Origin of the sequence: Streptomyces sp. McG3, assembly GCF_018619185.1 — a bacterium.
Taxonomy (GTDB): Bacteria; Actinomycetota; Actinomycetes; order Streptomycetales; family Streptomycetaceae; genus Streptomyces.
Genome location: NZ_JAAXYC010000021.1, coordinates 1 through 50,585, shown reverse-complemented (window position 1 = coordinate 50,585; position 50,585 = coordinate 1). Strand labels below are relative to the sequence as shown.

Below are 50,585 nucleotides of genomic sequence, written 5' to 3'. Positions count from 1 at the left end.
AACCTGCCGAAGCAGGCCGGGGTATCAACATATCTGGCGTTGACTTTTGGCACGCTGTTGAGTTCTCAAGGAACGGACGCTTCCTTCGGTCCCGTATCACCGGGGCCCTCCGGGCGCTTCCCTTCGTTTACTGCTTTGTCCTGCTGTCCTGCGTTTCCGACTCTATCAGACTCTTTCGTGTCCGATTCCCGGTCGAAGCGGGTCTCGCATCTCGCTTTCCAGGTCCTTCGCTTTCGCGTTTTCCCTTTCCGGCGAGTCCGACTTTACCAGACTCTCTTTCGTTCCGTTTCCGGCCCGAATTCGATATCTGATGGCCTGCGGAGTGGCCTTGCCTTTCGGCGGATCCGACTTTATCAGAGATTCTGAGTCGGAATTCCCGCCCCGTCAGGGGTTCTCCAGGCGCACGAATGCGCGCGGTGCTTCCCGTTCAGGCGGAGACCTAAACGTACTGGAGCGGGGCTCCCCGATGCAAATCGGGGGCCCCGCTCCAGGTCAGGCGGTCGTGAGGGGTCAGACCTCCACGACGACCGGAAGGATCATCGGGCGCCGGCGGTAGGTGTCGGACACCCACTTGCCGACCGTCCGGCGGACCATCTGCTGGAGCTGGTGGGGCTCCATCACGCCGTCCTGCGCCGACTTGTCCAGGGCTTCCTGGATCTTCGGGTTGACGGCCACGAAGGCGCTGTCGTCGATGCCGGAGCCCCGGGCCTGGATGTGGGGGCCGCCCACGATCTTGCCGGAGGAGCTGTCGACCACGATGAACACCGAGATGATGCCCTCGTCACCGAGGATGCGGCGGTCCTTGAGGGAGGTCTCGGTGACGTCTCCGACGGAGAGGCCGTCGACGTAGACGTAACCGGCCTGGACCTTGCCGACGATCTTCGCCTTGCCGTCGATCAGGTCGACGACCACGCCGTCCTCGGCGATCACGATGTGGTCCTTCGGCACGCCGGTGAGGGCGCCCAGTTCGGCGTTGGCGCGCAGGTGGCGCCATTCGCCGTGGACCGGCATCAGGTTCTTCGGCTTGCAGATGTTGTAGAAGTACAGCAGCTCGCCGGCCGAGGCGTGGCCCGAGACGTGGACCTTGGCGTTGCCCTTGTGGACGACGTTGGCGCCCCAGCGGGTCAGGCCGTTGATCACGCGGTAGACCGCGTTCTCGTTGCCCGGGATCAGGGACGACGCGAGGATCACCGTGTCGCCCGGGACGATCCGGATCTGGTGGTCGCGGTTGGCCATCCGGGACAGGGCGGCCATCGGCTCACCCTGCGAGCCCGTGCAGACCAGCACGACCTCGTCGTCCGGGAGGTCGTCGAGGGTCTTGACGTCGACGACCAGTCCGGCGGGAACCTTCAGGTAGCCCAGGTCGCGGGCGATGCCCATGTTGCGGACCATCGAGCGACCGACGAAGGCGACCCTGCGGCCGTATTCGTGTGCGGCGTCCAGGATCTGCTGGATGCGGTGCACATGGCTGGCGAAGCTCGCCACGATGATGCGCTTCTGGGCGTTCGCGAAGACCGTGCGCAGGACGTTGGAGATGTCCCGCTCCGGTGGCACGAAGCCGGGGACCTCGGCGTTCGTGGAGTCGGAGAGGAGGAGGTCGATGCCCTCCTCGCTCAGCCGGGCGAACGCGTGCAGGTCGGTGAGACGGCCGTCCAGCGGAAGCTGGTCCATCTTGAAGTCACCGGTGGCCACGGCCATGCCCGCGGGGGTGCGGATGGCGACGGCGAGAGCGTCCGGGATGGAGTGGTTGACCGCGATGAACTCGCAGTCGAAGACGCCGATGCGCTCGCGCTGGCCCTCGGTGACCTCAAGGGTGTACGGGCGGATCCGGTGCTCCTGGAGCTTCGCCTCGATGAGCGCGAGGGTCAGCTTCGAGCCGATGAGAGGGATGTCCGGCTTCAGGCGCAGCAGGTACGGGACACCACCGATGTGGTCCTCGTGGCCGTGCGTGAGGACGATGCCCTCGATGTCGTCCAGGCGGTCCCGGATCGTGGTGAAGTCCGGAAGGATCAGGTCGATGCCCGGCTGTTCCTCCTCGGGGAAGAGGACGCCGCAGTCGACGATGAGCAGGCGGCCGCCGTACTCGAAGACCGTCATGTTGCGGCCGATCTCGCCCAGGCCGCCGAGCGGGGTGACCCGCAGGGCGCCCTTCGGGAGCTTCGGCGGGGTACCGAGTTCAGGATGCGGATGACTCAAAAGACTCTCCTTACCACGCACGCCACGTACCGCTGAGGCACGTGGCGCGCATGTCATTCGTGCACTTGCTGTTGTCTTGGGGTGGTGCTCGATGCGAGTCGCCTCGCGTATTCAGTTGTGAAGTCTGTGTTCAAAGAAGTCGGTGCCTAGAGCTGTACCCCGCCGGCGGCGAGATCGATCTTGAGCTGGGCCGTCTCCTGGGCGCTGAGCTCCACCAGCGGCAGGCGCAGCGGTCCGGCCGGGAGTCCCTGGAGGGTCAGGGCGGCCTTCGTGGTGATGACGCCCTGGGTGCGGAACATCCCGGTGAAGACCGGGAGCAGCTTCTGGTGGATCTCGGTGGCCTTCTGGACGTCGCCGCTCACGTACGCGTCGATCAGGGCCCGCAGCTCGGGGGTGACCATGTGGCCGACCACGGAGACGAAGCCGACCGCGCCGACCGAGAGGAGCGGCAGGTTGAGCATGTCGTCGCCGGAGTACCAGGCGAGTCCCGATTCGGCGATGGCCCAGCTGGCGCGGCCCAGGTCGCCCTTGGCGTCCTTGTTCGCGACGATCCGCGGGTGGTCGGCCAGCCTGACGAGGGTCTCCGTGTCGATCGGCACCCCGCTGCGGCCGGGGATGTCGTAGAGCATCACGGGCAGGCCGGTGGAGTCGGCGATGGCCGTGAAGTGCCGGAGCAAGCCCTCCTGCGGCGGCTTGTTGTAGTAGGGCGTCACGGCGAGCAGCCCGTGGGCGCCGGTGCGCTCGGCCGTTCGGGCGAGTTCGACGCTGTGCCGCGTGTCGTTCGTGCCGATGCCGGCGACGACATGCGCTCGGTCGCCGACCGCTTCGAGCACCGCTCGTACGAGCTGGTCCTTCTCCGTGTCACTGGTGGTCGGGGACTCACCGGTGGTGCCGTTGATGATCAGGCCGTCATTGCCTGCGTCCACCAGGTGGGCGGCGAGCCGCTGGGCGCCGTCGAGGTCGAGAGCGCCGTCCGCCGTGAACGGCGTGACCATAGCGGTGAGGACCCGCCCGAAGGGGGTCTGCGGAGTGGAGATCGGAGCCATGGGTAACACGCTACTCGCTGCTCAGCGCGCGGGGTCCCCTCGGGGGGATGGGGAAGAGGAGCCCGGCACTGCCTGCTCGGGGGTTCAAGCAGTGCCGGGTCCGTTTGATCAGCCTAGATGAACTTCTCGAAACGCCGCAATACGGACACCGCCTACGGGGCTACCCGTCCATTTTTGTTGAAGGCCGCATGAGTGAGCGGCATGAGCTGCTCCCAGTGGGCTTCCATCTGCTCGCCGACCATCTCGATCTCGCGCTGCGGGAAGGACGGAACCTTCGCCAGCTCGTGCTGGGTGCGCAGGCCGAGGAAGTGCATCAGGGAGCGCGCGTTGCAGGTGGCGTACATCGTGGAGAAGAGGCCGACCGGCAGGACCGCACGGGCCACCTCGCGGGCCACGCCTGCGGCCAGCATCTCCTGGTACGCCGCGTAGGAGGCCCGGTAGGACTCCTCCATGGCGCGGGTCGTCAGGTCGTACTGCTCCTCGGTGCCCTCGACGAACTCGTACTTGCCGGGCCGGCCCTGCTGGACCAGCTTGCGGGAGGTTCCGGGGACGTAGAAGACCGGGTCCAGCTCCCTGTAGCGGCCCGATTCCTCGTTGTACGACCAGCCGACGCGGTGCCGCATGAACTCGCGGAAGACGAAGATCGGGGCGCTGATGAAGAACGTCATCGAGTTGTGCTCGAACGGGCTGCCGTGCCGGTCCCGCATGAGGTAGTTGATGAGCCCCTTGGAGCGCTCGGGGTCCTTGGTGACCTCTTCGAGCGACTGCTCGCCGGCGGTGGAGACCCGGGCGGCGAACAGCACGTCCGCGTCGCGCGCGTCGCTCTTCACCAGCTCGACGGTGACGTCGCTGCGGAAGTGGGGCTTGGCGGGTTCGGGAGTGTCGGTCACCGACAGGGGTCCTTCCAATGGTGTCGCTCTGGCGGCGACCACTTTACGGGCCACCGGTACGCGTGCCCGCGCCGACCTCGGGGCAGCCGTTCGTGGAGTTCCCCCAACAAGTACGGCGATTCGGGCACCGATCCGGTCTCTCGTACGTCTGACTCATTAGCAGCACCCGTCACTGAGATCAAGGAGAGTTTCCTCATGTTCCGCCGGCGTGAAGCCGTCCCGTTCTCGTTCGTCGCCGAGTCCGACCGATTCCGCAGTAATGTCACTCCCCCTCCCTCGACCCGCGCCACCGTTCCCGAACTTCTGGGGCGGTCCCTCGTCGGGCTCACCGTGGTCGCCGGTCTCGTGGGCTCGCTGCTGCTGGGGATCCCCGCTCTCGACTCCGAACAGTCCCCCGCGCACGGCAAGCAGTCCGAGGCGTCTCAGGGCCGCTGACTCGTACGGACCCCCTGGGGTGGTCGGGCCGGTGGCACTCTCGGTAGCCTCACCGGGCACAGCAATCGAGCGTGCTTGTGAGTGAGGATGAGTCGTGCCCCTGCCCTTTCTGACGGCCGACCGCGCATTCGACGCGAGCGCGGAGGACGTCGCGCTGCCGTTCGACGACCACGACAGCTGGCGGCGGCCCTACCGCCCCGGCCCGTGGCGGGTCGCGGCGGCGGCCACCCTGTTGTTGCTGGCCTCGTTCGTTCTGCTCGCGGCCATGATCATCGGTGTGGCCGGAGCGCCTTCGGGCGCCACCGTGTGTCTGGCCCTGGCCGGTGCGCTGATCGCCGCCGCCCTGCGACTGCTGCGGGTCGGAGCTTGGGTCAGCCGCCACGGAGTGCGGCGCGTCGCGTTCTTCCGGACCACCACGGTGGCCTGGAGCGGCACGTCCGCGGTTCGCACGGTCCAGCAGCCCGTGAAGTGGATGGGTCTTCCCCGTACGGTCCAGGGCCAGGCGCTCGTCGTGGTCCGGCAGAGCGGTGAGACGCTGCCGCCACTGACCACCGACCACAACGCGGACTTCCTCGGGCGCGAGGAGGCGTTCGAGCGGGCCACGGACGCGGTGGAGGCCTGGGCGGACGAGTACCGGCAGGGGTGAGCCCCTGCCTGCCGTCGCCTGTACGCGGATGAGCCCGGGACCCACGTGGGTCCCGGGCTCATCCGCGTACAGGCTTGATGGGTGTCCTCAAGCGCCGGACGGGCTGGACGGTACGGCCGGGTCCGGTGGTGCGGGGGCGTCGGACGCGCCGGAGGGCGCGGACTCTTCGGGCGGGGCCGAAGACGTCGCCGGGCTGGATCGGTGCAGGGCGATCGCCCTCTGCATGGCCTTGCGGGCTCTCGGGGTGTCCCTCGCGTCCTGGTAGGCGACGGCCAGCCTGAACCATGTGCGCCAGTCGTCCGGGGCGTCCTCGGTCTCCTCGCGGCGCTTGGTGAAGGCCGCGTCGGCGGCGTCCCGGTCGATGCGGCCGGACGGCGTGCGGGCCAGGTCGTCGACCGGCAGGCCGCCCTCCGCGTCCAGCTCGGCTGCCAGGGCGTTGGCGCGGCGGACGAACTGGGTGTTCTTCCAGAGGAACCAGACGCCGATCACCGGCAGGATCAGCACGGCGACGCCGAACGTGACCGTGACCAGCGTGCCGTGCCGGATGAGCATCAGGCCGCGGCTGCCGACCAGGACGAAGTAGAAGACCAGGACGGCGGCCGTGACGATGTAGGTGATCTTTGCGCGCATGAGGGGCTCAGTCAGTTCAGGTCGAGGAAGTGTTCCAGGCCGAACGTGAGGCCGGGAGTGGTCACCACGCGGCGGACACCGAGCAGGATGCCCGGCATGAAACTGCTGTGGTGGAGGGAGTCGTGGCGGATGGTGAGGGTCTCGCCCTCGCCGCCGAGGAGCACTTCCTGGTGGGCCAGCAGGCCGCGGAGCCGGATCGCGTGGACCGGGACGCCGTCGACGTCCGCGCCGCGCGCGCCGTCCAGGGCGGTGGCGGTGGCGTCCGGCTGGGGTGCGCTGCCCGCCTTGGCCCGGGCCGCCGCGATGAGCTGGGCGGTGCGGGTGGCGGTGCCGGAGGGGGCGTCGACCTTGTTGGGGTGATGCAGTTCGACGACCTCGACGGACTCGAAGTAGCGGGCGGCCTGCTCCGCGAACTTCATCGTCAGGACGGCGCCGATGGAGAAGTTCGGGGCGATCAGGACGCCCGTCCCCGGGGAGTCGTCCAGCAAGGTGTTCAGCTGCGCGAGCCGTTCGTCGGTCCAGCCCGTGGTACCGACGACGGCGTGGATGCCGTGCCGGACGCAGAAGTCGAGGTTGCCCATCACCGACGCGGGGGTGGTGAGCTCGACGACGGCCTGGGCGCCGGTGTCGGCCAGGGTCTCCAGCTGGTCGCCCCGGCCCAGCGCCGCCACCAGCTCCAGGTCGTCGGCGGCCTCGATCGCCCGTACGGCCTCCGAGCCGATGCGGCCCTTCGCACCGAGAACGGCTACGCGCAGCTTGCTCATCTTGATTCCTTAAGGGATTAGGAGACCGCTTCGTGGAGGCGGTCCGCCTGCTTGTCCTTGAGCGGGCCGATGACCGAGAGCGAGGGGCGTTGGGTGAGGAGCTCGCCCGCCACCTCCCGTACGTCGTCGGGAGTGACCTCCGCGATGCGCGCGAGCATGTCGTCGACGGACATCTGCTCGCCCCAGCACAGCTCGCTCTTGCCGATACGGTTCATCAGCGCGCCGGTGTCCTCCAGGCCGAGGACGGTGGACCCGGAGAGCTGCCCGATGGCGCGGGCGACCTCGTCGTCGTCCAGGCCGTGCGTGGCGACCCGGTCCAGCTCGTCGCGGCAGATCTTCAGGACGTCGTGGACCTGGCTCGGGCGGCAGCCCGCGTACACGCCGAAGAGGCCGCAGTCGGCGAAGCCCGAGGTGTACGAGTACACGCTGTAGGCCAGGCCGCGCTTCTCCCGGACCTCCTGGAAGAGGCGGGAGCTCATGCCACCGCCGAGGGCGGTGTTGAGGACGCCGAGGGCCCAGCGGCGGTCGTCGGTGCGGGCGAGGCCGGGCATGCCGAGCACCACGTGGGCCTGCTCCGTCCTGCGGTTCAGCAGCTCGACCTTGCCGGCGGTGCGCAGGGTGCGGGAGCCCTCGCGGGGCGCCATCGGGACGGCGTCGTGGCGGGAGAGGGCTCCGGCGCGCTCGAAGGCCTTGCGGACCTGGCGTACGACCGTGGCGTGGTCGACGTTGCCCGCGGCGGCGACGACGAGGTGCGTGGGGTCGTAGTGCTTCTTGTAGAAGCGGGCGATCTGACCGCGGTTGAGCGCGTTGATCGTGTCGACGGTGCCGAGGACGGGGCGCCCGAGGGGGGTGTCGCCGAGCATGGTGTGCGCGAACAGGTCGTGCACGCAGTCGCCCGGGTCGTCCTCGGTCATCGCGATCTCCTCGAGGATGACGCCGCGCTCGGCGTCGACGTCCTCGGGGGCGATCAGCGAGCCGGTCAGCATGTCGCAGACGACGTCGATGGCCAGCGGCAGGTCGGTGTCCAGGACCCGCGCGTAGTAGCAGGTGTACTCCTTCGCCGTGAAGGCGTTCATCTCGCCGCCGACCGCGTCGATCGCGGAGGAGATGTCGAGGGCGGTGCGCTTGGCGGTGCCCTTGAAGAGGAGGTGTTCGAGGTAGTGGGTCGCGCCGTTCAGGGTGGGCGTCTCGTCGCGGGAACCGACGTTGGCCCAGATGCCGAAGGTGGCGGACCGGACGGAGGGCAGGGTCTCGGTGACGATCCGCAGACCGCCGGGGAGGACGGTCCGGCGGACGGTACCGATGCCGTCCTTGCCCTTCAGAAGCGTTTGGGTACGGGCGACGGCCCGCGCCTCGGAGGAGGCGCGGGCCGTCGTCACGGAACTACGGGACGTCACTTGTCGGTGTCGTCCTTCTTCTCGTCCTCTTCACCCTCGACGACCGGGATCAGGGAGAGCTTGCCGCGGGAGTCGATCTCGGCGATCTCGACCTGGACCTTGGCGCCGACGGCGAGCACGTCCTCGACGTTCTCCACGCGCTTGCCACCGGCGAGCTTGCGGATCTGCGAGATGTGCAGCAGACCGTCCTTGCCCGGCATGAGCGAGACGAACGCACCGAAGGTGGTGGTCTTGACGACCGTACCCAGGTAGCGCTCGCCGACCTCCGGCATGGTCGGGTTGGCGATCGCGTTGATCGTGGCGCGGGCGGCCTCGGCCTGCGAACCCTGCTGGGCACCGATATAGATGGTGCCGTCGTCCTCGATCGTGATGTCGGCGCCGGTGTCCTCCTGGATCTGGTTGATCATCTTGCCCTTGGGGCCGATGACCTCACCGATCTTGTCCACCGGGATCTTGACGGTGATGATCCGCGGGGCGTTCGGGGACATCTCGTCCGGGACGTCGATGGCCTCGTTCATGACGTCCAGGATGTGCAGACGCGCGTCACGGGCCTGCTTCAGCGCGGCGGCCAGGACCGAGGCGGGGATGCCGTCGAGCTTGGTGTCGAGCTGGAGCGCGGTCACGAACTGCTTCGTGCCGGCGACCTTGAAGTCCATGTCACCGAAGGCGTCCTCCGCACCGAGGATGTCGGTGAGGGCGACGTAGTGGGTCTTGCCGTCGATCTCCTGCGAGATCAGGCCCATGGCGATACCGGCGACGGCGGCCTTGAGGGGCACACCGGCGTTCAGCAGCGACATGGTGGAGGCGCAGACCGAGCCCATGGACGTCGAGCCGTTGGAGCCCAGCGCCTCGGAGACCTGGCGGATCGCGTAGGGGAACTCCTCGCGCGAGGGGAGGACCGGCACGATGGCGCGCTCGGCGAGCGCTCCGTGGCCGATCTCGCGGCGCTTGGGCGAGCCCACGCGGCCGGTCTCGCCGACGGAGTACGGCGGGAAGTTGTAGTTGTGCATGTAGCGCTTGCGGGTCACCGGGGAGAGGGTGTCCAGCTGCTGCTCCATACGGAGCATGTTGAGGGTGGTGACGCCCAGGATCTGGGTCTCGCCACGCTCGAACAGCGCCGAGCCGTGCACGCGCGGGATGGCCTCGACCTCGGCGGCGAGCGTACGGATGTCCGTGACGCCACGGCCGTCGATGCGGACCTTGTCCTTGATGACGCGCTCGCGGACCAGCTTCTTGGTCAGCGAGCGGTACGCGGCGGAGATCTCCTTCTCGCGGCCCTCGAAGGCCGGGAGGAGCTTCTCGGCGGCGATCTCCTTGACGCGGTCCAGCTCGGCCTCGCGGTCCTGCTTGCCGGCGATGGTGAGCGCCTGCGTCAGCTCGGAGGTGACGGCCTTGGAGAGCGCCTCGAAGACGTCGTCCTGGTAGTCCAGGAAGACCGGGAACTCGCCGACGGGCTTGGCGGCCTTGGAGGCCAGGTCCGACTGGGCCTTGCAGAGCGCCTTGATGAAGGGCTTCGCGGCGTCCAGACCGGCGGCGACGATCTCCTCGGTGGGAGCCTCGGCGCCGTCCTTGACGAGCTGGATGGTCTTCTCGGTGGCCTCGGCCTCGACCATCATGATCGCGACGTCGCCGTCCTCCAGGACGCGACCGGCGACGACCATGTCGAAGACGGCGTCCTCGAGCTCGGTGTGCGTCGGGAACGCGACCCACTGGCCCTTGATCAGGGCGACGCGGGTGGCGCCGATCGGGCCGGAGAAGGGCAGGCCCGCCAGGATGGTGGAGCAGGAGGCGGCGTTGATCGCGACCACGTCGTACAGGTGGTCGGGGTTGAGCGCCATGATCGTCTCGACGATCTGGATCTCGTTGCGCAGGCCCTTCTTGAAGGAGGGGCGCAGCGGCCGGTCGATCAGGCGGCAGGTGAGGATCGCGTCCTCGGAGGGCCGGCCCTCACGGCGGAAGAAGGAGCCGGGGATCTTGCCGGCCGCGTACTGCCGCTCCTCGACGTCCACCGTGAGGGGGAAGAAGTCGAGGTTGTCCTTGGGCCGCTTGGAAGCGGTGGTGGCCGACAGCACCATGGTGTCGTCGTCCAGGTACGCGACGGCGGAGCCTGCGGCCTGCTTGGCCAGGCGGCCCGTCTCGAAGCGGATGGTGCGGGTGCCGAAGGTTCCGTTGTCGATAACGGCCTCGGCGTAGTGGGTCTCGTTCTCCACTAGTGATTTCTCCATACTCGTCGTCTTTCGTCCTCACGCCCGTGTGGCGGGGGACGGTGCGGGAGAGGCGCACCGTGGATGCGGGCCGGTCTTCGATCGAAGCTCCCGGGCATGTTCCCGGGGGCCACTACCGAGGACCGGCGGCGGCGTCGTCGCGCCTCTCCCTCGTTCTCGGGTTCCTGCGTTCTCACTCGCCCGTTCCCGCTGACGCGTTCCCGGGCGAGCGGGTGTCACTGCACCCAGGTTACTGAGCTTGACACCGGTCGTGCACGTACGGCAAAGGGAGCGGTCCCCTCAAACGCGGGAACCGCTCCCTTTCCACAGCGTCCTTACTTGGCGCCGCCGGCCGCGCCACGGCGGATGCCGAGGCGGTCGACGAGCGCACGGAAGCGCTGGATGTCCTTCTTGGCCAGGTACTGCAGGAGGCGGCGACGCTGGCCGACCAGGATCAGCAGACCACGACGGGAGTGGTGGTCGTGCTTGTGCGTCTTGAGGTGCTCCGTCAGGTCCGAGATCCGGCGGGAGAGCATGGCGACCTGGACCTCGGGGGATCCGGTGTCACCCTCCTTCTGGGCGAACTCGGACATGATCTGCTTCTTCGTAGCGGCGTCGAGCGGCACGCGTACTCCTCTTGATGTTCGAAGCGCCCACGAGTGCCCCTGGTCTTGATCTCAGGGGAGCTTCCGTGACTCGGAGGCGAAGGTCCGATGAGCGCAGCCCCCAGGATGATCCGAGGACGCGTACACAAACGGCCACTGGCCAGAGTAGCAGCCATTCGGGTCACGCCCCGCCGCCGATCGGACAGTGGCCACCGCTGGTCAGCCGGTGCCCACCACTGGTCAACCAGTGCCCGTCGCTGATCAGCCGGTGCCACCTCGGTGATCAGTCGGAGCCCTTCGGTGCCTTTTGATGATCAGCTGGTGAGGGCGCGGATCGAGTGGTACACGTCGAAGACCGCGAGGCAGAGCGGGAGCAGGGTCAGCAGGACGACCGTTTCGGCGATCTCCAGGAAGCGTCCCCAGAACGGGGTCACCCCCTTGCGCGGCACGATCAGGCCGATGGCGGTGATCAGGACGGCGACGCCGGCGACCGTGGCGGCGAGCCACACCGTACGGATGTCGAGTGCGGCGCTGTCGCCCCCCAGCGCGTCGCGCACCATGGCGACCGGCGGGTTGAGGGACAGCCCCAGGCCCAGCAGGACGAGGGAGCCGAGGCCCGCGGCGAGCGCGCAGCCGACCTGCGCCGTGTAGCGGAACAGGTGGGCGCGCATCTGCATGGCGACCCCGGTGGCCAGGGCGAGCAGCTGGCCCCAGACGTTGTTGGAGAACCCCAGCACCGCGGCGGCCGCCACGGCGACCAGGGCGCAACCGCCGACCAGGCCGAGGAGCAGCTCATGGCCGCGCCGCGCCTGGGCGGCGAGGCGTACGCCGTCCACCGGGCCCGTGGACGCGGGCTCGGAGGTCCCGTAGTCGCCGACCGTGGTGCGGGGCGGCTCGAATCCGATGGGCAGCCGGGCGAAGCGGGTGGAGAGTCCCGGCAGGAAGGCGAGGGCCCCCACGGCGAGCGGGGAGCACACGGCGGCGGCCTCGATCGGCCTCATGTCGCTCAGGATCGCGATGAAGGTGACCAGGAGGCCGACGGCGCTCGCGAAGACGAAGGCGACGAACGGCCCGTCCCCGCCGGGCGCGACGATCATCAGAATGACCGCCACGACCAGGACCGCCGCACAGGCGAGCAGGAACTGCAGCCGTCCGATGCCCTGACCGGCGCTCAGGGGCAGCAGACCGGAGCCGGCCACCGCGGCGTTCACCAGGGCCCCGGTGCCGAGCGCGATCGACGAGGCACGGTCGTCGTACACCCGCGCACGCACACAGGCGAAGGCGAGCAGGAGCAGGGCGACGACGGCCGCCAGGATTCCGGGCAGGCCGTTCATGTCGTGGCGCGGGTCGGCCGTCCACAGCACGAAGCCGAGCAGCGCCAGCAGGACGGAGCCGCCGAAGAGGCCGGCTCCGCGCATGAGGGCGTCGCCCCAGAGCGTGCGGTCCTTGGCCACGGCGGTGGCGACCGCGTCCGACACGTCGTCGAAGACGGCGGGGGGCAGTGATTCGGAGAAGGGCCTCATCGACAGCAGCTCGCCGTCGAGAATGCGGTGGCCGGCGAGCGTACGGGCGCTGTCCAGGACGGTGCCGTCGCGGCGCACCAGGTGGTAGCCGACGGGTGCGCCGGCAGCGGGGCTCTGTCCGGACAGCCGGAGGATCTCGGGATACAGATCGGCTACCGGGATGTCCTCGGGCAGGGCCACGTCGACACGGCCGTCGGGCGCGACGACCGTGACCCGGCAGAATCCGGTGCCGCTGCCGTACGGGGTCCCGTGACTCTGCCGACCGGATCCGGTGGCTGCCGCTTGGGCCGTCATGGTCACCTGTTGCTCCCCCTACTACTGGCTTGACTCGCTTGTTCCGCGCTTCTACTGCTGTTCGTCCTGCTGCTGTTCTGTTCTGCTGCTGTTCTGTCCTGCTGCTGTTCTGTTTCTGCTGCTGTTCTGTTTCTGCTGATGCTGTTCCACTGCAGTTGTTCTGCCGCAGTCGTTCTGCCACAGCTGGTTCGCACCGCCGTCGCCGCGGCTCCCGCCGGCCGGCTATTCCGCTTCCGCCGCCGCCCCGCTTCCGCCGGGCCGCGTCCGCTTCTGCCGGAAACACACCGCCGGGACCACGGATCGCACCGCTCGTCCCTAATGACCGTCTTCTCGCGACAGTTAGCGGATGCGTACACGCGTCGCGACACCCTACCGCCATGGGACCGCCGCTACGCCAGTAGGATCCTTCCCGCGGATGGAGCCCGTCGCCACGGGGGCGCCGATAGGAACACTTCCGTCCGGCAAGGGAATTGGTGAGCTGTGAGCCAGATCGTCGTCAAGCGCCCGCCGCGGGCCCTGCCCACCGAAGTGCCGGTCGAGCAGGTGCAGTTGCAACCTCCGCCGGAACTCCCCCGGGGCCAGCAGGAGGGGGCGCTGATGCAGCTCCTGCCGATGCTGGGCATGGGTGGTTCCGTCGTCTTCTTCTTCATGACGCCGAACCCGATCATGCGCATCATGGGCATGATCATGATCGCCTCGACGCTGGCCATGGCCATCGCGATGCTCGTGCGGTACCGACGCGGCACTCAGGGCGAGCTGGCGGACATGCGCCGCGACTACCTGAAGTACCTGACGCAGACCCGGCGCACAGTGCTGAAGACGGCCCGCAAGCAGCGGGACGCGCAGTTCTACCTCCACCCCTCTCCCGAGCAGTTGTGGGCGCTCGTCGCCGAGGGCAGCCGGGTGTGGGAGCGGCGTGCCGGTGACCCGGACTTCGCGCAGGTGCGCATCGGGCTGGGCAGTCAGGAGCTGGCCACGCCGCTCATCGCGCCCGAGACGGCGCCCGTGGACGAGCTGGAGCCGCTGGCCGCCGGGGCGATGCAGCAGTTCCTGGCGACGCACTCCACGCTGGACGGTCTGCCCATGGCCGTCTCGTTGCGGGCGTTCTACCACCTCACGATCAGCGGCCACGCGGATTCCGCGCGCTCCGCGGCGCGGGCCGTGGTCGGCGGGCTGGCCTCTCTCCACTCCCCCCAGGACCTGGTGATCGCGGTCGCGACCGGCGCGGAGGCCGCGCCGCAGTGGGAGTGGGCGAAGTGGCTCCCGCACGCCCAGACCTCCGGGCCCGTGGACGGAGCCGGGAGCCGCCGCCTCATCACCACCAACGCCCTGGCCCTGGAGGAGCTGCTGGCCGGACGCCTGGAGGGCAGGCCCCGCTTCCAGCCGGGCGGTCAGCCACTCATGGAGCAGCCGCACGTCGTAGTGGTCCTGGACGGCGAGTCGGTGCCCCCCATGTCGGTGCTCGCCTCGGCGGAGGGCCTCCAGGGTGTGACGGTCATCGAAGTGGTGCCGGGTGAGGTCACCGGGTCCCGCGGGGGCCTCTCCATCGTGGTGCAGCCGAAGTCGTTGCAGCTGGAGTCGGGCCAGGGGCTCGTCTACGACGGGGTGCCGGACCTGCTGAGCTACGAGGCCGCCGAGGCGCTCGCCCGCCAGCTGGCCCCGCTGCACATGGCCACCGGCGGGGACGACGACGAACCCCTTCTGGCCAACCTGGAGTTCACCGATCTGCTGAACCTGGGGGACGCCGCCTCGATCGAGGTCAGCCGGACCTGGCGGCCGCGATCGCAGGCGGAGCGGCTGCGGGTGCCGATCGGTGTGGGCGAGGACGGCGCGCCCGTGATGCTGGACCTCAAGGAGGCGGCCCAGGAGGGCATGGGTCCGCATGGTCTGTGCGTCGGCGCCACCGGTTCCGGCAAGTCCGAGCTGCTGCGCACGCTGGTGCTCGGTCTCGCCGTGACCCACACCTCGGAGACGCTCAACTTCGTTCTCGCCGACTTCAAGGGCGGCGCGACCTTCGCCGGTATGGCGCAGATGCCCCACGTCGCGGCCGTGATCACCAACCTCGCGGACGACCTGACGCTGGTCGACCGTATGGGTGACTCCATCAGCGGTGAACTCAACCGCCGGCAGGAGATGCTGCGCGACGCGGGCAACTACGCCAACATCCACGACTACGAGAAGGCGCGTGCGGCCGGTGCGCCGCTGCAGCCGATCCCCTCGCTCGTCCTGGTCATCGACGAGTTCAGCGAACTCCTCACCGCCAAACCCGACTTCATCGAGATGTTCGTCCAGATCGGCCGTATCGGCCGTTCGCTGGGTGTGCATCTCCTGCTGGCCTCACAGCGTCTGGAGGAGGGTCGGCTGCGCGGGCTGGAGACGTACCTGTCGTACCGGGTGGGTCTGCGGACGTTCTCGGCGGCCGAGTCCCGGGCCGCGATCGGTGTGCCCGACGCGTACCACCTGCCCAACGTGCCCGGTTCCGGGCTGCTCAAGTTCGGTACGGAGGAGATGGTCCGGTTCAAGGCCGCGTACGTCTCCGGGGTGTACCGCTCGGGCGCGCACCGGGCCGCCGCGCCGGGTGGGCCGCTTCCGGTGGACCGCAGGCCGGTTCCGTTCACGGCCGCTCCGGTTCCGGTGCGGTACGTCCAGCCGGCGGCGGAGCCCGGAGGCGTACCGGATCAGCGCCCGGCGCAGGACGACGCGCTGGCCGACACGGTGCTCGATGTGATCGTGCGCCGTCTGGAGGGCCGCGGGGCCTCCGCCCACCAGGTGTGGCTGCCGCCGCTGGACAATCCGCCGTCGTTGGACGAGCTGCTGCCGGGGCTCTCCCCGGTGCAGGGCCGGGGGCTGACGCAGCCCGGCTTCGAGGGAGCCGGCCGGCTGGTCGTGCCCCTGGGCGTCATCGACAAGCCGTTCGAGCAGCGGCGCGACACTCTCTACCGGGACTTCTCCGGCGCCGCCGGCCATATGCAGATCACCGGAGGGCCGCAGTCGGGGAAGTCGACGCTGCTGCGGACGCTCATCGCCGGCTTCGCGCTCACCCACACGCCGGAGGAGGTCCAGTTCTACGGCCTCGACTTCGGTGGTGGCGGTCTGTCCTCGATCGCGGGTCTGCCGCACGTCGGCGGCGTCGCGTCCCGCCTCGACCCGGAGCGGGTACGCCGTACGGTCGCCGAGGTGTACGGCATCATGGCGCGGCGCGAGGAGTACTTCCGCAGTGCCGGGATCGACTCCATCGCCACGTTCCGCAGGCTGCGGGCGCGCGGTGACATCTCGGTGACGGACCAGCCGTGGGGTGACGTGTTCCTGGTCATCGACGGGTGGGGCAGCTTCCGGACGGACTACGAGGCGCTGGAGACGGCGGCCACGGACATCGCGGCCCGCGGGCTGGGTTACGGGATCCACCTGATCGTCACGGCGTCGCGTTCCATGGAGGTGCGGGCCAGTCTGAAGGACCACCTCATGAACCGCCTGGAGCTGCGGCTCGGCGATGTGATGGACTCCGAACTGGACCGGAAGGTGGCGGCCAACGTGCCCGCCGGGGTGCCGGGCCGCGGCCTGACCCCGGAGAAGCTGCACTTCATGGCGGCGGTGCCGCGGATCGACGGCATCAACTCGGACAGCGACCTCTCGGAGGCCACCGCGGCGATGAACCAGGAGGTCGCCCGGCACTGGACGGCCGCGCCCGCCCCGGCGGTGCGTCTGCTGCCGCGCGCGCTGCCGGCGAGCGAGCTTCCGGCCGGCTACGCGGTACCGGAGCGGGGCGTCGCTTTCGGTATCGACGAGAACAACCTGGAGCCGGTGTTCCTGAACTTCGATCAGGACCCGTTCTTCCTGGCGTTCGGCGAGAGCGAGTCCGGGAAGTCCAACCTGTTGCGGCTGCTCATCAAGCAGCTGACCGAGCGGTACGACGGCGATTCCTGCAAGCTCTTCGTCATCGACAACCGGCGTTCGCTGCTCGATGTGACCCCGCGGTCGCACCTGGCGGAGTACATCCCGATGTCCAACAACATGGAACATCACATGGCGGCGCTGCACGATCTGATGAAGCGCCGCACACCGTCCGCCGACGTCACGGCGCAGGAGCTGCGCGACCAGAGCTGGTGGCAGGGCCCCACGGTGTACGTCGTCATCGACGACTTCGACCTGGTCTCCACGTCGAGCGGCAACCCGCTGTCCGCGATCACGGATCTGCTGCCGTTCGCCCGCGACGTGGGCGTCCGCTTCATCATCGCCCGCAACACGGCGGGGGCCAGCCGGGCCCTGTACGAACCTTTCCTCCAGCGCATGATCGAGCTGGGCGCACAGGGCGTGATTCTGTCGGGCGATCCGAACGAGGGCGACATCCTCGGCAATGTCCGACCGCGCCCGATGCCCACGGGCCGAGGCATCTTCGTCACCCGGCGCCGGGGGAACCCGCTGGTGCAGACGGGGCTGATGGAGGGGTAGCGGCGGGCCTGGAGACGGGCGGGGCGGGGCGACGACGAGGGTCGTCCCCTGCCCCGGCGGCGTCGACGCCGATTCGCCGGGGCGTAACGCGCGGCGAGTTACGGTTCGGTCCATGAGTGATCGATGGGGCGCCGTCGGAGAAAACGCCGGAGACTGCGCCGAAGACAACGCCGGCCGGGCCAGGGGAACCGCCGGGTATGCGCGGGCGGCGGACGTGCTGGCGGTCCAGTACGAGGAAGTCACCTTCGGCGAAGTCCACCGTGCCGTGGTGAGCCTGGTACCCGCCGAGCCTGCCCGGATCCTCGACATCGGCGCGGGCACAGGACGCGATGCTGCCGCGTTGGCGGCGCTGGGGCACAGCGTCGTGGCTGTCGAGCCGACGGCGGAGCTGCGGGGACATGGACAGCGAATCCATGCGGGCAGCGCGATCGAGTGGGTCGACGACGCTCTCCCCACCCTTGTGCTTCACCAGTGCCCGGGCCGGTTCGACGCGGTCTTCGCCACCGCGGTGTGGATGCACCTGGACGCCGAGGAACGCGGACGGGCGATGGCCAGGATCGCCGCCCTGCTGATGCCTGACGGCCGGTTCTTCGTCAACCTCCGGCACGGGCCCGTGCCCGATGGCCGTCACATGTTCGACGTGTCCGCTGCGGAGACAGTCGAGCTGGGGGCCGCACACGGCTTGCAGCCACTCCTGAGCAGCGAGCGTTCCGATCTCCACGGCCGCGACGAGGTCCGGTGGAGTTCTCTCGTGCTCCAGGCGAAGGACTCGCGCACCACACTCGGCTGAGTGGTAACCCCGGGCGAGGGTCCTGGTTCTTGAAGGCGTCGGGTCACGTCGGGACACGGCTCAGGGTGGACACCTCCCGCGCGTGTCCACCCTGATGTGCAGTGCAGTGCTGCGTTTGTGGTGCCTTTGGCGCAGTGGTCGAACTTCGTCAGAAGTTCGCTGCCGCCCGCTTGTCACCGCTGCGGTAGATGGGCGACGCCTCGCTGACCTTCCTGGCGATCTCGTCGAGGTTGCCGCGGATGGCGTCGGCGTCCGTCCTCCACCTTTCCTGCGCGGCGGTGTAGGCCTGCTTGGCCTCTCCCTCCCACACTTCCGAGACCTTCGAGATCATGGCCTGGATCTCCTTGAGGTCCATGTCGAGCTGCTTGGCCTGCTTCTTGATCTCACCGGCCGCGAGATCAAGGCTCGCGTAAGTGACGACCGTCGTACCGTCGTTGTTTCCCATGCGGTCCTCCGCTGCTTTCGAGTTACGGAATAGGGGTCAGAAGCTGTTCAGGCTGGACGACTGTTCCTTCGCGCTGGTGTTGTGGCCGTCAACCACGTCCACACCCGCGAGGGCCTGGCGGATCTCGTCCTCGTTGTCGCCCGAGATGGTACGGGCGGCCTTGATGGACTCCTGGAAGCGGACCAGCTGCTTGGCCAGGCTGACCATGCGGTTGTTGATCTCGGTCTGCTTCTGGTTGAAGTGGTTGGCGCCGATGCCCTTCCACTTGCCTTCGAGGTTGTCGATCGTCGCGTGGAGCTGCCGGAGCTGCCCCTTCACCGAGTCGAACTTGATGCTGAGGTCACCCTCCAGCTTCAGAAGCGCGGCATCTGAGACCTTCTGATCTGCCATGGTTCTCTTTCCCTTTCGGTTGGTTCTGCAAGGCCGGCATGGGTCGCCGGCCGGTACATGCGGAACGTGCGGTCAAGCGGCCTTACGCCTGCGGACCACGGCGTAGGCCACTCCTCCGAGCACGACCACAACTGCGGCCACTCCGAGGATCAGGCCCAACTGGCTCTCGTCCCCCGAGGACTTGGTCTCTTCCGCCGCCACGGGCTTGTCGCCCTCCGTGCCGTTCTTGGCGGGCTGCGGCGAGGCGGAGCCGGCGGGCTTCTCGGACGAGTCGGCGGGGCCGGTCGTCCTCTCCTTGGTGAGCGGGCTGATGTCCGGGTCGCCGGGGTCGCCCTTGCCCTTGAGGACGTTCATCGAAGGGCGGATCAGACCGTGACCGAGGTACTTGCTGGTCTCGCCCTTCTTCCAATCACGGCCGGCCGTGTCGAAGAGGACGTTGAGCACCTGGTTGGCGGTCCAGTCGGGGTGGAGGGACCAGACGAGGGCGGCGGAGGCGGAGGCGATGGCGGCCGCCGCACTGGTTCCGCCGTCGCCGTCGCAGTAACTCTTGAAGGAACTGTCGCACCACCCGGGAACGTCGCTCCCGGGTGACGCGACATCTACCGAACCCGAGTGCTGCGAATAGTAGGAGACTTTCCCCTTGCGATCCGCCGAGGCAACACCTACTACCTCGGGGTACGAGGCCGGATAAACTCGCTTGTTCGACTCATGCCCCTCGTTTCCGACGGAGGCAAGGAACAACTTCCCTTTGCTTTCGGCATACTTGACCGCTTCACGATTCGAATCCAGATAGCGGGAACTACCGAAAGACATGCTGATGATATGCGCATCAGTTTCGGCCGCAGCTCGGATAGCTTTCGCAGTGTCACTGAAGATGGTGGAGTTCTTCTTCATGAATTCGCCGTCACTCATGCGCACAGGGATGATCTTGGATCCCGGGGCAAGCCCCTTCAGGCCGCCTTCCTTACCTGTCCCGGCGATCAGCTCAGCCATCGTCGTGCCGTGACCGTGGTAGTCGTCGGTTTCGTCGCCCGGTGCTCCGGTTACGTCGACACCCTTGAGAACTTGTCCCTGGAGCGACGGCGTGGACGGGTTCACACCCGTGTCGATGACAGCGACTTTGATGCCTTCCCCGGTCGTGACCTTCCACATGTCCTCAGCCTGCATCGCGCTGAGATACCACTGCTTCGCCTGTGTGTCGGCGGCGGCAGGCTGCGCCGCAGCCACGAAGACCACGCTCCACGAAGCGGCCACGGCCAGCGCGCCGAGCACACGCACGCGCCTCTGAGCTCGGCCCATTCCTGCTGTCATCCCGACTTCCGTACCTTCCCTGGGGCTGCTACTCGACCACCGGCGGCACGGCCCCGCGCCGCCCGGCATTCCACGTCTCTTCGTCTTCCGTCAGGTAGTCGGGACGGGTCGAACCGTTGTCATCGTCCTCCCGGCCGGGTTTCTGCCGACCGGCAGGACCACGTACGAGCCCTGCCCCGCCAGATGTGAACCCCTTGGCGTTCGAGCCGGCGCCGGCAGCCTTGCGGGGAGCACCCACGACTCCGTTCGCGCCCGAAGTCTGAGCGGGGCGACCACCGGGCCGGGAGGTGGCAGCTGCTGCCCCGCGCCCTCCGATCACTCCCCGCTGGCCGGAGGCTCCGGCAGAAGCTCTGCCCTGTTGCGCGTTCTGGGGAGTTCCTCCGACGATGCCGGTTCTACCTCCCGCACGAGGTCCGCCCACTGTGGACGTCCCCCCCTGGCCGGTGATCGACCGTCCGCTCGAAGGAGTGGAACGGCCGGTGATCGGCGACTGCGGGCCGACCGGCGCGCGGCCTGTGGACGTTCCTCCACCCCCCATGGGGCTGGGGCGTCCGACCGGAGGCCCGCCACCAGGTCCCTTGGCCACGGGGCCTCCCCCTGTGGGCTGCGCCTTGCCCGCGCCCAGGCCGGTCTGGTTCACCATCCGTTGCGTTGGAGGCCCTGCCGTACGCGACGGGTTTCCCTGCATGGTGTTCATGAAGGGGGGCGGCACTGCAGTCGGCGGCATCCCTGTCGGACCCGTCGTGGGCGTGGGCGACGGCAGCGGAGGCGTACTGGTCACCGTCAGCGGAGCCTTGGGAGGCGCGACGCTGTTGATTTCCGTAGCCGTTCCCCTGTCCGGCAAGGGCACGGAGCTGGGAACCTCAGTCTGTACCCGGTTGGCTGCGGCTACTGAAGCAGAGTCCCCCGCTACGGAGCGGCCTGAAGACACTGGGGCGGTACTGCTGCCGAGGGCCTCGGAGCCGTCGCTGGGAGTCCGGGACGAGGGCCCTTCGATGGGGCCCTGGTACGGCCTCGGCATGTCGATATCAAGGTTCTTCCCGAACCGTGGCGGCTCCTGCCCCGCCAGTACCTCCTCGGAGACCGAGTAGTACGACGCCAACCGGTTGATCTGGTTGATGGCTTCCTGGCGGTTCTTCTCCACCTCAAGCGCGGCCGCGTACTGCGGGTTGGTCTCCGTCCGGGCCGGGAACAGGATGTCCTTCACGTCCGTCTGGATCATCCGGCGGTCGCGCGGCGGCATGGCGCTCTTCACCGACGCCAGGCCGGTGCCCGCGACCGTGATCTGGGTGCCGGCCGAGTCCGCGAAGTCGCCCAGTTTCTCGGCGTGGGCGACCAGGCCCGTTCCGAAGGCTCGGAAGGCCGTGCCGGACTCGCCCTGCCAGTCGACCCCCTTGAGGTGGTCCTTCAGTTCCTTCGCCGCGCGCCGGATGGCGTCCCTGGCCTTCCAGAGGGCCTCGCCCGCGCTCTCCAGGTGCTCCGGGTTGGTGTTCTCCACCATGTCGATGAGGGCGTTGAGCTGGTGTCCCTCGAAGGAGGTACGGCCCCCGGTGCGGGGGTTGCCGAAGCCGAAGGACTCCATGACCCGGCCGGCCGTCTCGGTCATGTCCGTGACGACGATCTGGGTCTGGACCCGTCCCTCGTCCTGCTTCGACTGCTCGGCAGGCGTCAGGTCCTGCTGCTTCTCGTCGCTCATTCCGCTGCCCACCCGGAGTCCGACTGCTTGTCGTTGTTGTCCTGCTCGGACTTCGCGTGCTTCTCGCGCTCCGCGTCCATCCGCGTCTGAATCGCGTAGAACCGCCGCCTGATGTCGTCCTCGACGTTGTCGAAGCCGACGGCCGCCGCGTGCACGCCCAGGCTCAGGTACTCGATCTGGTCGCCGAGGGACTTGGAGAGCGAGACGAGGGAAGAATGGACCCGGTTGTACTGGGTGTAGAGGCCGTCCGCCTCGGCGAAGCGTGCGTTCGGGCCGCTCAGTGAGGCCCGCGAGACCTTCTGGTCGGCGACTTTCGTCTTGCTGGCCGCCGAGCCCTCGAAGTCCGCCAGCAGGGCGTCGACACGACTCTTGAACTTCTCCAGCGCACCCACTCCGCGCCTGATGTCACCCGTACCGCCACCGCCACCTGGATCGGTCACAATGCCGTCCTCCCCGTTCCGCATCCCCGTTTGCTCGGTTCGTCCCGCGTTGCTATCGCACTGACGCGGTCCGATCCGATCTCATCCCGACAACTCTAGTCACTGCGTACGACAGCGCCAATCGACTTGAGAGTCACGTGACTTGTCTCATGACCTACTCTTCACTGTTCTTCACCGTTCCCGTCGTTATGCCTCGCCCGCCAGGCGCCCCGCGCGTCTCCGGTTGTCCCGTACCGCCACGGCCGTACCCGCGATGGCCGCCACCAGGACGCCGCCGCCGACCATGACGTACGTCGCCAGGCGCGCGTTCCGCTCGTCGGCCGTTTCGCCCAGGTGGAGTTCGGCGGGGGTGGGGGCTTTGCCCTTGCTCACCCCTTCGCTCGCCACCGGGCGGTCGATCGGCTTGTCGTCCTCGGTGAGGGCGCGTACCGGGTCGACCACACCCCAGCCGACCAGGATGTCGTGGCCCGCCACCGAGCGTTCCGCCGTCTGCTGCATCTGCGCGACGATCTGCTCCCGCGTCCAGTCGGTGTGCTTCGCCTTGATGAGGGCGGCGACTCCGGCGACGTACGGGGCGGAGAAGCTGGTTCCGTTGTCGGCGCAGTGTCCGCCGCCGGGCACCGTGGAAACCATGTCCACGCCGGGGGCGGCGATGCCGACGAAGTCGCCGGACTGCGAGAAGGCCGCCCGTTCGTTGTTCCGGTCCGAGGAGGCGACGGCGAGGACACCCTTGAAGGACGCCGGGTAGGTCTCCTTGACGTTGCCGCCGAGCCCGTCGTTGCCGGCGGAGGCGACGACCACGACGTCCCGGGCGAGGGCGTTGTCCACGGCCTGCCGCAGTGCCGCGGACGGCTTCACGGCGTCCGCGGTGTCCTGGGAGATGTTGATGATGTCCGCGTCCGCCTCGTTGGCGGCGTATTGGATCGCTCGGGCGAGGCTGTCGGCCGTTCCGTGGCCCTCGGCGTCGTTCTGCTGGATCGGGATGATCGTCGCGTCGGGGGCCAGGCCGCTGAAGCCCGTGCCCTTCATCTCGCGCGCGGCGATGATGCCGGCGACTTTGGTGCCGTGCCCCACGGTGTCCGTGGTGCCGTTCTCCTTGCCGCGTTCGATCTTCGTTCCGTCGTCGTTCTTGAGGCCCTTCGGCAGGAAGTTGCGGCCCGCCCCGGTGTCGACGGCGGGCTTGAGCTGTTTGTTCCTGACGTCGACTCCGGTGTCGATGACGGCTACGCGTACACCCTTGCCGGTGGACTGCTTCCACACCTCGTCCAAGAGGACGCGTTGCAACGCCCAGGGCCGGCCCGGGTAGTTCTTCGAGGGGAACGTGCACTGGGTCGAGTCGTCCGCGGCCGCCGGGAGTACCGGCAGGGTGACGACGAGGACAGCCGCAGCCGCCGTGGCGGTGAGCAGGCGGCGGGCCGGGCCGTGGTGGTGGTCGTGGTCGTGGGTCGCCATGTCCGTGCCCCGCTCACGAACCCTGCGGCTGGCTGGCCGCGCCGGTGGAGAGCCGGGGGCCGGTCGGCAGGAGGGCGGACCAGACCGCCGGTACGGGGTTGGGGTCGACGTCCTTGTAGCCCAGCCGGTTCTGCGCCTGCTGTGCCTCCTCCTGCTGGGTCTCCCGCTCCTTCTTCGAGCCGGATTCGCCGATGCCGGAGTCGCCCTGGCCACTGTCGCTGTTGGACTGCATCGCGTAGCGCAGGCCGGTGTCGGTGACCAGGAACAGGAAGCCGGCGCTGGTCGTGGAGCCCTTGAACTGGCGGAAGAACTCACCCGATCCCGGCGTGACGTAGGCGCTGCTGGAGCCGGTGGGGAGCGTCGCGGGGAAGCCCGTACCCACCCAGGTGCTCAGCGTGGTGACGCCACTGTCCGCGTCGACGCCGCGCAGTACGTTGCACACGGTGTTTCGGCTGCCCTTCTTGACGTCCGGGGAGTTGACGGGTTCGGGCTTGCTGACCGGCCAGTCCCTCTTCTGGTTGAAGGGGGCACCCGGTTCGAGTTCGGCGGCGCTGACCGGCTTGGCGTTGCCCGCCTGCTTGAGGTTCACCAGCTGCCGGCTGCTGAGCAGGAGCTTGGCGGTGAAGTCCGAGACGGGGGCGACCCTGCCCGGCAGGACGACGTAACTCTGGGTCCTGGTTCCCGCCGTGGCGGTCAGGACCATGCCGACCCGGTTCGTCCGCTCGTCGAGCGTGCCGGGGGCGCCCGCGGGGGACCCGGGGGTGCCGTCCACGGTCGGGAAGGTGATCGGCGCTCCGGTGTGGAGCGTGGCCAGCCAGGCGGCCGAGACCCGTTGGGGCTTGGCGTCCTGGCCGACCAGGGTGCGCAGGAGCAGTTCGTCCTTCTGGACGGGGTAGGCCTTGCCGGCGGCGTCCACGATGTAGCGGGTCCGGTCCGGTCCTGGTCCCTCGATGTACATCAGCTCACCGCCCCCGAGGGCGTTCTTGCCCTCGGTCTTCTTCTCCTCGCGCTCGGCGAAGATGAAGGTCGCCTTCTGGATGGCCCTGCCGCCCTCGCCGGGCCGCTCGCAGACCGCCCAGCGCTTGGCCGCGCCCGCTGCCTTGGCGTCGGGCAGCCGATCGGGGGCGTACGGGATACCGAGCGTCGCACCGTGCGGAATCTTGCCGCTGTCCAGGACCGACTCGTTGACGTTGACGACGGTGCCCTTGTCCGGGGCGAGCAGGAGCTTGGCCGAGGCCATGTTCAGGACGGGGTGCAACTGCTTCTTGCCGTCGGTCTCCAGCACCACGTAGCGGGTGGTGGATTTGCTGGCGATGATGACGTGTTCCTTGGCGGCGTCCCACTTCTGGGGGGCCACCGGCTTGAACATGCCCCAGGCGCCGAAACCGGCGAGAACCACTACGGCGACGATGGCCCCGGGCAGTACCGCGCGCAGCGGTTTGGGGGCGCCTTCCTCGGAACCTGTGGGGTTGGGTTGCAGGAACTGTGCGATCAACCTCCGCTTCGCAAAGGTATAGGCGTTGAGCTCATCCCGCCGTGATGCCATGTGTCCGCTGACCCTTCTCCCCAGTGATCGAACAGGGTCCCACGCGCACCGTCGGCCCCCGCTGCCGTACCGCGCCCCTACTATGCCTGCTGGGGTTCCGCTACCTGTGCTCAGGTAGGGTGACGACCCGATCAACACCCGTGTAAAAAGCGGTGAATACGGACACGAGGGGGCAACGCGGCGATGGGTGCAGCTACGCGCGAGCGTACCGGGCGGGCCGGCCGTCGAACCTCCGGGACTTCCCGGAGGCAACGTAGCAACGAGTCGCCCGCGACGCCCCCCGCCCAGCCCTCCGGCACCTCCGGTCCGAACGCCCCCGCCGCGACGACGCTGCGTTCGATCTCGCGGACCGACCGGGTGCGCCCCGTGCTTCGGCAGATGGTGATCGTCGAGGTGGGCCTCGTGATCGCCGCCGTGGGCGCGGCGCTCGGTGGCGCCTGGCTGATCCCGTCGCTCGTGGTGCTCTGTCTGCTGGTCGCCCTCGCGGTGGTACGCCGACGGGGCCGCGCGCTCCAGGACTGGGTGTCGGGGGCCCTCGGGCTCCGGGCCCGGCGCCGCTCCGCGGCCACGCCGCCCTCGGACGCCGAGCCGATGCTGGCGCCGGTCGCCGAGAACGTACCCGGCTTCGGCCCGCAGGTGTATGTGGACCGGGCCCACCGGACGGTCGGCATGCTCGGCGACGGCACGTTCCTGACGGCCGTGGTGCGGGTGGAGGCGAGCGGCGAGTCGCTGAGGCCCGCGTTCGGCGCCCGGTCGCTCCCGCTGTCGCTGCTGGGCGACGCCCTCCAGGTCGACGACATCGTGCTGGAGTCGGCGCAGTTGGTGCAGCAGGTGCGGTGCGCGCCGGCCCCTCATCTGCCGCAGCAGTCGGTGGCCCGGCTCAGTTACGCTCCGTTGCAGGACCAGACCGGTGCGCCCGCCCTGCGGATGACGTGGGTGGCGGTGAAGCTGGATCCCGAGCTGTGCCGTGAGGCCATCGACGCGCGCGGCGGCGGGCTGGAGGGTGCGCAGCGCTGCCTGGTGCGGGTCGCGGACCATGTGGCGAGCCGGATCACGGGCGCCGGTTTCCAGGCCGCGGTGCTGGACCAGGAAGAGTTGAACTCCGCCGTGGCCACCTCCGCGTGCGCCAATCCCATCCTGTCGGGGCGGGCGGGCCGGCCGGATGCCGCTCCGCAGCGGCGCACGATGGAGACGTCCCGGGTCTGGCGGTGCGACGACCGCTGGCACACCACGTACGCGGTGGACCGCTGGCCCGAGTTGGGCCGGGGCGCGACGCCGCTGCCGCAGTTGGTCGCGCTGCTGACCTCGGTGCCGGCGTACGCGACGACGTTCAGCCTGACGGTGCGCCGCGGGGTGCGCCAGGGTTCGACGAGCGTGGCCGGGCATGTGCGGGTCACCGGCGGTTCGGACACCGAACTGATCGGTGTGAGAAGGACGTTGGAGCAGGCAGCCCGGCACGCCAAGGTGGGGCTGGCACGACTGGACCGCGAGCAGTTGCCGGGCGTCCTGGCCACGCTCCCGCTGGGAGGCGCACAGTGAGCAACCGGACCGAGCCCCGGCGCGGGCTGCGCGGCCCCCGGCACGCGGGTCACACCGTGGCCGCGGACCACCTGGGGGCGTTGTCCCTGCCGGTCGGCGACGACGGCGTGATCATCGGCAACGACGCGAACAACAAGCCGCAGCTGATCGGCTTCCACCGACCGGTGCCGTACGACGTCACGCTGATCGGCGGGCTGTGGACGGCACAGGTCCTGGCGCTGCGGGCGGCGGGCACCGGTGCCCGGGTGGCGGTCGAGACCGGTCGTGTCCAGGCCTGGACCACGCTCGCCCAGGCGGCGGGCGCCGGGCTGGAGTGCGTGTCGCTGTACGACGTGGGCCGTGTTCCGCCGACGGGAGCGACCGTGGGCAGCCCCGTGGTCGTCGTGCGGGACTGCGGCATGCGCCCGCCGCGCGGCCGGGTGGTGTCCTCGCCGTGGCAGTCCGTGCTGACGCTGCTTCCTTATCTGAGCCCTGTCGCACCGCGCTTGATGCGGTCGTCCGCGCTGGTGGGCATCCAGCGGGTTTCGCCCGGCGAGGCCGAGCAGATCGGCCGGATCCTGGGACTGGCGCGCGCCGAGTACGAGGCGCTGCCCACCCTGGCGGACGGTGTCACCCTCTGGGTGGCGGGGCGCGAGCACCATTGGGTGATGACGAACGCCACGGACGCGGAGACCGGACTGCTGGGCACAGCTCGCCGGATGGACTGATTCCTGCACCGTTCGGCCCACGAACACCCCTCCCTCCGGGGAACATGGACCACGCACCGAATCCGTTCGATCGAAGGGACGCCGTCATGGGCACCCAGCAGGAGAAGGACGAGCTCTACGCTCTCGACATCTCGGATGTGACGTGGCTCAGCGCGCCCGGCACCGAGGAGGCCGAGGAGCGGGTCGAGATCGCGCATCTGCCGGGCGGCGCCGTCGCCATGCGCTCCTCGCTGGACCCGGACACCGTCCTGCGGTACACGGAGGCGGAGTGGACGGCGTTCGTCCTGGGCGCTCGCGACGGTGAGTTCGACCTCACTTAGGTCTCCTCACCTAGGCCCCCCTCACACAGATCCCTCGCACAGGTCCGGCGGCACGCGGGTTCGGCGTCGCACAGGCTCGGTCCCCCGGGTTCAGTCCCCCGGGTCCGGTCCCGCGGAGGCGCGGAGCGCCGCGAAGGGGGGGCCGCCCGAGTGAGCTTTCCCGCTTCACGCTGTACGCGTATGGCACGGATTGACCGTCTCGTCGCCCCCTTTCCTTCGCACGTCGTTCACCGGGGTGTGACACATGGCCCGTGGGGCGGGGTTTGCCGTGCCCTACGCCCTGCCTGAGTTCACCGGATGGCGATTAGGGTGGGTGGGGCGCGGCAGAAGAAACCTGCGAGCAGGTGATGCGCGTCGCAAGGGGGAGAGCCGGGCGTACCGGCACATCGGGAACGGTCGCCCCCACCCACCACGGCACAAGGGTGCTCGACCACACCAGGAGGCAAAGTGAACGGCGATCGGAACGAGATCCGCGGCGGATGGGACATGCCCGTCGACGAGTCGTCCGACGCGGATCCCGCCGAGATGACGGGTGAGTTCACCATCGACTACACCCCTCCCGCCTGGTACACGCAGAACGCGGCGGGGGACTCGTCGGGAGGAGCGGGCTCACACCTGGCGCCGCCTCCGCCGCCGGTCGGGGCGCCCCTGCCCTCGCCCGACCTGTCGGCGACGCCGGGCGGCTTCGACCCCAACTGGGCGCCCGCCCCTCCGGCGCACGCCGAGCCGGCCGTCCCGGCGGCTCCGGAGGCCCCGGTCTCCCCCGCCGTACCGGAGACGCCGTACGCTCCCGCTCCGCACACGCAGGCTCCGCACGTCCAGGCTCCGGACGCCCCCGCTCCGCACACACGGGCGCAGGACGCTCCGGCCACCGCTCCCGCGGCCGACAGCGGGGATGCCGGTCCGTTCGGCGGCGGTGACGTGGAGAGCGGTTCGACGATGCGGTTCTCGCCCGCCGCGCTCAAGCGGGAGATCGCGGAGCGCGAGGCGGAAGCCGCGGCCGGTTCTACCGAAGGGGCGGGTTCCGGGGCTGCCGCGGACGGCCTGTCCGGTGCGGGATCGACGACGGACGACGGGAAGCCCGACGCTCTCGCCTCCGGTTCGGGCTCCGAGGACGCTTCCCCGTCCGTTACGTCCTCCACGTCATCCACGTCCTTCGATACGTCTTCCGAGCCGGGCGCCTCATCCCTTCCCCCGCTCGCCGACACGGACTCCGAGGCCGTCTCCCGTACGGAAGCGGGCTCGGCGGATTCCGAGGACGGCGGCACGGCCGGAGCGAGCACCGACGAGACCCCGGGCCTCGATGGCGTACCCGCTCCCGCCCCCGAAGGCGTTACGGGCACGGGCGCGCAGGATGTCGTACCCCTGGACGCGGGTCCCCAGGGCGTCGCGCCCCAGGACGTACCGCCTCCCGTCGCCGAAGCCCCGCAGGCCGCCGCCGCACCGGTGCCGTGGTCGCCGCCCGCACAGGGGGGCGCGCTGCCGCCGCTGCCGCCCACCTTCCAGCCGGCCGCTCCGGGGCCCTCCGCGCCGCAGCCCGCGGCGCAGTGGCCCGGTTCCGCCCCGGCGAACGAGGCGCCCGGCGGCTATGGCTTCCCGCAGACGGGACAGCCGCCGCAAGCACCTCAGTCTCTCCAGCCCCCTCACGCACCCCAGGCTCCCCATCAGCCGCACCAGCAGCAGCCGTTCCCCGGTCAGCAGGGTCAGCACGGCCCCGGAGCACCGCTGCCGCCTCATGCGCACCCGCAGGCCCCCCAGGGCGCGGGCGGGTACGGCTTCCCGCCGCAGGGCGGCTACGGCTTCCCGCAGCCCGGCCACCCGGGTCAGCCGGGCCACCCGGGTCAAGCGCCCAACGCGCCGCAGCCGCACGCGCCCTTCCCGGCCCAGGCTCAACCGCCGCAGCAGCAGCAACAACCGCCTGTCGACCCGCGTATGGGCGGAGCCTGGCCCACCCCGGTCGCGCACGACCAGCGCGAGCGGTCGGTGCCCGGCGCCCCGCTCGGGTACACGGCGGCGGTCGAGCTCTCCTCCGACCGGCTGGTGCGGGGCAAGCAGAAGGCCAAGAGCAGCCGTAACCCCTCCGCCGCCTCCCGGTTCAAGCTGGGCGGCAAGAAGGAGGAGGCCGAGCGGCTGCGCAAGCTGGAGCTGATCCGCACCCCGGTGCTGTCCTGCTACCGGATCGCCGTCATCAGCCTCAAGGGCGGTGTCGGCAAGACCACCACGACGACCGCGCTGGGTTCGACGCTGGCCACCGAGCGGCAGGACAAGATCCTCGCCATCGACGCCAACCCGGACGCCGGCACACTGGGCCGACGGGTGCGCCGCGAGACCGGGGCGACCATCCGCGACCTGGTGCAGGCGATCCCGTACCTCAACTCGTACATGGACATCCGGCGTTTCACCTCGCAGGCGTCCTCCGGTCTGGAGATCATCGCCAACGACGTGGACCCGGCGGTCTCCACGACGTTCAACGACGAGGACTACCGGCGCGCGATCGAGGTGCTCGGCAAGCAGTACCCGATCATCCTCACCGACTCGGGCACCGGGCTGCTCTACAGCGCGATGCGCGGGGTGCTCGACCTCGCCGACCAGCTGATCATCATCTCGACGCCCTCGGTCGACGGCGCGTCCAGCGCGTCGACGACGCTGGACTGGCTCTCGGCGCACGGCTACGCCGACCTGGTGCAGCGTTCGCTGACCGTCATCTCCGGGGTTCGCGAGACCGGAAAGATGATCAAGGTGGACGACATCGTCCAGCACTTCGAGACGCGCTGCCGCGGAGTCGTCGTCGTGCCGTTCGACGAGCACCTGGCGGCGGGCGCCGAGGTCGACCTCGACATGATGCGGCCCAAGACCCGTGAGGCGTACTTCCACCTCTCGGCGCTGGTGGCCGAGGACTTCGCCCGGGCCCAGCAGCAGCAGGGGCTGTGGACGGGGGACGGCCAGAACCCGCCGCCGCAGTTCGCCCCGCCGATGCCCGGGCAGCAGGGCTACCCGGCGCCGGGACAGCCGATGCCGGGACAGCCGATGCCGGGTCAGCCGGGCGCCCCCGGTCAGCACGTTCCCGGACAGCAGATCCCCGGTCAGCAGTTCCCGGGCCAGCAGCCGTACGCACCGCAGCAGCCTGGCCCCGGCCGGCCCTACCCGCAGCAGCCGCAGCACCCCGGGCACCCCCAGCCGGGGCAGCAGGGGCAGCAGGGGCAGCAGGGGCAGCAGCAGCCCTACGCCCAGCAGCAGCCCTACGGTGGACAGCCGCCGTACGGGGGATATCAGGCGGCAGGTCAGCCGGGTGGGCCCTACGCCCAGCAGGGGGCACCGGGCGGACCGCAGAACGGGTGGCTCCAGGCGCCTCCCCCGCAGGCCGGGCCGGGTGCGCCCGGGGCCGGTGTGCCGCAGCAGGCGCAGCCGGAGCAGCAGGGCGGGCAGGCCAACCCGGCAGGCCAGCCCGAGTTGCAGGGTCCGGTGCCTCCCGCCGGCTGGCAGCAGACGCCTCCGCAGCCGCCGCCGGAGCCCCAGCAGTAGGGCCGAAGTGGTTGAGACCAATGAGGGCCGATGAAGGGCCCGTACCGCTCGCGCGGTGCGGGCCCTTCCGCTATTCCCGCAGCCCACACGCTGTTTGACTGACCGTTGACGAGCCTCGACCACCGCTGATAAACCTTCGCTTCACCAACTGGCGAACCAGAGATCTACCCGCCTTCTTCAGCGAGTGATGACGCGAGGTCCCCGTCCATGGTCACTAGAGTTCCCCACCACTCCACCCGGCCACGCCGACGCCTGCGCCTCCTGCTGGCCTCCGGCCTGGCCGCCCTGGCACTCACCGCCGGATCCGTCGTACCCGGAAACCTGCTCGCGCCCGCCCCCTCCGAGGCGCGTGCGGACGACGGGAAGACGACGCTCACGGTCGCCGTCGCGCAGAGCGTCGACTCGCTCAGCCCGTTCCTGGCGCAGCGGCTGCTCAGCACGAGCGTCCTGCGGCTGATGTATGACTTCCTCACCAACTACGACCCCAAGGACAACAAGGCGGTCCCGGGCCTCGCCACCGCGTGGGAGCCCTCCGCGGACAAGCTGACGTGGACGTACACGATCCGCTCGGACTCGAAGTGGTCCGACGGGCAGCAGGCCACCGCCGAGGACGCGGCCTGGACGTTCAACAAGATGATGACGGACGAGGCCGCCGCGACCTCCAACGGCAGCTTCGTCGGCAACTTCGAGAAGGTGACCGCGCCCAGCAAGGACAAGCTGGTCATCACGTTGAAGGAGCCGCAGGCCACGATGGCCGCGCTCGATGTGCCGATCGTCCCGAAGCACCTCTGGGAGAAGGTCGGCGACTTCTCGAAGTTCAACAACGACAAGGAGTTCCCCATCGTGGGGAACGGTCCGTTCATCGTGACGGACTACAAGGTCGACAGCTATGTGAAGCTGAAGGCCAACAAGGACTTCTGGCGCGGGTCCCCCAAGTTCGACGAACTGGTCTTCCGCTACTACAAGGACCAGGACGCGGCCGTGGCCGCCCTGCGCAAGGGCGAGGTGTCCTTCGTCGCGGGCAGCCCCAGTCTGACCCCGGCCCAGTCCGCCTCGCTGGAGAGCGCCCCCGATATCAAGGTGAACGACGCCCCGGGCCGCCGCTTCTTCGCGCTCGCCGTCAACCCCGGCGCCCGCACGAAGGACGGACAGAAGTTCGGCGACGGGCACCCTGCGCTGCTGGACCAGAAGGTGCGGCACGCGCTGTTCATGGCGGTCGACCGCAAGACCATCATCGACAAGGTCTTCCAGGGCCACGCCGTCGTGGGCGAGGGCTACATCCCGCCGCGCTTCGGTGACTACTTCTGGAAGCCGTCGGCGGACCAGAAGCTGGCCTACGACCCGGCGAAGGCCGCGGCCCTGCTGGACGAGGCCGGGTACCAGAAGAACGGGGCGGGCAAGCGCGTCGGCAAGGACGGCAAGCCGCTCGACTTCCGCATCCTCTGCCACGCCACCGACCCCAACGACAAGGCGATCGGCAAGTACCTCCAGGAGTGGTGGGGCGAGCAGGGCATCGGGCTGAAGGTCGACTGCCTCGACAACGTTTCCGACCCCTGGTACGCCGGTGAGTACGACCTCGCCTTCGACGGCTGGTCCGTCAACCCCGACCCCGACTTCGTCCTGTCGATCCACACCTGCGATGCCCTGCCGGCCAAGGCGAAGGAGACGGCCTCGACCGACAACTTCATCTGCGACAAGCAGTACGACGAGCTCTACAAGAAGCAACTGGCCGAGTACGACCCCGCCAAGCGGGCGGATCTGGTCAAGCAACTGGAGTCACGGCTGTACGACACCGGGTACATGAACGTCATGGCGTACCCGAATGCCGTCGAGGCCTACCGCACCGACCACATCGAGTCCATCACCACCATGCCGTCGGCCGCGGGCAACATCTACGGCCAGGACGGCTACTGGAGCTGGTGGTCGGCGGTCCCGGCCGCCGGGGCCTCCTCGTCCGGTTCCTCCGACTCCGGTGGCAGCTCCACCGGGGTGCTCATCGGGGTCGGGATCGCCGTCGTCGTCCTCGCCGGTGGCGGACTCCTGTTCGCCATGCGTCGCCGCTCCACCGCGGAAGACCGTGAATAGTCCATGAGCTCAGAAAGCACTCCCGCCCTGCGAGAGGGCGCGGCGGGCGTGGAGAGCACCGAATCCGGCGGCCCGGCTCCGGCCGGGCCGTCGGCCCGCTCCCCCCGCTCCCGCTCCACCGCCGCCTACGCCCGCTACGCGGCGGGCAAGCTCGCCGGGGCGGCCGTCTCCCTCTTCGCCGTCCTCGTCACCAGCTTCTTCCTCTTCCGGCTGATCCCCGGCGACCCGGTCAAGCAGATGACCGGCGGCCGTCAGGTGTCGACCGAGCAGATCGCGGCGATGCGCCGTGAGTTCGGCCTCGACCTGCCGCTGTGGGAGCAGTTCACCCAGTACTGCGGCAAGGCGCTGACCGGCGACTTCGGTACGTCGTACCAGTTCCGCGCCCCGGTCGTCGACAAGATCGCCGAGGCGCTGCCGGCCACCCTGTTGCTGACCGGCACCGCCTTCGTGATCTACACGCTGCTCGGCATCTGGCTGGGCGCCCGCTCCGCGTGGCGCAACGGCAGTGCCGGGGACCGTGCCAACACCGCGTTCGCGCTGACGCTGTACTCGGTGCCCTCGTTCTGGCTCGGCCTGCTCCTCATCATCACCCTGTCGGTGGGCATCGGCCCGATCCCCGGGCTCTTCCCGACCGGCGGTATGGAGTCCGGCGACACCGAGGGCTTCGACCGGGTGCTGGACATCGCCCACCACATGGTGCTGCCCGTCGTCACGCTCGTCGCCGTGGAGTACGCGCGCACCCTGCTGGTGATGCGCTCCTCGCTGCTGGACGAGATGGGCAGCGACTATCTGACGACCGCCCGCGCCAAGGGGCTGCGCGACGACCTCGTCCGCCGGAAGCACGCCGTGCCGAACGCGATGCTGCCGACCGTGACGCTGCTCTTCGTGAACCTCGGCACGACGGTCGCCGGGGCGATCCTGGTGGAGACGGTGTTCTCCTGGCCGGGGCTCGGCGGCCTCTTCTACCAGGCGCTGAGCGTGCCCGACCTGCCGTTGGTGCAGGCGCTGTTCTTCGTGTTCGCCGCCGCGGTGATCCTGATGAACACGCTGGCCGATGTGATCTATCCGCTGCTCGATCCCCGGGTGGGCCGATGACGACGTCGATGCAGAAGTCCGGGCCGCTGGAGCCGGACGCCCCGAAGCCCTCCGGGCAGCCGGAGAAGGTGGTCCCGGTACAGAGCCCGCGCGCCCTCACCCGGGCCCGGCGGCGGCAGGCGGTGGCCCGCTTCTGGCGGCAGTACCGCACGCACCGCGCCGGTCTCGTCGGACTCGCCGTGCTGGCGGTGATCGCCCTGCTCGCGCTGACCGCCCCGCTGCTGGTCGGAGCCGACTCGCAGAGCGTGACCAACGCCCCGGGCGGCCCGATGGAGGCGCCGAGCGGTGAGTTCCCGCTCGGGACCGACCAGTTCGGCCGCAGCCTGCTGGCCCTGATGCTCTGGGGCACCCGGGTCTCGCTGACGGTCGGGCTGCTCGCCGCCTTCCTGTCCGTGGCGATCGGCACCCTCATCGGGATCACCGCGGGCCACTTCAAGGGCTGGTACGCCACCGTCATCATGCGGGTCACCGACTGGTTCCTGGTGATGCCGACCCTGGTGCTGGCCATCGCCCTGGCCACGGTCCTGTCCCGGTCGGTGTGGACGACGATCCTGGCGATCGGTGTCACGACCTGGCCGACGACCGCACGTCTGGTCCGCGCCCAGACGCTGTCCGTCGAGTCCCGCCCGTACATCGAACGCTCCCGGGCGCTCGGCGGCGGACACCGCCACATCATGTCGCGTCACGTCCTGCCCAATGTGATGCCGCTGGTACTGGCCCAGACCACGCTCGTGATCTCCACCGCCATCCTCACCGAGGCGACCCTCGCCTTCCTCGGGCTCAGCGATCCCACGATCGTCTCCTGGGGCGGTCTGCTCCAGGACGCCCGCGAGGCCGGCGCGGTCAGCTCCGGCAACTGGTGGTACCTCGCTCCGCCCGGACTCGCCATCGCCGTGGTCGCCCTGGCCTTCACGCTGTGCGGCCGCGCCATCGAGTCCGTGCTCAACCCCAAGCTGGGGGTGTCCCGTTGACCGCCACGACCACGACCACCACGCCGAATCCGGACCCGTCCGGCTCTCCCGGCCCGTCGAAGCCGGTCGGCGATCCGCCGCTCCTGGAGGTGCGGAACCTGACCGTCACGTACGGGGGCGGGGCCGACGCCGTCCCCGCCGTACGGGGGGTCGATCTGCGGGTCGAGGCCGGGCAGAAGCTCGGCATCGCCGGTGAGTCCGGCTGCGGCAAGTCGACGCTGGCCCTCGCGCTGCTGCGGCTGCTGCCCGCGACGGCCACGCTGAGCGGCGAGATCCTCCTCGACGGCGAGGACGTCCTGACCATGAAGTGGGGGCGGCTGCGGGCGGTCCGCTGGGCGGGCGCGTCGATCGTCTTCCAGGGCGCGATGCACTCGCTGAACGCCGTGCACCGGGTCGGGGACCAGATCGCCGAGCCGGTCCTGCTCCACAGCAGGGCGACCCCCGCCGCCGCCCGCAAGCGGGCCGGTGAGCTGCTGGAGCAGGTGGGGCTGCCCGCCGCCCGGGCCCAGTCCTATCCGCACGAGCTGTCGGGCGGTCAGCGGCAGCGCGTGATGATCGCCATGGCGCTGGCCTGCGATCCGCTGCTGATCGTCGCGGACGAGCCGACCACCGCCCTCGACGTGATGATCCAGGCGCAGATCCTGCGGCTGATCGAGGCGCTCGTGGCGGACCAGGGCGTCGGGCTGATCATGATCAGCCATGACCTCGCGGTCCTCGCCGACACCTGTGACCGGCTCTCGGTGATGTACGCGGGCCGGGTCGTCGAGGAGGGCCCCGCCCGGCAGGTGTACACGGACGCCCGCCACCCGTACGGCAAGGCACTCTCCGCCGCGTTCCCGAGGATCGGGGACCTCTCCTCCCGGCACGCCCCGCGCGGCCTGCCGGGAGACCCGCCGGACCCCTCGGCGCTGCCGGGCGGCTGCACCTTCCATCCGCGCTGCCCGGTGGCGCTCGACTCCTGCGCCACCGAGGACCAGGAGCTGCGGGGGTCCGGGGCCGAGCACCGGGCGGCCTGCGTCCTGGTGGACGCCCCGGCCGCCGACGACGCGAGGAGCACGACATGAGCGCCACCCCTCCGACCGGTGCCACGCCTCCCGTCACCGCGGCTCCCCTGCTCAGCGCCGAGACGCTGAAGGTGGCCTTCCCCGGCCGGCGCGGGGCCGCCACCGCCCGTGCCGTGGACGGCGTCGACCTCGACATCCGGCCCGGCGAGATCGTCGCGCTGGTCGGCGAGTCCGGCTGCGGCAAGACGACGCTCGCCCGTTCCCTGCTCGGCCTGGTCCCGCCCACCTCGGGCCGGGTCACCTTCGGCGGCGCACCGCTCGACTACACGGGCCGGGCGCTCAAGGCGTACCGAAAGCGCGTGCAGTTGGTCCTCCAGGACCCCAGCGGCTCGCTCAACCCCCGGCACACGGTGTACGACGCGGTGGCCGAGGGTCTGCGCATCCACGGGTACGCGGGCGACGAGCGGGCGGCCGTCTCGGAAGCCCTTTCCCGGGCGGGGCTGCGACCGCCGGAGCGGTTCTTCCTGCGCTTCCCGCACGAGCTGTCGGGCGGTCAGCGCCAGCGCGTGGTGATCGCCGGGGCCCTGGTGCTGGAGCCGGAGCTGATCGTGGCCGACGAGCCGGTGGCGTCGCTGGACGCGTCGGTACGGGGCGAGATCCTGGCGCTGCTGCTGCGCCTGCGGGACGAGCTGGGGCTCTCGGCGCTGGTGGTCACCCACGACCTGGGGCTCGCCTGGAACATCGCGGACCGGGTGGCGGTGATGTATCTGGGCCGGATCGTCGAGACGGGCCCGGTCGAGCAGTTGCTGACGGCCCCCCGGCATCCGTACACCCGGGCCCTGTTGTCCGTGCTCCCGGAGGCGGAGGGCGAACCGGTCGTGCTGGCCGGGGAGCCGCCGGACCCCTCGAAGGTGCCCGGCGGCTGCCGTTTCCACGTCCGCTGCCAGGTCCTGGCCTCGGGCGAGGCGGAGCGGGCGGGCGTGGCGGAGGCATGCCGCACGGTGGATCTGCCGGTGCTGAGCGGCGGCGGGGGCACGCAGGTGGCGTGCCACTGGGCGGCGGCGTGCGGCGGGGAGGACGCGGGAAGGCCCGCCGGGGCGCCCGCCTGAGAGGCAGGTGCTGTTCATCGGGTCCGGTAGTGGGCGTGGATCAGTCCGCCGGCAAAGGCGTGCTCCTCGACCAGTTCGAGGTCGAGGCGCACGCCGTCGGGGAAGAACCGCTTGCCGCCGCCGACCACGCTCGTGGTGATGAAGAGGTGGTACTCGTCCACCAGGCCGGCCGCGATGGCCTGGGCGGCGAGGTTCGGGCCGTCGACGGTGAGGTCGTGTTCGGCCTCGGCCTTGAGCCAGCGCACCGCGTCCGGGTCGAAGGTCCGCTCGACCCTGGTCCTCGCGCTGGACACCTCGTCGAGCGTCGTGGAGTACACGACCTTCTCCGCGGCCTGCCAGTCACGGGCGTACTGCAGGATGTGCGGCGGCTGGTCGGGCTCGGTGTGCGCGGTCTCCCAGTAGACCATCGTCTCGTACATCCGCCGGCCGTAGAGGTACGTGCCGACGGGGCGGAAGAGGTCGCCGACGAAGGTGTGCACCTCCGGATCCTCGGCCCCGGTGCCGAGGCCGCCCTCCGCCGCCTCGGCGTAGCCGTCGAGCGAGGTGATCATGGAGTAGATGAGCTTGGCCACGGTGTCTCCTTCGGTGCGAACGCTTGCCTGCGGGCGGTCCCCCAGGTGATGACGCCCGTCCGGCCCGGAACTCATCGGCCGGATCGCCGGAACTGACCACGAAGAGTTCTTCGCCAACACTCTTTTGCGAACACTCCTTCGCGAAGAACTCTTTGCGAAGAACTCTTTGCGGTCTAGGGTGTGCCTCATGACAGATGACGCGTCAGCCAGGCCGGACGCCCCGGTCGCCGAAGAGGGATCGGTCGTCCTGGACGCCAAGGGGCTGCGCGCCCTGGCGCATCCGGTACGCGTGCGGCTGGTCGGACTACTCGGGAAGCACGGCCCGTCGACGGCCACCCGCCTCGCGGAGCGGCTGGGGGTGAACTCCGGGACGGCCAGCTACCACCTGCGTCAGCTCGGCGCTGCCGGCTTCGTCGAGGAGGACACGGAGCGCGGCAACGCACGCGAGCGCTGGTGGCGTTCGGTGCACCGGACGATCTGGTTCAACGATCCGGAGCTGACCGAGCAGGAGCCCGAGGCCGCACTCGCCTACCAGCAGTCCGTCGCCGCCCTCCACACCCTGCGCACCCAGCAGACCCTGAACGGGCTTCAGACGATGCCCCGCGCCTGGCGGAACGCCTTCGACATGAGCGACTGGGCCCTCCGGCTCACGCCCGAGGAGACCACCGCCCTGTACGAAGAGCTGGCCGGGGTCATCACGCGCTACCGGCGGGACACCCCTGAGACCGCGGCAAGCGCCCCCGAGGGCGCTGAGCGGGTCGGTGTCATCACCCATATCCTGCCCGAGCTGGACGCCCCCGCGCCGGGAACGGAGGCGCGGTGACGGCGGACGCTCCCGGCGGCGGCGGAACCTCCGCGCAGCGGTCCTTAAAGCCGCTGGCCGGGGTACTGACCGCCATCGCCGTGTCCGTGACCGGTACGCGGATCTCTCTGGTGGCCCTGCCCTGGTTCGTGCTCGTCACCACGGGCAGCGCCACCCTCACCGGTCTGGTCGCCTTCTGCGAGATGGCGCCCTACGTGGTGGTCAAGGCGTTCACCGGCCCGCTGGTGGACCGGACCGGGCCGCGGGCCGTCTCCTGGACCACGGATCTGGCGAGCGCGGCCGCCGCCTCCGCGATCCCGCTTCTCCACGCCCTGGACCTGCTCTCCTTCCCCGTCCTGCTGGGCCTGGTCGCGGTGATCGGCGCGGCACGCGGCCCGGGCGACCTGGCCAAGGAAGTCATGGTCCCGGAGGCCGCCGAGCGCGCCGGAACACCCCTGGAGCGGGCCATGGGCCTGTCCGGCGTGATCGAGCGGCTCGCCTCCACCATCGGCCCGGCGGCGGGCGGCGCCCTGGTGGCGCTGTTCGGCCCCATGACGGGCCTGGTCGTCAACGCGGTCTGCTTCGCCCTCGGTTCGGTCGTCGTGGCCGTCGCGCTGCCCCGCGGGATGGGGCAGCCGGTCGTGGACCCCTCGGCACCGGGCGGCGGAAAGGAGGCGGGCTACTGGCGCCGGTTCGGAGAGGGCTTCACCTTCCTTCGCCACGAACCGCTGCTGCTCGCCGTGATCGTCATGCTCGGGATCACCAACCTGCTGGACGCGGCGATGACCACCCTGCTGCTTCCCGTCTGGGCCGGGGAGTCCGGAAACGGCCCGGCGGCGATCGGCCTCATCGGCAGTGTGATGGGGGCTGCCGCGGTGGGCGGGAGTCTCATCGCCGCGATGGCCGCGCACCGACTGCGCCGCAGGGTGGTGGTCCTCGGCGGATTCCTGCTGGCCGGGGCGCCGAGATTCCTGGTCCTCGCCGTCGACGCCCCCTTGGGCGCGGTCCTGGCCGTCTTCGCCGTCAGCGGGTTCGGCGCCGGCTTCATCAACCCTGTGCTGGGGGCCGTGCTCGTCGAACGGGTGCCGCGCCGGATGCTGGGCCGGGTCAACGCGCTCGGTGACTCGCTGTCCTGGTCGGGAATCCCGCTCGGCGGGCTGCTCGCGGGGGCGGCGGTGTCCGCGGTCGGACTGACTCCGGTGCTGCTCGCCTGCGGGGCGGCGTACTTCCTCACCACGAATCTGACGGGGCTGCGGCCCGAATGGCGGGCGATGGACCGCCCGGGTGAGGGCGGTGGCGTCCTGCCGCCGCAGGCGGAGGGGAACGCCGCGCGAGGCGACGCGACGGTGCCCTGACTACTCCGGGACGCCCGGTCCGCCGTGGTGGATCGCGCCCGTCAGTTCGCCGAGCGGCCGGCCCGTGCCGCCCCAGCGGTGCTGGATGATCTCGGCGGCGATCGAGACCGCCGTCTCCTCCGGCGTACGGGCTCCGAGGTCGAGGCCCACGGGTGAGGCGAGGCGTCCGAGGCGGGTCTCGTCCACCCCGGCCGCGCGCAGTCGGGCCAGCCGGTCGTGGTGGGTGCGGCGGCTGCCCATCACCCCGATGTACGCGGCGGGCGTGCGCAGGGCCGCGACGAGCAGGGGCACGTCGAACCTGGGGTCGTGGGTGAGCACACAGATCACCGTGCGGGCGTCGACCTCGGTGGACTCCAGGTAGGTGTGCGGCCAGGCGCGGACGACCTCGTCCGCCGTGGGGAAGCGCTCCCGGGTGGTGAAGGCGGGGCGGGCGTCGCAGACGGTGACCCGGTAGCCCAGGAACGAGCCGATGCGGGCGGTGGCCGCCGCGTGGTCGATCGCGCCGAAGACGAGCATGCGGGGCGGCGGGGCGTACGTCCGGACGAAGACGGCGACCTCCTGCATCCGGCGCTGGCCGTGCGCCCCGTACCACTGGATCGCGGTGTGTCCCTGGGCCAGCAGCCCCCGGGCGTCGTCGGTGACGGCGGCGTCCAGCCCTTCGGAACCCAGAGTGCCGGGGCCGGCGGGTGTGCCGGCGGGCCGGACGACCAGGCGGGCCCCGGTCTCCGCCGCTCCGGACAGGACCGTGGCCTCGGCGACCGGCCGGTCGGCGGCGATCAGGTCCAGCACGGCCGCGAGGTCCTCGCGTTCGGCGGCGGCCGCGTAGCCGCGCACCAGGACCTCGATCGTGCCACCGCAGGTCAGGCCGGTCCCGAACGCCTCGTCGTCGCTGATCCCGTACGACACCACGCGCGGCCCGGCCCCGGCGAGCACCTCGCGGGCGACTTCGTACACATCGCCCTCGACACAGCCTCCGGACACGCTGCCGACCACGGTCCCCGCCGCGTCGACGGCCATGACGGCGCCCGGGTCACGGGGCGCGCTGCCGTGCACGGCGACGACGGTCGCCAGGGCGAAGGGGACGCCTTCGGCGCACCGGGCACGGAGGGCGGGCAGGATGTCACGCACCCTGTCAGCATCCGCCGTCGACGGGCGGACCGCACGGTGGGGGTGGGGCCCGTCGTCAGTGGGTGAGGCCGTACGCGGCGGTCAGCTCGCTGGAGCGCTTCACGTCGGCGGCCATGGCGACCAGGAGCTCGTCGATCGAGTCGAACTTCAGCATGCCGCGGACGTACGCGAGGAAGTCGACGGCCACGTGCAGCCCGTACAGGTCCAGGTCGACGCGGTCGATGGCGTACGCCTCGACGGTCCGCTCGGTGCCGTCGAACTGCGGGTTCGTGCCGACCGAGATCGCGGCGGGCATCGACTCACCGGCCACCTCCAGCCAGCCGGCGTAGACGCCGTCGGCGGGGATCGCGGTGTGCGGCAGGGTCTCGACGTTGGCTGTCGGGAAGCCCAGCTCCCGGCCGCGCTGCGCGCCGCGCACCACGATGCCCTCGACCCGGTGCGGGCGGCCGAGGATCTCGGCGGCACCGGCGACATCGCCCTCCGCGATCAGCCGCCGGGTGAGCGTGGAGGAGAACGGCTGTCCGCCGCCCGCCTCGCCGGTGACATACAGGTCGATGACCTCGACGGTGTAGTCGTAGGTGGCGCCCAGCTCGGTCAGGAGCGCGACGTTCCCGGCGGCCTTGTGGCCGAAGCGGAAGTTGGGGCCCTCGATGACGGCCTTGGCGTGCAGCCGGTCGACGAGGACCTTCGCGATGAAGTCGGCGGGCGACAGCTTGGAGAACTCGGCGGTGAACGGCAGGATCAGCAGGGCGTCCACGCCCAGCTCCGCCATCAGCTCGGCGCGGCGGTGGTGCGGGGCGAGCAGCGGCGGGTGGCTGCCGGGGCGGACGACCTCGCTGGGGTGCGGGTCGAAGGTGACGACGACCGACGGGACGCCCAGCTCACGGGCGCGCTCGACGGCCCGGCCGATGATCAGCTGGTGTCCGCGGTGCACGCCGTCGTAGGAGCCGATGGTGACGACGCTGCGCCCCCAGTCCTGGGGGATGTCCTCCAAGCCACGCCAGCGCTGCACTGTGACCGCTCCTCGCCCGAACCTGTGTACGTGTGTATGTCGATTACGCAGGTCTAAGACTGCCATGCTCACGTCCCGCCGCCTGCATCGGCATCGGCATCGACGGGCGTGATGTCTCCAACGCCTCGACCGTGCGCCGGGCGCTCGGCCCCACGACCGCCGCCCACTCCTGCGGGGCGTCGGCCAGCCAGCGGGTGACGAGTGCGGCGAATCCGGGCACGTCGCGGGCGAGCTCGACCAGCCCCCGGTCGAAACGGGCGGCGCCCTCGGGGGTGCGGACCAGCAGCATCCCGGTGCGGTGGACGAGTGCGCGTGTACGGATCTCCGGGCGGCGCTCCGAGCCCTCGGCGGCGGCCCGGAGAAGGGCCTCCAGCACATCCGGGTCCCGGCCGGTGACCTGCTCGAACTCCAGCAGGACCTCCAGCAGCTCCGCCCGCAGCGGCCGGGACGCGGCGCTGCCGGCCCCGGCGAGGACCCGGGCGAGCGCGGCGCGGACCGGCGGCGGTGCGGGGCGGTCCCGCAGCAGCCCGGTCACCAGGGGCAGGAGGAGTGCCCGGGCGGCCGGACCGTGCTCCAGGCGGAGGTCCACGTACTCGGCGGCGTGCGTGCCGTCCTCGGGATGGGCGTCGATGTACTCCCGTACGAGTCCGGCGACGTGCAGCGCGAGCGCGGGCGTGTCGAGCCCGGCCAGCGCCCGCAGCACCGCTCCCCCACCGTCCCCGGGGCGGGCGAGGCGGGCGCGGAGAGCGGCGAGGACCGGCTCCTGGTGGGCCGGGAACACCTCGGCGAGCAGTTCGACGGGCAGCCGGGGGTCTCCGGCGGCGAACGCGCGCAGCGCCCCGGGGAGGTGGGTTCTCCTGGCCACCGGGTCGCGGACGAGCAGGGTGAGGGCGGCGGCGTGCAGGGCGGCGTCCTCGGAGCGGTCCAGCAGCACGAGGGCGGCGGAGCGCAGCAGGGCCCGGTCGCCCTCGGCGGTGACCCGCTGCTGGAGGAGTCCGGCGTAGCGGGCGGCGGCGGAGCGGCGGGCCGGGCGGTCCTCGTCGCGGGCCCAGCGCTCCACGGCCCGGCAGAGCGCGGTGGGCTCGTCCTCGGCGAGGGCCAGCAGCAGTTCCCCGGCGCGCTGGTGCGGGGTGGCGATCAGCGCGTCGGTCAGCTCGTCGAGGGCCAGATCGCGGCGGGCGTACAGCAGAGCCTGCGCGGCGGCGGCGACCGTGGGGCGCAGCGGGACGTCCGGCGCGTCGGGGCCCACGAGCAGTGGGCGTTCGTCGGTGAACCAACGGCACAGCAGCGGCTGCACGGCGGGCGGGTCGAGGGCGAGGCGGCGGGCGACCGCGTCCAGATAGCGTTCGTCGCCGTCGGTGCGGGGCAGTCCGTCGGCGGGTACGAGGCGGCGGAGCAGGTCGATCCGGTCGTCCTCGGGCAGCCTCAGCCGCCGCCAGAACCAGGGCCCGAACTCCCCGTACGCCCCGAGGTCCCCGGGTCCTTCGGGGGCGGCGGAGCGGCGGGTGATGCGTCCGGCGAGGACCCGCAGGACGCCGAGATAGGGGCGGGCGTCGGGTACCCGCAGCAGGCTGCCGTTCAGCAGGTGGGCCGCCCACCATGCGGCGTCCTCGTCGCGCGGGCCCGCGTCGGTCCACAGCCGGTCCAGCGCCTCGATCAGGTCGGCCATCCGGTGCGCGAGCGCGGCGGTGCCCTGGCGGCGGCCGAGGAGCACCATCGCCTGGATCACCGGTCCGATGCGGTGCCGGGGAACGGGCAGGCTGCGGGGTTCGCCGGCGGTGCGGGGGTGCGGCACCCGGTCCGGGCCGGTACTCCCCCGGTGCCAGCGGTGCACCAGGGACCGCAGGGCCGCGTCCAGGTCGAGGTGGGCGCCCTGCACCCAGTCGCCGAGCTCCTCGTGGGCGAAGCGGTAGCCCGCACCGGCGGGGACGAGGAGGCCCTCGGTGAGGACGGCGGAGGCCCAGCCGGTGCGCCAGGGGAAGATCTCCTCGAAGGCAGCCCGGTCCAGCTCGCCCTGCCCGGGGCCGAGACAGCGGCGGGCCGCCTCGTGGACCTGGCCCGCGACCCGGGCGGCGAGCCGGCGCACGGCGGCGCCGCGGGGCTGTTCGTCGGCGGCGGCCGCGATCCGGACGGCGACGCGCACGCACAGCAGGTCGAGGTGGGCGCCGAAGACGTCCTCGGTGTCGGGCCGGCCCGGCACCCCGGGCGGCAGCGCGGCGCGGACCTCGGCGAGGAGTCGCAGGGTGAGCGGGTGCCGGTCGTGGCCGGGGGCGAGGGCGGCGGGCGGAATGCCATAGGCCTCCTTGGCCCGCTCGGCCTGCTCGGGGGTGAGGTCGCCCAGGCGCAGGGCGGACGGCAGCCTGCGGGCGGGTCGGTGCGGGCGGTGCAGGGCGCCCGGCGGGTAGAGGGCGCCCGCGGTCTCCCAGTGCTCGGGGCGGCAGGCCACGACGAGCCGGACGCCCTGCTCCCGCAGCCAGGCGGTGGTGTCCGCCGTCCAGTCGGCGAGCCGGTGGGCCAGCAGCGGCGGCATCTCCTCGGGGCCGTCGAGGACCACCAGGAGCGGCTGCCCGGCGTCGGCGGCGAGCCGGGCGACGCGCTCCGGGGTGGCCGTGCTCATGTCGCCGCGGGCGCCCGCCGCGGCGACGATCCGGGCGGCGCGGGTGAGGGCCCGGCCCGCGGCGTCCGCGATCGAGGTGTCCTCGGCCAGCAGGTCCGCGCCGCGCAGCCAGAGCGTGGGGGCGGGCGCGCCGCCGTCGGCGCGGCGGGCGGCGAGGGCGGCCAGCTCGGTGGTGCGGCCGGTGCCGGGCGCTCCGACGAGGCCGAGGACCGGGCCCGTACCCGCTGCGAAGGCGGCGAGCTCGGCGTGGACGTCGGCGCGCTCGACCGGGGCGGTGCGGGCTCGCGGGCCGTCCGCCGAGCCGACGGAGGTGGCGGTGAGCTGGAGGGCCCCGGCGAGGTTGAGGTCGGGGCCGTAGGCGGGGGCGGCGGTGGCGTTGCGGCGCAGCAGGGCGTCCAGCGTGTCGTCCGCGCCCCGGATGATCGGGAGGGCGAGGCCGGCCGCCTCGTGCGGGGCGGTGAGGGCGGTGCAGAGGATGCCGACGACCGCGCCGGTGGCCGGGTCGGTGACGGGCCCGCCGATGGCCGCGCCCCCGGAGCGCAGGGCGTCGCGGCCGTCGGTGCCGAGGGCCAGCTCCAGGGCGGCGGGGACCGGGTGGCCGACGCCGTCCGGTGCGGTGTACGTGGCGGGGGTGGTGCCGAGCACCCGGGCCTCGCGCCGCCCGTGGGCGGCGATGTCCACGTAGCCGCCGGGCTCGGCGCGGTCGCGTCCGGCGATGGGCAGGGGTTCCGCGTCGAGGGCGTCGGGGCCGCCGGTGCGCAGGAGGGCGAGGCCGAGGGCGGGGAGCGCGGTGATGTCGTCGGGGCCGACGGTGCGGGTGCGGCCGCCGGTGCCGTGGAGGAGGAGCGGGCCCGGGGAGGTCACGGCCTGGTGGGCGGTGACGACCGTGCCGCGGTCGTCCGCGACGAATCCCGTCCCTCGCGGCCGGCCGGCCTGATCACAGATTCTTACCAGCTTCGACCGGTCCCCACTGCCCATGGTGCGACGTTAGGCCGCCGGTGATCTCCTGGAGCGCGCGGACGATGAAAGCGCCCCCCACGCCCCCGGTATTCACTCCGAGCGCCCGTCCAATGGGGTGAATAAGCGTGTCCCGCGAGGAGCAGGAATGGTGCCGGGGAGGGGAACGTGGAGCGGGCGCCCGGGTGGGGGGTGGGTGCCCGCTCCACGCATGGCCTTCCGCGTCGCACGGGGTGCGGGACGCGGCAGGGAAGGGCCCGCGTGGCGGATTCGGCCTCGCGGCTCAGGCGAAGACGGCGAGGCTCTTGGCCTTGCCCTTCTCCTCCTCGACGAGCACGAGGAACGCGCCGTCGGGCCCGAAGACCGCGACCGGCCCCGGCGGATGGGCGGGCATGTCCAGCCGTACGCCGTTGAGGAGCAGCTTGGCGCGCTTCTCGTCCACGTCCCAGCGGGGGAACGCGGAGGCGGCCGCCTCGGCGACCGGCATCACGGTCAGCTCCTCCTGGTGCTGGTCGAGCGTCCGGGCCGCGTCCAGTCCGTACGGGCCGACCCGGGTGCGGCGCAGCGCTGTCAGGTGGCCGCCGACGCCGAGTCCGGCGCCGAGGTCGCGGGCGATGGCGCGGATGTAGGTCCCCGAGGAGCAGACGACGGAGACGACCAGGTCGAGGACGGGGGTGCCGTCCTCGGCGACGGCCTCGCGGACGTCGTAGAGGCGGAAGGAGGAGACGGTCACCGGACGGGCCGGGATCTCGAACTCCTCGCCGCCGCGCACCCGCGCGTAGGACCGCTTGCCGTCGATCTTGATGGCGCTGACCTTGGACGGGACCTGCATGATCCGGCCGGTGAGTGCGGCAACCCCGGCGTCGATGGACGCGCGGCTCACGCCGGAGGCGTCGGTGGACGAGGTGATCTCGCCCTCGGCGTCGTCGGTGACGGTGTCCTGGCCGAGCCGGATCGTGCCGAGGTACTCCTTCTCGGTCAGGGCGAGGTGGCCCAGCAGCTTGGTGGCCCGCTGGACCCCGAGAACGAGGACGCCGGTCGCCATCGGGTCCAGCGTGCCGGCGTGGCCGACCCGCCGGGTGCGGGCGATGCCGCGCATCTTGGCGACGACGTCGTGCGAAGTGAAGCCGGACGGCTTGTCGACGATGACAAGGCCGTCCGGCGTGGTGGTCTGCTCGGTCATGCGGAGGCCGGGCCCTCGTTCTTCTCGGAGGATCCGTCGGTCTCGTCGTCCTCGTCCTCGGGCTTGCGGTACGGGTCGGCGTCGCCGGCGTACTGCGCGCCCGTGGACACCTGGCGCACCTCCGCGTCCTTGGCCCGCGCCTTGTCGAGGAGGTCCTCGATGGTGCGGGCGTTGTCCGGGAGGGCGTCCGGGACGAAGGCCAGGCTCGGCGTGAACCTGACCCCGGTCTGCCGGCCGACCTCGGTGCGGAGGACGCCCTTGGCGCTCTCCAGCGCCGCGGCGGAGGCCGCGCGCTCCTCGTCGTCGCCGTAGACCGTGTAGAAGACCGTGGCCTCCCGCAGGTCGCCGGTGACCCGGGCGTCCGTGATCGTCACGAATCCCAGCCGCGGATCCTTGATTCGCCGGTCCAGGGTCTCCGCGACCACGACCTGGATGCGATCGGCCAGCTTGCGGGCCCGCGCGTTGTCGGTCACCGGTCCGTCACTCTTCCTTCTGATTTCGCTCGACTGTCAGTCTTCGTCACTGTGCAGCCGCCGTCTCACCGACAGCAGCTCCACCTCGGGGCGTCCCGCGACCAGCCGTTCGCAGCGGTCCAGTACGTCCGTGAGGTGTCCGGTGTCACCGGAGACCACGGCAAGGCCGATCTCGGCCCTGCGGTGGAGATTCTGTCCGCCGGTCTCGGCCGCGCTCACCGCGTACTTGCGCTGGAGCTCGGCGACGATCGGGCGGACGACGGAACGCTTCTCCTTCAACGACCGTACGTCGCCGAGGAGCAGATCGAAGGACAGGGTCCCCACATACATGTGTGTCCGGATGTCCCGCCGGTTCGGGTTCGTGCCCCGCCAGAGCTTGCCGGGGACATCAGAACCGTACCGGAACGGCCGGAGCCGATCGACGGAAATACGACCCGTCGACCGGCCCCGACCGTGGTGGAGGGGGTCCGGGAGCGAACTCCCGGACCCCTTCCGAATCCCTGCGGATCCTCGCGGACCCGAGAGGTGATCAGCCTCGCGGCTTCTCGCGCATCTCGTACGTCGCGATGACGTCGTCGATCTTGATGTCGTTGAAGTTTCCGAGGTTGATACCGCCCTCGAAGCCTTCGCGGATCTCGGTGACGTCGTCCTTGAAGCGGCGCAGACCGGAGATGTTGAGGCTCTCCGCGATGACCTTGCCATCGCGCAGCAGGCGCGCCTTGGTGTTGCGCTTGACCTCGCCGGAGCGGACCAGCACACCGGCGATGTTGCCCAGCTTGGACGAGCGGAAGATCTCGCGGATCTCCGCCGTGCCGAGCTCGACCTCTTCGTACTCCGGCTTGAGCAGACCCTTGAGGGCCGCTTCGATCTCCTCGATCGCCTGGTAGATGACCGAGTAGTACCGGACGTCCACGCCTTCGCGCTCGGCCATCTGCTCGGCACGCCCTGCGGCGCGCACGTTGAAGCCGATCACGATGGCGTCGGAGCCGGTCGCCAGGTTGATGTCCGACTCGGTGACCGCACCCACACCGCGGTGCAGGATCCGGATGTCGACCTCTTCGCCGACGTCGAGCTGGAGCAGCGAGGACTCGAGAGCCTCCACCGAACCGGACGCGTCGCCCTTGATGATGAGGTTGAGCTCCTGGACCAGACCGGCCTTGAGCGCCTCGTCCAGGTTCTCCAGGGAGAACCGGACGCCCTTGCGGGCGAAGTTGGCGTTGCGCTCACGGGCGGCACGCTTCTCGGCGATCTGACGGGCCGTACGGTCCTCGTCGACCACCAGGAGGTTGTCGCCGGCGCCCGGGACGTTGGTGAGACCGAGCACCAGGACGGGGGTCGAGGGACCCGCTTCCTGGACGTTCTGACCGTTGTCGTCGAGCATGGCGCGCACTCGGCCGTAGGCGTCGCCCACGACCACCGTGTCACCGATGCGCAGCGTTCCGCGCTGGACCAGGACGGTCGAGACGGCACCGCGACCGCGGTCGAGGTGGGACTCGATCGCAATACCCTGCGCGTCCTGCTCCGGGTTGGCCCGCAGGTCCAGCGAGGCGTCGGCGGTGAGGACGACGGCCTCCAGGAGCGCCTCGATGTTGAGGCCCTGCTTGGCGGAGATGTCGACGAACATGGTGTCGCCGCCGTACTCCTCGGCCACCAGACCGAACTCGGTGAGCTGACCGCGCACCTTGGTCGGGTCGGCACCCTCGACGTCGATCTTGTTGACCGCGACCACGATCGGCACCTCGGCCGCCTTGGCGTGGTTCAGCGCCTCGATCGTCTGGGGCATCACACCGTCGTTGGCCGCCACCACGAGGATCGCGATGTCGGTCGACTTCGCACCACGGGCACGCATGGCGGTGAACGCCTCGTGACCCGGGGTGTCGATGAAGGTGATCTTGCGGTCCTCGCCGTTGACCTCGGAGGAGACCTGGTACGCACCGATGTGCTGCGTGATGCCGCCGGCCTCGCCCGCGACGACGTTCGTCTTGCGGATCGCGTCCAGCAGTCGGGTCTTACCGTGGTCGACGTGACCCATGACGGTCACGACCGGCGGACGCGAGACCAGAGCCTCTTCGCCGCCCTCGTCCTCGCCGAACTCGATGTCGAAGGACTCGAGCAGCTCGCGGTCCTCCTCCTCGGGGCTGACGATCTCCAGGACGTAGTTCATCTCCTCGGCGAGAAGCCGGAGCGTCTCGTCGGAAACGGACTGCGTGGCGGTGACCATCTCGCCGAGGTTCATCATCACGGCGACGAGCGACGCCGGGTTGGCGTTGATCTTCTCCGCGAAGTCGGTGAGCGAGGCGCCGCGCGACAGCCGGACGGCCTGTCCGTTGCCGCGAGGCAGCATGACGCCGCCGACCGACGGGGCCTGCATGGCCTCGTACTCCTGGCGCCTCTGCCGCTTCGACTTACGGCCACGACGCGCCGGACCGCCGGGACGGCCGAACGCACCCTGTGTGCCACCGCGGCCACCGGGGCCACCGGGACGGCCACCGAAGCCGGGACGACCGCCGAAGCCGCCGCCACCACCGGGACGACCGGCACCGCCGCCGCCACCGGGACCGGCCGGACGGCCGGCGAAGCCGCCACCGCCGCCGCCACCGGGACGACCGGCGAAGCCGCCGCCGCCACCGGGACGACCGCCGCCACCGGCACCGCCGGGACGACCGCCACCGCCGCCGGGACCACGGCCACCGCCGGGGCCACCGCCGGGACGCGGGCCCGCCGCGGGACGCTGCGGCATCATGCCCGGGTTGGGGCGGTTACCGGCGGGACCGCCGCCGGGACGCGGAGCCTGCGGGCGGGGCATGCCGCCCGGAGTGGGACGGGCACCGCCCTGACCCTGACCGCCCTGGGGGCGCGGGGCGCCGCCGGGGCCACTGCCCTGGGGACGCGGGGCGCCGGGGCGCTCCGAGCCGCCACCGGGGCGCGGGGCACCGCCGGGACGGGGCGCCGAGGGGCGCGCCATGCCGGTGGAACCGCCGGAGG

39 protein-coding genes are annotated in these 50,585 nt (G+C 70.8%); 15 read left to right on the top strand and 24 right to left on the bottom strand.

From position 1 onward, the window contains the following. Nucleotides 1-510: 510 nt before the first annotated feature. The 3 genes from HET64_RS05985 to thyX form a co-directional block, all read right to left on the bottom strand. A complete protein-coding gene (locus HET64_RS05985) occupies nt 511-2,196 on the bottom strand; it encodes a ribonuclease J (protein ID WP_215103003.1) in 1,686 nt (561 codons plus the stop codon). Between the two features lie 146 nt (nt 2,197-2,342). After that, complete coding sequence (gene dapA / locus HET64_RS05980) at nt 2,343-3,242, bottom strand: 4-hydroxy-tetrahydrodipicolinate synthase (RefSeq protein WP_215103002.1); 900 nt, start codon at nt 3,240-3,242, stop codon at nt 2,343-2,345. A 152-nt stretch (nt 3,243-3,394) separates the two neighbouring features. Continuing rightward, nucleotides 3,395-4,132 (bottom strand): FAD-dependent thymidylate synthase, encoded by a 738-nt coding sequence (gene thyX, locus HET64_RS05975; protein WP_215103001.1) that lies wholly within the window; start codon nt 4,130-4,132, stop codon nt 3,395-3,397. Nucleotides 4,133-4,327: 195 nt separating this feature from the next. Between thyX and HET64_RS05970 the strand changes: the two genes are divergently transcribed. Together HET64_RS05970 and HET64_RS05965 are read left to right on the top strand one after the other, a co-directional pair. Next, nucleotides 4,328-4,567, top strand: coding sequence for a hypothetical protein (locus HET64_RS05970; RefSeq protein WP_215103000.1), 240 nt, complete (start codon nt 4,328-4,330; stop codon nt 4,565-4,567). A 94-nt stretch (nt 4,568-4,661) separates the two neighbouring features. Continuing rightward, nucleotides 4,662-5,213 (top strand): hypothetical protein, encoded by a 552-nt coding sequence (locus tag HET64_RS05965; RefSeq protein WP_215102999.1) that lies wholly within the window; start codon nt 4,662-4,664, stop codon nt 5,211-5,213. An 87-nt stretch (nt 5,214-5,300) separates the two neighbouring features. Here the strand turns inward: HET64_RS05965 and HET64_RS05960 are convergent, their stop codons facing one another. The 6 genes from HET64_RS05960 to eccD all read right to left on the bottom strand — a co-directional run bounded on the left by HET64_RS05960 (nt 5,301) and on the right by eccD (nt 12,630). After that, complete coding sequence (locus HET64_RS05960; RefSeq protein ID WP_215102998.1) at nt 5,301-5,843, bottom strand: tetratricopeptide repeat protein; 543 nt, start codon at nt 5,841-5,843, stop codon at nt 5,301-5,303. 11 nt (nt 5,844-5,854) lie between these two features. Continuing rightward, nucleotides 5,855-6,607, bottom strand: a complete 753-nt coding sequence (dapB, locus tag HET64_RS05955; RefSeq protein ID WP_215102997.1) for a 4-hydroxy-tetrahydrodipicolinate reductase — start codon at nt 6,605-6,607, stop codon at nt 5,855-5,857. Between the two features lie 17 nt (nt 6,608-6,624). Next, a complete protein-coding gene (locus tag HET64_RS05950; RefSeq protein WP_215102996.1) occupies nt 6,625-8,004 on the bottom strand; it encodes a pitrilysin family protein in 1,380 nt (459 codons plus the stop codon). Beyond that, nucleotides 8,001-10,214 carry a polyribonucleotide nucleotidyltransferase gene (locus HET64_RS05945; protein WP_007453253.1) on the bottom strand — a complete coding sequence of 738 codons (2,214 nt, stop codon included), beginning with the start codon at nt 10,212-10,214 and terminating at the stop codon, nt 8,001-8,003. Before HET64_RS05945 ends, HET64_RS05950 begins: the two co-directional genes overlap by 4 nt. Nucleotides 10,215-10,543: 329 nt before the next feature. Next, the gene (rpsO, locus tag HET64_RS05940; RefSeq protein ID WP_003965855.1) at nt 10,544-10,834 is read right to left on the bottom strand and encodes a 30S ribosomal protein S15; all 291 of its coding nucleotides are present in this window, start codon (nt 10,832-10,834) and stop codon (nt 10,544-10,546) included. Nucleotides 10,835-11,127: 293 nt separating this feature from the next. Then, complete coding sequence (eccD, locus tag HET64_RS05935) at nt 11,128-12,630, bottom strand: type VII secretion integral membrane protein EccD (protein WP_215102995.1); 1,503 nt, start codon at nt 12,628-12,630, stop codon at nt 11,128-11,130. A gap of 480 nt (nt 12,631-13,110) precedes the next feature. Between eccD and eccCa the strand changes: the two genes are divergently transcribed. Together eccCa and HET64_RS05925 are read left to right on the top strand one after the other, a co-directional pair. Beyond that, nucleotides 13,111-17,079, top strand: coding sequence for a type VII secretion protein EccCa (gene eccCa / locus HET64_RS05930; protein ID WP_215102994.1), 3,969 nt, complete (start codon nt 13,111-13,113; stop codon nt 17,077-17,079). Nucleotides 17,080-17,191: 112 nt separating this feature from the next. Next, nucleotides 17,192-17,869 carry a bifunctional 2-polyprenyl-6-hydroxyphenol methylase/3-demethylubiquinol 3-O-methyltransferase UbiG gene (locus HET64_RS05925; RefSeq protein ID WP_215102993.1) on the top strand — a complete coding sequence of 226 codons (678 nt, stop codon included), beginning with the start codon at nt 17,192-17,194 and terminating at the stop codon, nt 17,867-17,869. A 148-nt stretch (nt 17,870-18,017) separates the two neighbouring features. Here the strand turns inward: HET64_RS05925 and HET64_RS05920 are convergent, their stop codons facing one another. The 7 genes from HET64_RS05920 to eccB form a co-directional block, all read right to left on the bottom strand. Further along, nucleotides 18,018-18,314, bottom strand: coding sequence for a WXG100 family type VII secretion target (locus HET64_RS05920; RefSeq protein ID WP_215102992.1), 297 nt, complete (start codon nt 18,312-18,314; stop codon nt 18,018-18,020). Nucleotides 18,315-18,350: 36 nt separating this feature from the next. Next, nucleotides 18,351-18,704, bottom strand: a complete 354-nt coding sequence (locus tag HET64_RS05915; protein ID WP_215102991.1) for a WXG100 family type VII secretion target — start codon at nt 18,702-18,704, stop codon at nt 18,351-18,353. Nucleotides 18,705-18,776: 72 nt separating this feature from the next. Beyond that, nucleotides 18,777-20,015: a S8 family serine peptidase gene (locus HET64_RS05910; protein WP_215102990.1), complete on the bottom strand. Its 1,239-nt coding sequence runs from the start codon at nt 20,013-20,015 to the stop codon at nt 18,777-18,779. Between the two features lie 28 nt (nt 20,016-20,043). After that, the gene (locus tag HET64_RS05905; protein WP_215102989.1) at nt 20,044-21,711 is read right to left on the bottom strand and encodes a WXG100 family type VII secretion target; all 1,668 of its coding nucleotides are present in this window, start codon (nt 21,709-21,711) and stop codon (nt 20,044-20,046) included. After that, nucleotides 21,708-22,175: a hypothetical protein gene (locus HET64_RS05900; RefSeq protein ID WP_215102988.1), complete on the bottom strand. Its 468-nt coding sequence runs from the start codon at nt 22,173-22,175 to the stop codon at nt 21,708-21,710. Before HET64_RS05900 ends, HET64_RS05905 begins: the two co-directional genes overlap by 4 nt. Nucleotides 22,176-22,337: 162 nt before the next feature. Next, nucleotides 22,338-23,603 carry a type VII secretion-associated serine protease mycosin gene (gene mycP / locus HET64_RS05895; protein ID WP_215102987.1) on the bottom strand — a complete coding sequence of 422 codons (1,266 nt, stop codon included), beginning with the start codon at nt 23,601-23,603 and terminating at the stop codon, nt 22,338-22,340. Nucleotides 23,604-23,616: 13 nt separating this feature from the next. Continuing rightward, complete coding sequence (gene eccB / locus HET64_RS05890; protein ID WP_215102986.1) at nt 23,617-25,149, bottom strand: type VII secretion protein EccB; 1,533 nt, start codon at nt 25,147-25,149, stop codon at nt 23,617-23,619. 183 nt (nt 25,150-25,332) lie between these two features. Here eccB and eccE point away from each other — a divergent pair, with 183 nt between their 5' ends. The 9 genes from eccE (at nt 25,333) to HET64_RS05845 (ending at nt 37,501) form a co-directional block, all read left to right on the top strand. After that, a complete protein-coding gene (eccE, locus tag HET64_RS05885) occupies nt 25,333-26,688 on the top strand; it encodes a type VII secretion protein EccE (RefSeq protein WP_215102985.1) in 1,356 nt (451 codons plus the stop codon). After that, nucleotides 26,685-27,395, top strand: coding sequence for a hypothetical protein (locus HET64_RS05880; protein ID WP_215102984.1), 711 nt, complete (start codon nt 26,685-26,687; stop codon nt 27,393-27,395). The genes eccE and HET64_RS05880 overlap by 4 nt, the downstream gene beginning before the upstream one ends. 86 nt (nt 27,396-27,481) lie before the next feature. Then, entirely contained in the window at nt 27,482-27,715 is a 234-nt protein-coding gene (locus HET64_RS05875) for a DUF397 domain-containing protein (protein WP_003965867.1), read from the top strand. A gap of 447 nt (nt 27,716-28,162) precedes the next feature. After that, nucleotides 28,163-31,237: an SCO5717 family growth-regulating ATPase gene (locus HET64_RS05870; protein WP_215102983.1), complete on the top strand. Its 3,075-nt coding sequence runs from the start codon at nt 28,163-28,165 to the stop codon at nt 31,235-31,237. A 207-nt stretch (nt 31,238-31,444) separates the two neighbouring features. Beyond that, nucleotides 31,445-33,322: an ABC transporter substrate-binding protein gene (locus HET64_RS05865; RefSeq protein ID WP_215102982.1), complete on the top strand. Its 1,878-nt coding sequence runs from the start codon at nt 31,445-31,447 to the stop codon at nt 33,320-33,322. Nucleotides 33,323-33,325: 3 nt separating this feature from the next. Next, the gene (locus HET64_RS05860; RefSeq protein WP_215102981.1) at nt 33,326-34,417 is read left to right on the top strand and encodes an ABC transporter permease; all 1,092 of its coding nucleotides are present in this window, start codon (nt 33,326-33,328) and stop codon (nt 34,415-34,417) included. Beyond that, nucleotides 34,414-35,388, top strand: a complete 975-nt coding sequence (locus HET64_RS05855; RefSeq protein WP_215102980.1) for an ABC transporter permease — start codon at nt 34,414-34,416, stop codon at nt 35,386-35,388. The genes HET64_RS05860 and HET64_RS05855 overlap by 4 nt, the downstream gene beginning before the upstream one ends. Beyond that, nucleotides 35,385-36,452, top strand: coding sequence for an ABC transporter ATP-binding protein (locus HET64_RS05850; RefSeq protein WP_215102979.1), 1,068 nt, complete (start codon nt 35,385-35,387; stop codon nt 36,450-36,452). Before HET64_RS05855 ends, HET64_RS05850 begins: the two co-directional genes overlap by 4 nt. Further along, nucleotides 36,449-37,501 (top strand): ABC transporter ATP-binding protein, encoded by a 1,053-nt coding sequence (locus HET64_RS05845; protein WP_215102978.1) that lies wholly within the window; start codon nt 36,449-36,451, stop codon nt 37,499-37,501. The genes HET64_RS05850 and HET64_RS05845 overlap by 4 nt, the downstream gene beginning before the upstream one ends. A gap of 14 nt (nt 37,502-37,515) precedes the next feature. Here HET64_RS05845 and HET64_RS05840 read toward each other — a convergent pair whose 3' ends face one another. Further along, nucleotides 37,516-38,073 carry a dihydrofolate reductase family protein gene (locus HET64_RS05840; protein WP_215102977.1) on the bottom strand — a complete coding sequence of 186 codons (558 nt, stop codon included), beginning with the start codon at nt 38,071-38,073 and terminating at the stop codon, nt 37,516-37,518. Nucleotides 38,074-38,260: 187 nt separating this feature from the next. On the opposite strand from HET64_RS05840, the gene HET64_RS05835 reads away from it, so the two are divergent. Both HET64_RS05835 and HET64_RS05830 read left to right on the top strand, forming a co-directional pair. Further along, nucleotides 38,261-38,896 (top strand): transcriptional regulator, encoded by a 636-nt coding sequence (locus tag HET64_RS05835; RefSeq protein WP_215102976.1) that lies wholly within the window; start codon nt 38,261-38,263, stop codon nt 38,894-38,896. Then, nucleotides 38,893-40,230: an MFS transporter gene (locus tag HET64_RS05830; protein WP_215102975.1), complete on the top strand. Its 1,338-nt coding sequence runs from the start codon at nt 38,893-38,895 to the stop codon at nt 40,228-40,230. Before HET64_RS05835 ends, HET64_RS05830 begins: the two co-directional genes overlap by 4 nt. Here HET64_RS05830 and HET64_RS05825 read toward each other — a convergent pair whose 3' ends face one another. The 7 genes from HET64_RS05825 to infB form a co-directional block, all read right to left on the bottom strand. Beyond that, entirely contained in the window at nt 40,231-41,358 is a 1,128-nt protein-coding gene (locus HET64_RS05825) for an XdhC family protein (RefSeq protein WP_215102974.1), read from the bottom strand. A 55-nt stretch (nt 41,359-41,413) separates the two neighbouring features. Next, nucleotides 41,414-42,370 carry a bifunctional riboflavin kinase/FAD synthetase gene (locus tag HET64_RS05820; protein WP_215102973.1) on the bottom strand — a complete coding sequence of 319 codons (957 nt, stop codon included), beginning with the start codon at nt 42,368-42,370 and terminating at the stop codon, nt 41,414-41,416. Between the two features lie 43 nt (nt 42,371-42,413). Beyond that, nucleotides 42,414-45,965: a trypsin-like peptidase domain-containing protein gene (locus tag HET64_RS05815; RefSeq protein WP_215102972.1), complete on the bottom strand. Its 3,552-nt coding sequence runs from the start codon at nt 45,963-45,965 to the stop codon at nt 42,414-42,416. 262 nt (nt 45,966-46,227) lie between these two features. After that, nucleotides 46,228-47,127 carry a tRNA pseudouridine(55) synthase TruB gene (gene truB / locus HET64_RS05810; protein ID WP_215102971.1) on the bottom strand — a complete coding sequence of 300 codons (900 nt, stop codon included), beginning with the start codon at nt 47,125-47,127 and terminating at the stop codon, nt 46,228-46,230. After that, nucleotides 47,124-47,600 carry a 30S ribosome-binding factor RbfA gene (rbfA, locus tag HET64_RS05805; protein ID WP_215102970.1) on the bottom strand — a complete coding sequence of 159 codons (477 nt, stop codon included), beginning with the start codon at nt 47,598-47,600 and terminating at the stop codon, nt 47,124-47,126. Before rbfA ends, truB begins: the two co-directional genes overlap by 4 nt. A 36-nt stretch (nt 47,601-47,636) precedes the next feature. Beyond that, a complete protein-coding gene (locus tag HET64_RS05800; RefSeq protein WP_018960670.1) occupies nt 47,637-47,930 on the bottom strand; it encodes a DUF503 domain-containing protein in 294 nt (97 codons plus the stop codon). A gap of 199 nt (nt 47,931-48,129) precedes the next feature. Beyond that, a partial coding sequence (gene infB / locus HET64_RS05795) for a translation initiation factor IF-2 (RefSeq protein ID WP_215102969.1) occupies nt 48,130-50,585 on the bottom strand: 2,456 nt, incomplete at its 5' end.

Excerpts from the sequence above, each read along its gene's own strand:
- dapA (WP_215103002.1), bottom strand. The coding sequence starts at position 3,242 with ATGGCTCCGATCTCCACTCCGCAGACCCCCTTCGGGCGGGTCCTCACC.
- HET64_RS05970 (WP_215103000.1), top strand. The coding sequence starts at position 4,328 with ATGTTCCGCCGGCGTGAAGCCGTCCCGTTCTCGTTCGTCGCCGAGTCC.
- HET64_RS05960 (WP_215102998.1), bottom strand. The coding sequence starts at position 5,843 with ATGCGCGCAAAGATCACCTACATCGTCACGGCCGCCGTCCTGGTCTTC.
- dapB (WP_215102997.1), bottom strand. The coding sequence starts at position 6,607 with ATGAGCAAGCTGCGCGTAGCCGTTCTCGGTGCGAAGGGCCGCATCGGC.
- eccD (WP_215102995.1), bottom strand. The coding sequence starts at position 12,630 with ATGACGGCCCAAGCGGCAGCCACCGGATCCGGTCGGCAGAGTCACGGG.
- HET64_RS05925 (WP_215102993.1), top strand. The coding sequence starts at position 17,192 with ATGAGTGATCGATGGGGCGCCGTCGGAGAAAACGCCGGAGACTGCGCC.
- HET64_RS05920 (WP_215102992.1), bottom strand. The coding sequence starts at position 18,314 with ATGGGAAACAACGACGGTACGACGGTCGTCACTTACGCGAGCCTTGAT.
- HET64_RS05915 (WP_215102991.1), bottom strand. The coding sequence starts at position 18,704 with ATGGCAGATCAGAAGGTCTCAGATGCCGCGCTTCTGAAGCTGGAGGGT.
- HET64_RS05910 (WP_215102990.1), bottom strand. The coding sequence starts at position 20,015 with ATGACAGCAGGAATGGGCCGAGCTCAGAGGCGCGTGCGTGTGCTCGGC.
- HET64_RS05905 (WP_215102989.1), bottom strand. The coding sequence starts at position 21,711 with ATGAGCGACGAGAAGCAGCAGGACCTGACGCCTGCCGAGCAGTCGAAG.
- HET64_RS05900 (WP_215102988.1), bottom strand. The coding sequence starts at position 22,175 with ATGCGGAACGGGGAGGACGGCATTGTGACCGATCCAGGTGGCGGTGGC.
- mycP (WP_215102987.1), bottom strand. The coding sequence starts at position 23,603 with ATGGCGACCCACGACCACGACCACCACCACGGCCCGGCCCGCCGCCTG.
- eccB (WP_215102986.1), bottom strand. The coding sequence starts at position 25,149 with ATGGCATCACGGCGGGATGAGCTCAACGCCTATACCTTTGCGAAGCGG.
- eccE (WP_215102985.1), top strand. The coding sequence starts at position 25,333 with ATGGGTGCAGCTACGCGCGAGCGTACCGGGCGGGCCGGCCGTCGAACC.
- HET64_RS05875 (WP_003965867.1), top strand. The coding sequence starts at position 27,482 with ATGGGCACCCAGCAGGAGAAGGACGAGCTCTACGCTCTCGACATCTCG.
- HET64_RS05865 (WP_215102982.1), top strand. The coding sequence starts at position 31,445 with ATGGTCACTAGAGTTCCCCACCACTCCACCCGGCCACGCCGACGCCTG.
- HET64_RS05860 (WP_215102981.1), top strand. The coding sequence starts at position 33,326 with ATGAGCTCAGAAAGCACTCCCGCCCTGCGAGAGGGCGCGGCGGGCGTG.
- HET64_RS05855 (WP_215102980.1), top strand. The coding sequence starts at position 34,414 with ATGACGACGTCGATGCAGAAGTCCGGGCCGCTGGAGCCGGACGCCCCG.
- HET64_RS05845 (WP_215102978.1), top strand. The coding sequence starts at position 36,449 with ATGAGCGCCACCCCTCCGACCGGTGCCACGCCTCCCGTCACCGCGGCT.
- HET64_RS05835 (WP_215102976.1), top strand. The coding sequence starts at position 38,261 with ATGACAGATGACGCGTCAGCCAGGCCGGACGCCCCGGTCGCCGAAGAG.
- HET64_RS05815 (WP_215102972.1), bottom strand. The coding sequence starts at position 45,965 with ATGGGCAGTGGGGACCGGTCGAAGCTGGTAAGAATCTGTGATCAGGCC.
- truB (WP_215102971.1), bottom strand. The coding sequence starts at position 47,127 with ATGACCGAGCAGACCACCACGCCGGACGGCCTTGTCATCGTCGACAAG.
- HET64_RS05800 (WP_018960670.1), bottom strand. The coding sequence starts at position 47,930 with ATGTATGTGGGGACCCTGTCCTTCGATCTGCTCCTCGGCGACGTACGG.